The sequence below is a fragment of the Paenibacillus sp. FSL H3-0457 genome, from assembly GCF_037981725.1.
Classification (GTDB): Bacteria; Bacillota; Bacilli; order Paenibacillales; family Paenibacillaceae; genus Paenibacillus; species Paenibacillus amylolyticus.
Genome location: NZ_CP150283.1, coordinates 4,670,693 through 4,728,363 on the forward strand (window position 1 = coordinate 4,670,693; position 57,671 = coordinate 4,728,363).

General features: G+C 47.1%; 50 protein-coding genes, 2 tRNA genes and 1 other annotated feature (2 of these 53 running past the window's edge). Of the genes, 2 read left to right on the forward strand and 50 right to left on the reverse strand.

All coding sequences use genetic code 11. The features are described from left to right. The 18 genes from MHH25_RS20755 to pyrR all read right to left on the reverse strand — a co-directional run. Nucleotides 1–100, reverse strand: partial view of a hypothetical protein gene (locus MHH25_RS20755; RefSeq protein WP_036674855.1) — the 5' portion only. Its footprint begins 80 nt before the window's first position; only the first 100 of its 180 coding nucleotides appear in the window; its start codon is at nucleotides 98–100; its stop codon lies beyond the left edge, outside the window. 138 nt (nucleotides 101–238) lie between these two features. Then, nucleotides 239–1,795: a hypothetical protein gene (locus tag MHH25_RS20760; protein WP_076318877.1), complete on the reverse strand. Its 1,557-nt coding sequence runs from the start codon at nucleotides 1,793–1,795 to the stop codon at nucleotides 239–241. Nucleotides 1,796–2,031: 236 nt separating this feature from the next. Continuing rightward, nucleotides 2,032–2,454, reverse strand: coding sequence for a hypothetical protein (locus tag MHH25_RS20765; RefSeq protein ID WP_036614795.1), 423 nt, complete (start codon nucleotides 2,452–2,454; stop codon nucleotides 2,032–2,034). 182 nt (nucleotides 2,455–2,636) lie between these two features. Then, a tRNA-Ile gene (locus MHH25_RS20770) sits at nucleotides 2,637–2,710 on the reverse strand. A gap of 56 nt (nucleotides 2,711–2,766) precedes the next feature. Beyond that, a tRNA-Met gene (locus MHH25_RS20775) sits at nucleotides 2,767–2,840 on the reverse strand. A gap of 71 nt (nucleotides 2,841–2,911) precedes the next feature. Further along, the gene (locus MHH25_RS20780; protein ID WP_047843730.1) at nucleotides 2,912–3,103 is read right to left on the reverse strand and encodes a hypothetical protein; all 192 of its coding nucleotides are present in this window, start codon (nucleotides 3,101–3,103) and stop codon (nucleotides 2,912–2,914) included. 106 nt (nucleotides 3,104–3,209) lie between these two features. Continuing rightward, entirely contained in the window at nucleotides 3,210–4,661 is a 1,452-nt protein-coding gene (locus MHH25_RS20785) for an extracellular solute-binding protein (RefSeq protein ID WP_036674852.1), read from the reverse strand. A gap of 20 nt (nucleotides 4,662–4,681) precedes the next feature. After that, the gene (locus MHH25_RS20790; RefSeq protein ID WP_076318876.1) at nucleotides 4,682–5,545 is read right to left on the reverse strand and encodes an ABC transporter ATP-binding protein; all 864 of its coding nucleotides are present in this window, start codon (nucleotides 5,543–5,545) and stop codon (nucleotides 4,682–4,684) included. Nucleotides 5,546–5,547: 2 nt separating this feature from the next. Further along, on the reverse strand, nucleotides 5,548–8,466 hold the full coding sequence (locus MHH25_RS20795) for an FtsX-like permease family protein (RefSeq protein WP_340017943.1): 2,919 nt from the start codon (nucleotides 8,464–8,466) through the stop codon (nucleotides 5,548–5,550). Next, nucleotides 8,466–9,575, reverse strand: a complete 1,110-nt coding sequence (locus tag MHH25_RS20800; RefSeq protein ID WP_036614803.1) for an efflux RND transporter periplasmic adaptor subunit — start codon at nucleotides 9,573–9,575, stop codon at nucleotides 8,466–8,468. Before MHH25_RS20800 ends, MHH25_RS20795 begins: the two co-directional genes overlap by 1 nt. Next, a complete protein-coding gene (locus MHH25_RS20805) occupies nucleotides 9,538–10,485 on the reverse strand; it encodes an ABC transporter ATP-binding protein (RefSeq protein WP_340017944.1) in 948 nt (315 codons plus the stop codon). The genes MHH25_RS20800 and MHH25_RS20805 overlap by 38 nt, the downstream gene beginning before the upstream one ends. Nucleotides 10,486–10,757: 272 nt before the next feature. Beyond that, complete coding sequence (gene pyrE, locus MHH25_RS20810) at nucleotides 10,758–11,399, reverse strand: orotate phosphoribosyltransferase (RefSeq protein ID WP_036614805.1); 642 nt, start codon at nucleotides 11,397–11,399, stop codon at nucleotides 10,758–10,760. Next, nucleotides 11,396–12,136, reverse strand: a complete 741-nt coding sequence (gene pyrF, locus MHH25_RS20815) for an orotidine-5'-phosphate decarboxylase (RefSeq protein WP_340020529.1) — start codon at nucleotides 12,134–12,136, stop codon at nucleotides 11,396–11,398. The genes pyrE and pyrF overlap by 4 nt, the downstream gene beginning before the upstream one ends. Before the next feature lie 102 nt (nucleotides 12,137–12,238). Beyond that, nucleotides 12,239–15,457 carry a carbamoyl-phosphate synthase large subunit gene (gene carB / locus MHH25_RS20820; protein WP_047843734.1) on the reverse strand — a complete coding sequence of 1,073 codons (3,219 nt, stop codon included), beginning with the start codon at nucleotides 15,455–15,457 and terminating at the stop codon, nucleotides 12,239–12,241. 1 nt (nucleotide 15,458) lies between these two features. Next, nucleotides 15,459–16,601, reverse strand: a complete 1,143-nt coding sequence (gene carA / locus MHH25_RS20825; protein ID WP_017687333.1) for a glutamine-hydrolyzing carbamoyl-phosphate synthase small subunit — start codon at nucleotides 16,599–16,601, stop codon at nucleotides 15,459–15,461. A gap of 448 nt (nucleotides 16,602–17,049) precedes the next feature. After that, nucleotides 17,050–18,354, reverse strand: coding sequence for a dihydroorotase (locus MHH25_RS20830; protein WP_036674849.1), 1,305 nt, complete (start codon nucleotides 18,352–18,354; stop codon nucleotides 17,050–17,052). 126 nt (nucleotides 18,355–18,480) lie between these two features. Further along, the gene (locus MHH25_RS20835; protein WP_276314456.1) at nucleotides 18,481–19,395 is read right to left on the reverse strand and encodes an aspartate carbamoyltransferase catalytic subunit; all 915 of its coding nucleotides are present in this window, start codon (nucleotides 19,393–19,395) and stop codon (nucleotides 18,481–18,483) included. Continuing rightward, the gene (gene pyrR / locus MHH25_RS20840) at nucleotides 19,392–19,955 is read right to left on the reverse strand and encodes a bifunctional pyr operon transcriptional regulator/uracil phosphoribosyltransferase PyrR (RefSeq protein ID WP_340017945.1); all 564 of its coding nucleotides are present in this window, start codon (nucleotides 19,953–19,955) and stop codon (nucleotides 19,392–19,394) included. Before pyrR ends, MHH25_RS20835 begins: the two co-directional genes overlap by 4 nt. Before the next feature lie 709 nt (nucleotides 19,956–20,664). Between pyrR and MHH25_RS20845 the strand changes: the two genes are divergently transcribed. Further along, nucleotides 20,665–23,340 (forward strand): YhgE/Pip domain-containing protein, encoded by a 2,676-nt coding sequence (locus MHH25_RS20845; protein ID WP_340017946.1) that lies wholly within the window; start codon nucleotides 20,665–20,667, stop codon nucleotides 23,338–23,340. Nucleotides 23,341–23,437: 97 nt separating this feature from the next. On the opposite strand, the gene MHH25_RS20850 is transcribed toward MHH25_RS20845, so the two are convergent. From MHH25_RS20850 to lspA, 8 genes are all read right to left on the reverse strand, one after another. Further along, nucleotides 23,438–24,742 carry a DUF6080 domain-containing protein gene (locus MHH25_RS20850; RefSeq protein ID WP_340017947.1) on the reverse strand — a complete coding sequence of 435 codons (1,305 nt, stop codon included), beginning with the start codon at nucleotides 24,740–24,742 and terminating at the stop codon, nucleotides 23,438–23,440. Nucleotides 24,743–24,773: 31 nt separating this feature from the next. Continuing rightward, a complete protein-coding gene (locus MHH25_RS20855) occupies nucleotides 24,774–25,094 on the reverse strand; it encodes an EamA family transporter (protein WP_340017949.1) in 321 nt (106 codons plus the stop codon). Then, nucleotides 25,081–25,410 (reverse strand): EamA family transporter, encoded by a 330-nt coding sequence (locus tag MHH25_RS20860; RefSeq protein WP_340017950.1) that lies wholly within the window; start codon nucleotides 25,408–25,410, stop codon nucleotides 25,081–25,083. Before MHH25_RS20860 ends, MHH25_RS20855 begins: the two co-directional genes overlap by 14 nt. Continuing rightward, nucleotides 25,398–26,030: an HAD-IB family hydrolase gene (locus tag MHH25_RS20865; RefSeq protein ID WP_036614827.1), complete on the reverse strand. Its 633-nt coding sequence runs from the start codon at nucleotides 26,028–26,030 to the stop codon at nucleotides 25,398–25,400. The genes MHH25_RS20860 and MHH25_RS20865 overlap by 13 nt, the downstream gene beginning before the upstream one ends. 18 nt (nucleotides 26,031–26,048) lie before the next feature. Continuing rightward, nucleotides 26,049–26,939, reverse strand: coding sequence for a decaprenyl-phosphate phosphoribosyltransferase (locus MHH25_RS20870; protein WP_340020530.1), 891 nt, complete (start codon nucleotides 26,937–26,939; stop codon nucleotides 26,049–26,051). A gap of 203 nt (nucleotides 26,940–27,142) precedes the next feature. After that, nucleotides 27,143–28,396 (reverse strand): LL-diaminopimelate aminotransferase, encoded by a 1,254-nt coding sequence (locus MHH25_RS20875; protein ID WP_036674844.1) that lies wholly within the window; start codon nucleotides 28,394–28,396, stop codon nucleotides 27,143–27,145. A gap of 110 nt (nucleotides 28,397–28,506) precedes the next feature. Then, nucleotides 28,507–29,478 (reverse strand): RluA family pseudouridine synthase, encoded by a 972-nt coding sequence (locus tag MHH25_RS20880; RefSeq protein ID WP_091028499.1) that lies wholly within the window; start codon nucleotides 29,476–29,478, stop codon nucleotides 28,507–28,509. Continuing rightward, complete coding sequence (lspA, locus tag MHH25_RS20885; RefSeq protein WP_017687321.1) at nucleotides 29,462–29,956, reverse strand: signal peptidase II; 495 nt, start codon at nucleotides 29,954–29,956, stop codon at nucleotides 29,462–29,464. Before lspA ends, MHH25_RS20880 begins: the two co-directional genes overlap by 17 nt. 221 nt (nucleotides 29,957–30,177) lie before the next feature. On the opposite strand from lspA, the gene MHH25_RS20890 reads away from it, so the two are divergent. Then, a complete protein-coding gene (locus tag MHH25_RS20890; protein ID WP_340017952.1) occupies nucleotides 30,178–30,915 on the forward strand; it encodes a TraR/DksA C4-type zinc finger protein in 738 nt (245 codons plus the stop codon). A 38-nt stretch (nucleotides 30,916–30,953) separates the two neighbouring features. Here MHH25_RS20890 and MHH25_RS20895 read toward each other — a convergent pair whose 3' ends face one another. The 24 genes from MHH25_RS20895 to MHH25_RS21010 form a co-directional block, all read right to left on the reverse strand. Then, on the reverse strand, nucleotides 30,954–31,313 hold the full coding sequence (locus MHH25_RS20895; protein WP_017687319.1) for a DUF5665 domain-containing protein: 360 nt from the start codon (nucleotides 31,311–31,313) through the stop codon (nucleotides 30,954–30,956). A gap of 165 nt (nucleotides 31,314–31,478) precedes the next feature. Continuing rightward, nucleotides 31,479–34,577, reverse strand: coding sequence for an isoleucine--tRNA ligase (ileS, locus tag MHH25_RS20900; RefSeq protein WP_340017953.1), 3,099 nt, complete (start codon nucleotides 34,575–34,577; stop codon nucleotides 31,479–31,481). A 766-nt stretch (nucleotides 34,578–35,343) separates the two neighbouring features. Then, nucleotides 35,344–35,636 (reverse strand) — a binding site (T-box leader). A 57-nt stretch (nucleotides 35,637–35,693) separates the two neighbouring features. Further along, complete coding sequence (locus tag MHH25_RS20905; protein ID WP_017687316.1) at nucleotides 35,694–36,203, reverse strand: DivIVA domain-containing protein; 510 nt, start codon at nucleotides 36,201–36,203, stop codon at nucleotides 35,694–35,696. Nucleotides 36,204–36,443: 240 nt separating this feature from the next. Continuing rightward, nucleotides 36,444–37,226 carry a YlmH/Sll1252 family protein gene (locus tag MHH25_RS20910; RefSeq protein ID WP_047843744.1) on the reverse strand — a complete coding sequence of 261 codons (783 nt, stop codon included), beginning with the start codon at nucleotides 37,224–37,226 and terminating at the stop codon, nucleotides 36,444–36,446. A 15-nt stretch (nucleotides 37,227–37,241) separates the two neighbouring features. Continuing rightward, complete coding sequence (locus MHH25_RS20915) at nucleotides 37,242–37,511, reverse strand: YggT family protein (RefSeq protein ID WP_036674839.1); 270 nt, start codon at nucleotides 37,509–37,511, stop codon at nucleotides 37,242–37,244. A gap of 7 nt (nucleotides 37,512–37,518) precedes the next feature. Next, on the reverse strand, nucleotides 37,519–37,986 hold the full coding sequence (locus MHH25_RS20920; protein ID WP_036614853.1) for a cell division protein SepF: 468 nt from the start codon (nucleotides 37,984–37,986) through the stop codon (nucleotides 37,519–37,521). Further along, nucleotides 37,977–38,678, reverse strand: coding sequence for a YggS family pyridoxal phosphate-dependent enzyme (locus MHH25_RS20925; RefSeq protein ID WP_036614854.1), 702 nt, complete (start codon nucleotides 38,676–38,678; stop codon nucleotides 37,977–37,979). The genes MHH25_RS20920 and MHH25_RS20925 overlap by 10 nt, the downstream gene beginning before the upstream one ends. 6 nt (nucleotides 38,679–38,684) lie before the next feature. Further along, nucleotides 38,685–39,584, reverse strand: coding sequence for a peptidoglycan editing factor PgeF (gene pgeF, locus MHH25_RS20930; protein ID WP_340017954.1), 900 nt, complete (start codon nucleotides 39,582–39,584; stop codon nucleotides 38,685–38,687). A 51-nt stretch (nucleotides 39,585–39,635) separates the two neighbouring features. Then, nucleotides 39,636–40,028, reverse strand: coding sequence for a YlmC/YmxH family sporulation protein (locus MHH25_RS20935; protein WP_340017955.1), 393 nt, complete (start codon nucleotides 40,026–40,028; stop codon nucleotides 39,636–39,638). A gap of 174 nt (nucleotides 40,029–40,202) precedes the next feature. Then, entirely contained in the window at nucleotides 40,203–40,985 is a 783-nt protein-coding gene (gene sigG / locus MHH25_RS20940; protein WP_017687309.1) for an RNA polymerase sporulation sigma factor SigG, read from the reverse strand. A 111-nt stretch (nucleotides 40,986–41,096) separates the two neighbouring features. Next, nucleotides 41,097–41,819, reverse strand: coding sequence for an RNA polymerase sporulation sigma factor SigE (gene sigE, locus MHH25_RS20945; RefSeq protein WP_017687308.1), 723 nt, complete (start codon nucleotides 41,817–41,819; stop codon nucleotides 41,097–41,099). An 11-nt stretch (nucleotides 41,820–41,830) separates the two neighbouring features. Next, entirely contained in the window at nucleotides 41,831–42,811 is a 981-nt protein-coding gene (spoIIGA, locus tag MHH25_RS20950) for a sigma-E processing peptidase SpoIIGA (protein ID WP_047843746.1), read from the reverse strand. A gap of 261 nt (nucleotides 42,812–43,072) precedes the next feature. Next, complete coding sequence (gene ftsZ, locus MHH25_RS20955; RefSeq protein ID WP_017687306.1) at nucleotides 43,073–44,188, reverse strand: cell division protein FtsZ; 1,116 nt, start codon at nucleotides 44,186–44,188, stop codon at nucleotides 43,073–43,075. A 150-nt stretch (nucleotides 44,189–44,338) separates the two neighbouring features. Further along, nucleotides 44,339–45,622: a cell division protein FtsA gene (gene ftsA, locus MHH25_RS20960; protein WP_036614863.1), complete on the reverse strand. Its 1,284-nt coding sequence runs from the start codon at nucleotides 45,620–45,622 to the stop codon at nucleotides 44,339–44,341. Nucleotides 45,623–45,915: 293 nt separating this feature from the next. Next, nucleotides 45,916–46,683 (reverse strand): FtsQ-type POTRA domain-containing protein, encoded by a 768-nt coding sequence (locus tag MHH25_RS20965; protein WP_036614865.1) that lies wholly within the window; start codon nucleotides 46,681–46,683, stop codon nucleotides 45,916–45,918. A gap of 58 nt (nucleotides 46,684–46,741) precedes the next feature. Then, nucleotides 46,742–48,025, reverse strand: coding sequence for a UDP-N-acetylglucosamine 1-carboxyvinyltransferase (murA, locus tag MHH25_RS20970; protein WP_036614867.1), 1,284 nt, complete (start codon nucleotides 48,023–48,025; stop codon nucleotides 46,742–46,744). Between the two features lie 17 nt (nucleotides 48,026–48,042). Beyond that, nucleotides 48,043–48,948 carry a UDP-N-acetylmuramate dehydrogenase gene (murB, locus tag MHH25_RS20975; RefSeq protein ID WP_076328088.1) on the reverse strand — a complete coding sequence of 302 codons (906 nt, stop codon included), beginning with the start codon at nucleotides 48,946–48,948 and terminating at the stop codon, nucleotides 48,043–48,045. A gap of 149 nt (nucleotides 48,949–49,097) precedes the next feature. Next, a complete protein-coding gene (murG, locus tag MHH25_RS20980; RefSeq protein WP_124116020.1) occupies nucleotides 49,098–50,207 on the reverse strand; it encodes an undecaprenyldiphospho-muramoylpentapeptide beta-N-acetylglucosaminyltransferase in 1,110 nt (369 codons plus the stop codon). A 7-nt stretch (nucleotides 50,208–50,214) separates the two neighbouring features. Beyond that, the gene (gene spoVE / locus MHH25_RS20985; protein ID WP_100527061.1) at nucleotides 50,215–51,312 is read right to left on the reverse strand and encodes a stage V sporulation protein E; all 1,098 of its coding nucleotides are present in this window, start codon (nucleotides 51,310–51,312) and stop codon (nucleotides 50,215–50,217) included. Nucleotides 51,313–51,360: 48 nt separating this feature from the next. Further along, nucleotides 51,361–52,782, reverse strand: a complete 1,422-nt coding sequence (gene murD, locus MHH25_RS20990; RefSeq protein WP_340017957.1) for a UDP-N-acetylmuramoyl-L-alanine--D-glutamate ligase — start codon at nucleotides 52,780–52,782, stop codon at nucleotides 51,361–51,363. Between the two features lie 3 nt (nucleotides 52,783–52,785). After that, a complete protein-coding gene (gene mraY, locus MHH25_RS20995; RefSeq protein ID WP_047843751.1) occupies nucleotides 52,786–53,754 on the reverse strand; it encodes a phospho-N-acetylmuramoyl-pentapeptide-transferase in 969 nt (322 codons plus the stop codon). A 12-nt stretch (nucleotides 53,755–53,766) separates the two neighbouring features. Then, nucleotides 53,767–55,179: a UDP-N-acetylmuramoyl-tripeptide--D-alanyl-D-alanine ligase gene (murF, locus tag MHH25_RS21000; protein ID WP_036614967.1), complete on the reverse strand. Its 1,413-nt coding sequence runs from the start codon at nucleotides 55,177–55,179 to the stop codon at nucleotides 53,767–53,769. After that, a complete protein-coding gene (locus MHH25_RS21005) occupies nucleotides 55,179–56,666 on the reverse strand; it encodes a UDP-N-acetylmuramoyl-L-alanyl-D-glutamate--2,6-diaminopimelate ligase (protein ID WP_036614878.1) in 1,488 nt (495 codons plus the stop codon). The genes murF and MHH25_RS21005 overlap by 1 nt, the downstream gene beginning before the upstream one ends. Before the next feature lie 140 nt (nucleotides 56,667–56,806). Then, nucleotides 56,807–57,671, reverse strand: the end of a protein-coding gene (locus MHH25_RS21010; protein WP_036614879.1) for a stage V sporulation protein D. The gene runs 1,088 nt beyond the window's last position; 865 of the gene's 1,953 nt are visible here — the last part of the coding sequence; its start codon lies beyond the right edge, outside the window — the gene reads right to left on this strand; it ends in the stop codon at nucleotides 56,807–56,809.

A 57,671-nucleotide genomic window follows, 5' to 3' on the forward strand; every position in this document is an offset into this window, starting at 1 on the left:
GGGCGCTGCCTGCAGCACTGTTTGCATTAACAGACAGAACGCTAAATGCACCCACAACCCACATTAATGGATATAATGCAATGGATAAGGCTTTTTTCATGTTTTTGTCTCCTTTTCTGTTGAAATAGATGATTGGTTGAATATCCCATTAATACGATTACAACCCAATTAGGTTTCAATTTTATATACAACCATCACTATTTCTAGACATACAGGAGATAAACTAAAATTGTTCCGTTCAGATCAACTCGAAACTCTGGAGCAAGGCTGCCGCCTCTTCATGATCAGGTTCCAGAGCCAATACTTTATGGGTATATGACAGGGTTTCTTCTTCCAGTTCAAGTTCATAACAGCACACAGCCAAATCGTATAAGACCGCTGGATTATGGTTACTCGGATCTGCAACCAATGATATCTCCAGAAACCGTTTTGCATCCTCATACATATACATCTCATATAACAGCTGCCCTGCCAGAAATGCGAGACCTCCTTGTTGCTCCATCACATAGTAGGACGACCACATCGTATGAATACCAGACTGAATATCGAGCATTTCCTCATCACTTGCATCAGGAAGAAGACTGGAAATGTGGGTAGCACTGTGAATCAAGAACTCCGCATCATATCCACCCAGACGCCAAAACGGCAAAATATGCTTTAACTCCATACTCTCTATTCGAGAGTCTACCCATTGTTTCATGCTGAAAAAGTCATCCGGTCCAAAACGTTCAACAAATCGATGGTAGGCCAGACGTGTGTTCACATAACTAATGGGTTCTTCAACCATCAACATACACCCAACATTCAGATCTTTATAATGATGTGTTGTGAATCGAGTATGAGCGCCCTGTTGTTCAAGAACATATTGAATCGCATGGTAGTTAGCCGTTAGAGAAAAACTCCCGTGAAGAACAAATTCAGGTGGCTCTGCGAACTTCCAGTTATCCAGGCGATGATCCCCTTTATCAGCGGTAATCAACACATAACCTGACTGTGACAGCTTGTTCAACCGTTCGAGACAGGACAACCCGATTGCAGGGAACAGAATGTGCGAGTCCTCCAGTTCCTCTTTGTACAATGTGATAAGCTCCTGATACGGATAGTTATCCGCACTGTATTCGGGCGCTTGGCGATACTCATAACTCAGCGTCATGTTCTTCAGCATCTCAGCGGGCTCAAGATCAAGACGACGATCCGGAGACTGTACAAGCAGATCACACTCATAGATCTCGCCATCCCCAATGTAGATTAATTCCTGTGGAATGCTGTCAAAAAAGTAATTAGCAATCAACAACAACGGTTGTTTCAGATCACCGGGCTGAATAACCGTTCCTGCAACGACCAGATTCAATTCCGTATCCGCTACAGCGTCAAAACGTGCAAAATCCACTATACCTTGTTGAATAAAGGATTGCATGGATGGATGCTCCTGCCAACCCAGCACATTCTCCGCTACGAGATCCGTCATCACATATCTGAAAGGCGGTAAAGGTATTCCAGCAAATTCTTTTAACTCAATCAGTTTCAGGAGAACTTGATGTGCCAAACGCCCTACACCCGCTCCAAGTTCAAGAATGGTTACGGTCTCGCTGATCTTTCCTTTGTTCGAGAGGTCCTGAAGAAAGCCAAAAATCATCTCTGCATACGCCGTGGCAATCATCGGATTACTCGTAATATATTGAGGAACTTGGTTCTCTGTCCAAGCTTGTAGCCCCTTCTGTTCATAATAAGCTCTCTGCCAATCCCAGACCGGAGCTTCACTGTAACGAAAACGTTGACTTTCATTTGACGTCATTAAACGGAAACCTGCTTTCTATCACTAATTTCATACGTTTCTCAGATGTTCACGTATTATTTGATGTCCAATACCATTCAATCTCTGTAATGCATTATATCATAGAACCCTACCTACTCGATGAAGTTCAGTTTTCCCCTTCAACAGGAAAAAAACCTGCTTTTGAGGGCAGGTCCTTGAGGCCTTTCAATTAAGAAGACTATTGATCTAGTTTACTTAGGCAAGGACGCTCAACATTAGTCGGAATACACAGCTCCATCAAAGTTCTCAGGGCCTACACGGATCGTACCGAGCAAGTTGGAACTGATAAATGCAGTGTACGTCAATTGAGGTGTGATAGGCGGGTTGAAGTCATCTGCAGAGAACGTAATAATCTGAGGTGCAAGGACACTCAAGCTAAACGTAGACGTTGCGGAATAGATCACAGGGTCCGTAGCCAAAGTCCCCCTAACAATTGTAATAGTTACACCAACGAGTGCCAAAGGAAGTTGCACAGACACCGTTCCTTTGAATTGTACACGTGGGTTTGCCCCTGCTCCTGCTGTTTGCAGACCAATCTGGCCGAATAATTGTGGTGTATTAATAACCAGGATTGGTATTGCAATAGAGTTAGCCAAACTCGCATTCTGAGATGTTCTTGCATCAAGAAATTGACTCATGAAATCTACCTCCTATGGGTTGGGATAAGGTAGTATATGCGAGATTTGAGATATGGCATGGACATACATCGTGATTCGAAAAAAAGGGCATACTAGAAAGACACCATTAACAATATACTTTTTCCTCCAAAGCTTACATGTAGACAGAAAAAAACCCTTGCTAGGCAAGGGTTTTAAGAGTATGGGCCCTACAGGACTCGAACCTGTGACCAATCGGTTATGAGCCGACCGCTCTAACCAACTGAGCTAAGGGCCCTAGACATAATGTATAACGTGCAGATGATGGCTGTGAATCATCCAAGTGAAACTAAATTGCGGGGGCAGGATTTGAACCTGCGGCCTTCGGGTTATGAGCCCGACGAGCTACCGGGCTGCTCCACCCCGCGTCAGTAAGAAATATTAAAACAGCGACTTAATTAATATACACCATTCTATCCCAATAAGTCAAGGGGTAATGTCAGGGAATAAAACGTACACCGTAACGTCCTTTACGTGATCGATAAACTTCCACTTCCGCTGGTTCATTATGACCGTAAATCCACCCATCCTGCTCCATACGTTTGGCCAGACACCCTGCCTGAAATTTGGTTGCATACAACTTGCTGAAATATACCCAGTGCATACCGCTCGTCCTTTCCGGAGTCGTCATTTATTCCTGCTTTTTGTAGAATACCCCATTTTCATAAAAATAGCCGCCAAAGATTAAAATCTTCAGCGGCTATCCTTAACTTATGATATGACTACTACATCAAATCTCATTGAAACGTAGCTTTAGGATCCTTTTTCAATTTCTCCAGCATCTCGTTTCCTTTAGCTGCCCACTCACCAAGTGCTTCTTTTGGTGTCTTTTTGTTCTCTAGTACCTGGTTGAAATATTCCATACCTTTTTCATTGACTTGCCATAAACCTGGGGATTTTTGATACATTTTATCCAGATTGGTATTTGTTGGCGGAATCGGCTTCAGCGAATAGAATGCTTGAATGTTATAATCCAGGCCGTCTTTGGGCTTGATGAAGCTCTTCCGTGATACCATCTCATAGCTGCTACGTGCTTTGATCTTAGCCCAATCCTCACTGTTCATGTACTTGATCAGTTCCCATGCATCATCCGGGTTCTGAGCCGCACTATTAATCGCCATGAGGTTGCTCAGGTAGATGCTACCTCCAATTTCAGGAGCTTCCGGGTGAACTGGAGGTGTTACCACATCCCAATCCACTTTCGTAAAGTCTTTCATTTTATCCGCATTTTTATTAGCATCAATTAATTGATTAATATAGCTGTAATCACCAATAACCATGGCTGACTTGCCACTCAGGAATAGGTCACCCTGTACCGGATCATAACGCCCACTCGGATTCTGATCCTGTGGCTCGTCGCCTTTAGGAATAACTTTGTCAATCGCAAGTTTGCTGATGGTGCTCCACACTTTCTCCCATTGAGGAGAATCTACTGTCATCTTCTCTGCTTTGTCATCAAACGTCTTCAGCTGCAACGAGCTGTAGTACTGCTGCATGGAGTAGTACGGCGGACCACCCTGATATGTCGTGAAGGAGAAACCAAATACATGATCTTTACCTTCACCTTTCGTTAGACGGGTACCCAGATTGAAAATATCATCCCAAGTCATATTGTCCGTTGGTGGTTCCACGCCTGCTTTTTCAAACATACCCTTGTTATAGAACAAAGCGGAGGAGGAAAACGTTGGTGTCAATGCATAGATGCTCTGGTCCCCAAGGTCCTTAATTCCCTCCAGCACACTAGGCACAATATCACTGGTATCAAACTTGTCTTCCTGCATCAATGGGTCCAGCTGTTTCACCAGATTCTCCTGAATTAATGATTTGACTGTAGAGGTATCAGCCACGATGACGTCAACCGGATTATCCCCAGTCATAATTTTCTTCAGACTTTCCATCGTATCCGGAGCTTCCTGCTGTTCTTCTGTGTTACCGTACCCATACATGCTGCTCTGATCAACGGCAGCCACAATCTCGATCGTTACATTGGGGTGTGTCAGTTCAAAAGCATCGGTAAATTGCTGACGGAAGTAACTGTCATCCTGTCCGCCCCACATCGTAGCCACACGCAATACACGCTGCTCCGTATCCTTCGCCTCACTTGCCGTACAGCCGGCAATCAGCGGCAGTGCTAGCGTCGCAGTAGCGATGACAGCCAGCACACGTTTTCCCCACATACTATTCTTCATTTCCCAGTTCCCCCTCTTAATTATCTTGGCGGTGTAATGACAATACGTTCACCGTCAAATTCCAATGTCGCCCGGTTATCAATGGATAAGGCCTCCAGATACTCTTTTGGCACCTGAAGTCGTCCTGCACGGTCTATAATGACAAATGCTTCATGGATGTCTGGCATACCCGCCTCGGACAAGTTATGCTCATCATCCAGATTCGGGTTGCGCTTCACAAACTCGGTACTGGTCAAGCCGTCCCGAATCGCAACGATCCGGTCCACCTTGCCAGCAAGCGTCAAGTCATGGGTAACGATGACAATCGTAACGCCAAGTTCCTTGTTCATTCTTCGAAAAATGCCCATGATTGTATCACATGTCTCGGAATCGACCGAACCGGTAGGTTCATCTGCAAGCAGAATTTTGGGACGATTGGATAATGAGATCGCAATCGCTACCCGTTGTTGCTCTCCTCCTGACAATTGATGCAATTTGTTATGCATCCGATCCTTAAGGCCTACCCATTCGAGCAACTGTTTCGCGTAAGCACGATCACGCTTGCCTCCCAGAATCATGGGAGTCTCCACATTTTCCAGTGCAGTGAGATAAGGCAGCAAGTTACGACCGTTATTTTGCCAAATAAAACCTACCGTATGACGTTTGTATTCGACCAATTGGGCATCTGTCATCTTGAGCAAATCCCACTCTCCCACAACAGCCGTACCAGCCGTAGGACGATCAAGCCCGCCCAGAATATTCAGCAAGGTGGATTTACCGCTACCGCTGTTACCGATGATCGCCATCATTTCACCTTGATTGACAGTCAGGTTGAGACCCTGAAGGGCAACGACTTCCACATCGCTGGATTTAAAAATTTTGACAAGTCCTTCGCATTGGATCACGTTTACCTCTCCTCTCCCATTTTGACTGCCTGGTGAACCCGCAATCTGCGAATCTGCCAGAGCAACATCGTTGCACCAATGACCAGCATCACCACGGTGACCCCATACAGTTGCAACATATCCTGCTGTTCAAACACAATCCGGAACGGAGGTACCTGAGCAGATACATTATCCGTCGTTTGCAGGAATGGCAGGAATAAACGACTGGATACCTGACCAATCCCAATACCTAGCAGGATCGACAGCCCCGCTGTGAACACCTGTTCCAGCAACAGCATTCCGCTCAGTTGTGCACGGGATAAGCCCATGGCCCGCAATACCCCAAACTGTACAACACGTCCGGACAGGTTGAAGAACCAGTAAAGCACGTATCCGATCAATGAGATAATAACTGATACCAGGAACCCAAGGCTCAGAATTCCGAATACACCACCTCTTGATGGATGTTTCCCCTGAGATACCAATTCGGTACGTACGTCACGCACAGACGATAACTCAATGCCTTCTGCTGCAAGTTTCTCCATTAAAGGAGCCACTTTGGCATCCGCTTCCATTTTCAGCCAAACCTCATAAGGAATCAGAGGCACCTGATCATAGATATAATCCAGATTCGCCACGAAGAATGGCATCTGATCTGGATACTGGGCTGGCCAGTAAGGAATGATCCCGAACACGACGAATTCAATCGCCTGTCCCTGTACACCCATGGAGACGAGGTCTCCAGTTTTCAACTTGAATTTGTCAGCAAATTTGGAAGAGATCAATACAGCCCCTTCATATTTACCAAGCAAGTCAAGGTACTTGTAGGGATGTGCCGGGAACAGATCATTGCGGAACCATGCCACTTGAGCAAAGTCTACATTATCAATTCCGACCAGCATCCCCTGTCCGCCCGATTTACCAGAGACGATAATATTGCCTTTGGTCTGCAGCACTCGTGCTGCATGTTCAACCCCGTCTAATCTGCGGAACACCTCGAATGGAGGTTCGGAGTAGATGACTTTGGATGGCTGCGAAGAACCGCCACCACCTGGAGCACCTCCACCGCCGTTGCCTCCGCCGGAACCACCACCAGCAGAACCTCCTCCTCCATTGCCACCACCTTGTTGACCTCCACCCGTACCGCCGTTCTGTCCGGAACCACCGGGTTTAACCTCAGGTGTTCCTTCCCATACAGTCTGCATAATCACATCAGAACCATAACGGTACAAGGTACGCTCAGTGGAATTCAGATCAATCGTCCGAGCTGCAGCCGAGTTGTACACCCCAAGTCCCAGTGTCAGTACAAGGAGGATCATCAGCGGATAATATGAAGAAGATGAACGCGATAACTGCGTTAATGTCAGATACAACGGGACCGGGAGAAACTTGCGACCGATCAACTGAATAAGCTTTAATATCCACGGGAACAAGCGCAGGAAGAATAGTCCAAGCGCAAAGATCGCGAGTGCGGGTACAAAGAATAGAAACGGCTGTACCTGCAACTGATCGGTTGTCATTCCGGTCTGGAAGGTCAACATCTGACGTTCATAGAACAGGTAGTATCCATATCCAGCCAGACCCAGCAACACAACGTCCAGGAACCAGCGCTGCCATACTGGAGCACGGTCTGTTCGTGCTTGCCGCCGTTTGGCAGATACAATGGTTGCCCGTGCATAAGTTATCGCAGGGATAAGTGATGCGATGATCGCTACAAGGACCGCTGCTACTCCCAGGAGAATAGCTTCTTTTGATACACCGATCGGAATAGACTTCCGATCTACGAACGAGAGAAAGCCACTTGCTGAACCAATACTCTTGGCCATAAACCAACCGAGAAACGGTCCAATAATCAACGCAATAACGCCCAGGAATATACCTTCAAGCAAGTAAAGAGAGAAGATCTGCCGAGCTGAAGCTCCACGGCTACGCAATACCGCAATATCACTCTCTTGCTTCTGTAATGACTGTCTGGCGTTCATCGCAATAAAATAAAAGACCATCGCAATCATCGGTGCTGCCAAGGTAAACAACATGGTCTGCAGTTGCAGACTCTGACTGCGGAACTGCTTAAGCAGATCACCAAAGGTGATGTCCACTTTTGTATCTTTCAGCCGCTGGTACAGATCGATATCCAGCCTTTCCAGCATGGAAGTCAGACCTGATAACTGGCTGGTTTGAATTTCTTTCAGATCAAAGGCATAATACCAACGTGAATTTTGAAGTGGAATCCCTTTTTCCTTCAGTAAAACATCATTAAAAACCGATTCATCCACATATAGTCCATTCATCATGCCGTCAAATCCTTGTACCCAGTAAGGGCTGTTCGGATCATCTGCCTTGAAGGAACCCGTAATCTTCACACGTAACGTGATATCAAGACCGCTATACACTGGATATTCCAGAATGTCACCGATATGCAGGTCGTTACGGTACATACCCTCTTCCAACATGACTGCCTCGATCGTGTCATCTTTGACCTGGTTTCCAGGTTTCACCCCGGCAGAGTAATTCACCTGTGCATCCAGCCCACTCATCGTACCCAGACTCATACTGCGCGCCCTGCTGGCATCCACTTTGGTTGGATCTTCCGGGCTCACCTCTGTGCTGCGAATGGATCTCGAATTCACATACGTATGAAAAGGAAACCCGATGTCGCGAGGAACATCCTCACGAATATAACGATCTACTTCATCCAGACCCCGTGTGTCTGTCTTCACGCCACCGGGTGCCTGATAACTCATAAGCAACGAACCGGCTGGCAACCCTTCACTGTTATCCTGCAGCGTTTGCGCGACGACCCGTTTCAACGCACCATCGGCATACATTGGAATACTGACGGTGAACGCTACCGCCACAATCAATCCGATCAGTGTGCTGAAGGTCATCCAGCGCGTGTTCCACATTTTGCGGAACAGCAGCCGAAGCAATGGCAGCCCCATTAGCGTCCCACTACTTTCTGACCTACGGTCAGACCTTTCAGAATCTCGACATCTGTCGATGTCTGCTGTCCAACTTCAACGTCCACTTCACGCTTGCTGCCATCACTCTCCACCACTTGTACATACGTTCTTGAACCGATGGAGCGTAAAGCGGATACAGGAATCACAATTGCGTTCTCGGTACGCTGCGTTACAATCGAGACCGATAGTGGTGTGCCACGTTCGACGCCTTTTGGCATTTTTGCAAGTGTAACGATGACATACTTATCCAGCGTTTCCTTGGTTGGAGGCGTACCGCCTTCACCCGTCCCTTCGCCACTGCCGCTTCCCGATGCTTCCGCGATAGGCATAACTTTAATTTTGCCAGCGACTTTACCAGCTCCATTAATATCTACTTCTGCCTTCATACCGGCCGAGAACTTCTCCAGATCTTCCTTGGCAAAGGTAGCTGCCACAACCAGATTCGATGTATCCGCAATCGTAGCAATCGGATCATACGCTTTCACGGTTGCACCCTTCTCTACCTGCACTGCAATAACGGTGCCGCCAAACGGAGCGGTCAACGTGGCTTTGCCCAGTTGTTCCTCCAGATCAGCGAGTTCCTGGCGTAGTTCTTCAAACGCAATCGTTGATTCTTCGAACTCTACCGGGTCCATCTCATCCTTCTTGCGGAGTGTTTCCTTCATTTGAACTTCGGATTTGCGAATAGCCAGTTTCTTGCCACGGATCTCCTTTTCTACACTCTCCACATCGAGGACAGCAAGAAGTTGACCCTTTTTCACTTTATCCCCTGGTTTAACATTTAACTCTTTGACATGCATGCCATCAAGCGTGAAGTACACCTTCTCTTCCCGCTGACTCATCATCTTGCCGCTGCCACTTACTTTTTTCTCCAACGTTTCCGTCCGGACTTCATATTCCGGTTTCTTGGAGATCGTTGGTGGTGTAATAGGCGGAAGTACTTCTTCCTCTGTTTCTGACGGCAGCAATGAGCAGCCAGACATCGTTGCAACCATTATCGCACCGAGTACAATAATCGCTGCGCGTTTCCCCCTCTTCGGAGCGGCCCCTTTACTTGATAAATCTGCCGTCCGCCATTTCATAAACATGGTCCGCAACCTCCAAAATTGTAGGATCGTGTGTAGTCATACATATTGTTACTTGTTCTACTTCAATAATATTGCGGAATACGGCCATGACCTGAGCGCCCATCTTGGAATCCAGTTCCGCTGTAGGCTCATCCGCAAGCAACAATCTGGGTCTATGGGCAATCGCCTTGGCTATAGCCACCCGCTGTTGCTCTCCCCCGGACATCTCGAAAGGTCGGTGCTTCACCCGTTTGGATAATCCAACCAGATCCAGACAGTGACCAACCCTGTCCTTCCATTCCGCTCGCGGAACGTCCGCCATTCGCAGCGACAGTTCTACATTTTCCCAAGCAGATAATAAGGGCATGAGTGCATACGCCTGGAAAATAAAACCGATCTCTTTGCGCCGCAAAGCGGTCCGCCGCCGGTCTCCCCAATCCTGAAGAGGCTGACCAGAGAACAGAATGTCTCCACTTGAAGGCTGATCCAGTCCACCGAGCATATTCAGTAGTGTTGTTTTGCCTGAGCCTGATCGCCCCTTCAGCATGACCAGTTGTTGCGGATTCACTTCCATATCAATGCCTTTGAGCACATGGATAATGCGACTGCCTGTCTGGAAACTGCGATGCACGTTACGCACCTCCAGTACAGGTCCATCATATGGAGGCAGCATATCCTTCTTTGGTTTGATCTTCTTCTGGGGTTCATCAACAGTGATGACAGCAGCTGCAGCCACTTCATCTGAAGCGATTTCACTTTCAGGTAACGGAGGTTTACTCGTCGGGTAATCATGTTCATTGTTGTATGTATTTTCCCCCGACTCCGTCGATGCCTCCAACGGTGTTTTCCCCTGTTGATGTTCATCGCCTGACTGGCTCTTGGCAGGTCTTTTTCTGAGAAATAAATTCTTCATGCCAGCAATCACGCTCATCCTTTCTTGAAATCCCGTTCATTTCTTCAAAAAACCTAAAATTAGAAATCTGTTCCATCCTACACTGAATTATAAACGACCGATCCCAACTAAAAGTTACAAGCTTTTTACAACGGTAGAGTGAAAAAGTTAATATTTTGATGAACAAACGAAAAAAGCATCCCAAAGTACGGGATGCCTCTTGCATATTCGATGGTTTTACCGCTATGACGGCAATCATTACAATTTTGATACCGTTCAATCCTGAACATTTTTTCGAGGTATCAATGATATTATTTACCAAATGAAGAAGGATCTTCACGCCAGGATTTAAGCAACTCAAAGTCACTCTCCTGAATCGTTCCCTGAGCCAAAGCCACATCCATCAGCGCCGTGTAATTGGACAACGTCTGAAGTGGAATTCCAGCATCTTCAAATGCTTTAACACCTTTATCCAGCTGGTAGCTGAAAATGGCAAGTACGGCGAGAGGTGTTGCGCCTGCTACACGTACGGCTTCGGCTGCTTTGATCGAGCTTCCACCTGTAGAGATCAGATCTTCGATGACAACCACTTTCTGTCCTTCGGTAATCAGACCTTCGATCAGGTTCTCCTTGCCGTGTCCTTTCGCTTTATCACGAATGTAGGCCATCGGCAGATCCAGCTTCTGAGCCACCCAGGCAGCATGCGGAATACCTGCGGTTGCTGTACCTGCGATGACTTCTGCATCCGGGTACTGGTTCCGAATGATTGTTGCAAATGCTTCAGCGATATCGTTGCGAATCTCCGGATAGGACATCGTTAAGCGGTTATCACAGTATATTGGTGATTTGATGCCGGATGTCCATGTAAATGGCTGTTGCGGACGCAACGCCACGGCTTTAATTTTCAACAGTTGGGAAGCAATATGATTTGGAATCTCATTTAGTTCGATCATGCGTTCAACATCTCCTTCAAAATGGTTTCTGCCGCTTCACGCGGATTGGGAGCGCCTGTAATGGGTCTGCCTACAACAATGTAATGACTGCCTCTGGCGATGGCTTCACCCGGCGTCAAGACGCGTGTCTGATCTCCCAGACCGCTACCCGCTGGACGAATTCCTGGTGTAACGGTGTGAAAAGCACTGCCACACGCTGCCCGAATTGCGGGCACTTCCAGTGGAGAAGCAACAACTCCATCCAGTCCGGCCTCTTGGGCTAGTCCTGCATAACGAACCACAGCAGCTTCCACACTTCCTGGGATGCCAATCTCGTTATTCATCGTTTCCAGACTTGTACTGGTCAGTTGTGTGACTGCAATGATCTCAGGTCTCTGTAGAGAAGGATCGGCAGCGATTGCTGCCTCAGCACCTTCACGTGCAGCACGCATCATAAGGGCTCCACCCGCTGCATGTACATTGAACATGTCTACACCAAGACGTGTGATACTCTCAGCTCCGCCACGAACGGTGTTGGGAATGTCATGCATTTTCACATCCAGAAAAACGGAGTAGCCTTTGGATTTCAGCTCCCGAATAAAGTCAGGTCCCGCTGCGTAGAACAGCTGCATACCCACCTTGAGATAACAGGGAATGCCCTCAAGAGCTTGTACCAATTCTTGAGCTTCTTCCGCTCCAGGATAATCCAGTGCCACCATCAGACGGCCAGCCATTTCATTGAAACTCGCTTGATTCATCACCAGCGCTCCCTCCACTTGCTCATTTTTTCCGTTTTTGCCCGATATAAAGGACATCCCGCCAGCCCGCAGGCTGACTGATGTCCTTCATCAGAGAGTTATTTATTTTACAAAGACAGGCATTGCTTCCGAAGAGAAGTTGATCGTTTGCAGCATGATCAGCAGCGCACGAATCGTATCCAATGAAGTCATACATACAATGCCGTTTTCTACCGCTTCACGACGGATACGGAATCCATCACGCTGCGGTGTTTTGCCTTTGGTGAGTGTGTTGAAGACAAAGTTTGCTTCGCCGCTACGGATCATATCCAGAATGTTCGGCGAACCTTCACTTAATTTGTTCACAGTCGTTACCGGAATGTTCGCTGCTTCAAGCGCAGCTGCTGTTCCGCCGGTAGCCATGATTTTGTAACCCAGTCTGTAGAAACCTTCGAGCAAAGGAACCGCTTCGTCTTTGTCTTTGTCTGCTACAGTTACTACGATCGCTCCGGTTGCCGGAATTTTCATTCCTGCGCCGATGAGACCTTTGAACAACGCTTTAGCGTAATTCGGGTCACGACCCATAACCTCACCTGTAGACTTCATCTCAGGTCCGAGGGTTGGTTCTACACGACGCAACTTCGCGAAGGAGAAGACCGGAACTTTAACAGATACATGATCCGATTCAGGCCACAGCCCGTCAACATAACCAAGATCTTTTAGTTTCACACCCAGAATGGCTTGTGTTGCCAAGTTCGCCATCGGAATGTTGGTTACTTTGCTCAGGAATGGTACGGTACGGGATGAACGTGGGTTCACCTCGATAATGTACACTTGGCCATCATGGATAACAAACTGGATGTTGACCAGACCAACCGTTTTCAGTTCTTTCGCAATTTTGATTGTAATCTCTACAATTTTCTCTTTCAAATCCTGGGACAGATGTTGAGGAGGATATACCGCGATGGAGTCACCAGAGTGAACCCCTGCACGCTCGATATGTTCCATGATTCCCGGAATCAATACCGTTTCACCATCACAGATGGCGTCAACCTCAACTTCTTTCCCCATCATGTAACGGTCGATCAGGACCGGATGCTCCGGATTGATTTTAACCGCCTGTTCCATGTATGTCAGCAATTCAGCATCGGAGTATACAATCTCCATCGCACGACCGCCGAGTACATAGGAAGGACGAACCAGTACCGGGTAGCCCAGACTTTGAGCTGTTTCTACCGCATCATCAACGGAAATGACTGTTTTACCTTTTGGCTGTGCAATCTCCAGACGGGAGAGCAGACGTTCGAACTTCTTACGGTCCTCCGCCTCATCGATGCTTTCCAGATCGGTTCCGAGAATCGTTACACCTGCATTACGCAATGGTGCTGCCAGGTTGATGGCTGTTTGACCACCGAACTGTACGATAACTCCTACTGGCTTCTCCTGTTCGATCACGTTCATGACATCTTCGAAGAAGAGCGGTTCAAAGTACAGGCGATCCGATGTATTAAAGTCCGTAGACACCGTCTCCGGGTTATTGTTGATAATGACTGCTTCATATCCTGCTTTTTGCAATGCCCATACTGCGTGTACAGTAGAGTAGTCAAACTCAATCCCTTGACCGATCCGGATTGGTCCTGAACCCAGCACTACAACTTTTTTCTTGTCTGAAGGGATAACTTCATTCTCTGTCTCGTAAGTTGAGTAGTAATATGGCGTTGTTGCTTCAAACTCAGCCGCACATGTATCTACCATTTTGTACACTGGGCGCAGGTTCTCTGCTTCCCGACGAGTTCTAACTTCCGCTTCAGTTGTTAATGTGCCTCCTGGTTGACCTTGCGCACGCAGTTCAGCAATGGCACGGTCTGTAAATCCAAGGCGTTTCGCTTGATACAGAATGTCGGAAGACAATTCGGATTCTTCGCGAATGCGATCTTCGAATGCAATCAGACCTTCGATTTTGTCCAGGAACCACCAATCAATCTTGGTCAGATCCTGTAGCTGTTGCAACGTATAACCTCTGCGGAATGCTTCGGCAATCAGGAAGATACGCTCATCATCTGCTTTGATCAGACGCTCGTTCAGGGTAGCTTCGTCCAGCGTTTCAGCATCCTTCAGGTAGAGGCGATGTACGCCAATTTCCAGGGAACGAACTGCTTTGTGAATCGACTCTTCGAATGTCCGGCCAATAGCCATTACTTCGCCTGTTGCTTTCATCTGAGTTCCCAGTTTACGGTTCGCCGAGATGAACTTGTCGAACGGCCAGCGTGGGATTTTGCTCACGATATAATCCAGCGTAGGCTCGAAGCAAGCATACGTTTGGCCTGTTACCGGGTTCACGATTTCATCCAACGTGTAACCCATCGCAATTTTGGCAGCCATTTTTGCAATCGGATAACCCGTTGCTTTGGAAGCCAGAGCTGATGAACGGCTTACCCGTGGGTTTACCTCGATAACGTAGTATTGGAAGCTGTGTGGGTCCAGTGCAAACTGTACGTTACATCCACCCTCAATATTCAGGGCACGGATGATTTTCAGGGAAGCTGAACGCAGCATTTGATATTCACGATCCGACAATGTTTGGCTTGGTGCTACAACGATACTATCGCCTGTATGAACACCTACCGGGTCAAAGTTTTCCATATTGCAGACAACGATACAGTTATCGTTTTTGTCTCGCATAACCTCATACTCGACTTCTTTCATACCTGCAATGCTCTTCTCGACCAGACATTGCCCAATCGGGCTGTAACGAATTCCCGCTGCCACCGTCTCACGTAGCTCTTCTTCGTTCGCACAGATTCCGCCACCAGTTCCGCCCAGTGTATAGGCTGGACGCACGATGATTGGATAACCAATCTCATTTGCAAATTCAAGTGATTCTTCAAGTGTCGTTACGATTACACTCTCTGGTACAGGTTGTTCCAATTCACGCATCAGGTCACGGAACAGATCACGATCTTCCGCTTTCTCGATGGATGTCAACTGTGTTCCGAGCAATTTCACATTTTCACGTTCCAGCACGCCAGCACGAGCCAGCTCGACAGCCATGTTCAGACCTGTTTGACCACCCAGTGTTGGCAACAAACCGTCTGGACGCTCTTGACGAATGATTTGGGTCACAAAATCCAGTGTGATAGGCTCGATGTATACTTTGTCAGCCATGTTTGTATCCGTCATAATGGTCGCCGGGTTGCTGTTGATAAGTACAACTTCCACGCCTTCTTCTTTCAGAGCCTGGCAAGCTTGTGTACCGGCATAGTCGAACTCGGCCGCTTGACCGATGACGATTGGACCGGAACCAATCACCAGGATTTTTTTGAGATCTTTGTTAATCGGCATGTTATTGTGCTCCTTTCACTGCGGCTGCCAATACGGCTTGACGCGGCTTTTGCGGGTTAGTGATCTTGTGCTCGCGAATCATCTCGATGAAGCGGTCGAACAGATAGCTGTTGTCGTAAGGACCCGGGGCTGCTTCAGGGTGATATTGAACCGAGAATGCCGGGAATGATTTATGTTTCAGACCTTCAATGGTCTTATCGTTATTGTTGATATGTGTGACTTCCAGGTCTGTACTCTTCACAGACTCTTCGTTTACGGTAAATCCATGGTTCTGGGATGTGATGAAGCAACGTCCGCTCTCCAGTTCTTTCACCGGGTGGTTTCCTCCGCGATGTCCAAACTTGAGTTTTTCGGTGTCTGCTCCTGCCGCAAGTGCGAACAACTGGTGACCCAGGCAGATGCCGAAGATCGGGTATTCGCCAAGCAATTCACTGATCATGTTAACCGCGTGAGGTACGTCTTTCGGGTCCCCAGGGCCGTTGGACAGTTGAATTCCGTCCGGGTTCAGGCGACGAATCTCGTCTGCTGTTACATCGTGTGGAACAACAACTACGTCACAGTCACGTTTGCTGAGTTCGCGCAAAATCCCTGTTTTTGCACCGTAATCCACGAGCACAATACGCTCAGCCGTTCCCGGGCTGTTGTAGACATGCTCTGTAGAAGTCATTGGCACCTGGTTACGCAGTTCAGCAATGGTGGTATCTCCCATCATCTCCAGCAGTTCTTCCACAGGCTTCGATCCTGTTGTGAGAATTCCCTTCATTGTGCCGTGGTGACGAATCCGGCGAGTCAACATGCGTGTATCAATTTCGCTGATTCCTACGATGCCGTATTCCTTGAGCAGATTGTCTACGCTATATTCCGCACGCCAGTTGCTTGGCGTTGGCTCATGACGACGCACGACGAAACCGTGTACGTATGGACGAATCGACTCAAAGTCATCACGCGTAATGCCGTAGTTTCCGATCAGCGGATACGTCATGGTTACGATTTGACCGCAATAGGAAGGATCCGAAAGCACCTCTTGATAGCCTGTAATTCCCGTATTAAAAACGACCTCACCTGTAGTTTCACCTTCAGCACCAAATGCTTTCCCGGTGAACAGTGTGCCGTCTTCCAACAATAATCTTGCCTGTGCCTGCATCCCATTTCACTCCTCTGTGTTTATCAACGTTGAATGCATTGGGGTTGAACATGGGGACGTTACGATTGTGCGGCTCCGCGTACAGAAAACCCTTTGATCGCTGTTATCCCCGGATTACTTTTTATCATTTTTCAAATGATGTAATCCGGTGATAAAGGCGAACGCTTTGCTTCTTCGGGTCTTTTCTGTCCGCTCCGCAGTTACGTTGGTGTCCAAGTTCAAAATCATGACATTCAACTTTGCTTTGTTTCGTATGTTAGACTCTCGGCATGATTTGCCTCGAGTTAGTTGAAAAGATGTTACTTGTGTAAAAGTTGTAGATTAAGTTTTAGAGTTAGAGCTAGATTTAAAAAGATTTGTTGTTTTAAAAAAGTTAAGAGTTACTGTTGCGGATTTAAAGAGTTAAAGATATAGCGTTACTGTTTTATTAATTTGCTGAGTTACCGTCTTACTGTTGTACCGTGTTATTCCACACGCTTTTGCCATCCACCCAAGTTTGTACGGCCCAGCCTTTCAGCTTCCAGCCTGTGAATGGTGTGTTTCTTCCTTTGGTTGCAAACGTTGCAGGATCAACTGCTTTTTCCTCGTTCAGGTCAATCATCGTGATATCGGCTGGTGCTCCCTCTTCCAGTTTGCCTGTATCCAGTCGGAATACACGTGCCGGATCAGCTGTCATGCGTTTCACCAGGAATTCCAAGCTCCACAATCCTGTTTCCACAAACTTGGTGTACAGCAGCGGGAAGGCTGTTTCGAATCCTACGATTCCGAAAGGTGCCAGCTCCATGCCTTTGGCTTTCTCTTCTTCACTGTGTGGCGCGTGATCAGTTACGATCATATCCAGCGTGCCGTCTAGCAAACCTTCGATACAAGCCTGCACATCGCGTGGTGAGCGTAGCGGCGGGTTCATTTTCCAGTTGGCGTCCATGCCTGGGATATCTTCATCCGACAACACCAGATGGTGTGGACATACCTCAGCAGTTACTTTAATGCCGATGGACTTCGCTAGACGAATCAAGCGAACCGATTGCTCTGTACTTACGTGACAGACATGGTAGTGAACTCCTGTTGCTTCTGCGAGCAGGATATCACGGCCAACGTGGATGGCTTCAGATTCATTTGGGATTCCTTTGATGCCGTGACGTTTTGAAAACTCACCTTCCGTCACATATCCACCAACAACCAGTGAGTCATCTTCACAGTGAGCGATCACTGGCATATCCATGCTTGCTGCGAGGCTCATGGCATCCTTCATCATTTGAGCGTTTTGTACGCCTACACCGTCATCTGTGAATCCAATAGCGCCTGCTTCTTTTAATGCGGCAAAATCGGTAAGTTCACGACCTAGTTCATTTTTTGTAATGGCTGCATAAGGCAACACTTTAACCAGATCAGCTTCTTTGGCTTTATCCAATACCAGCTTCACAACTTCCGCTGTATCTGTAACTGGTCTTGTGTTCGGCATGCAAGCGATTGTTGTAAAACCACCTTGTGCTGCTGAACGGGCACCTGTCTCGATCGTCTCTTTGTGTTCGAATCCAGGTTCACGCAGATGCACATGCATATCGATCAATCCCGGAATGACCAGTTTGCCTGATGCGTCTGTCACACTTTGCGCTGACTTTTCGGCATCCAGTACGGCTTGGTCTTCCAGACCAGCGATCTTTTTAATTTTACCTTCATCTATAATGATGGTTTTCCGTTCAAGTTCCCCTTGTTGGTTCAAGACGTTCGCGTTTTTTATAATCTGTAGCATAATTGCCCTCCGCTTCGGTTCTGTCCGGCTTACCAGGCAAGCCGGATGATTTTCTTTATCGTGTACTCTCTTATTGCTCTATAAGAACTACCGTACCGTCAGCCTATGACCCACAGCCAGACCCTGTTACAGTTTCATCGCACGTTCCATAACCGCCATGCGGATTGGAACCCCGTTTGCCATCTGCGGGAAGATCCGCGATGCTTCACTTTCCACAACCGCGTCATCTACCTCGACGTTGCGATTCACTGGAGCAGGGTGCATGATAATGGTGCTTGGTTTTAGGCGTGATGCCCGTTCTTCCGTCAATCCGTAGTGTTCGCGATAATCCTCAGCTGAAGTAATTAAGCCATGTTGATGACGTTCCAGTTGAACACGAAGCATCATGACTACATCTGCATCCAGCGCTTCTTCAAGACCGACATAAGGAGCATGCTCTGCGAGTTCCGGTGCCTGCATCGTTTGCGGTGCACAGAAGCGTACATCCGCACCAAACTTTTGCAGTGCCCACAGGTTGGAACGAGCTACACGGCTATGCAGGATGTCACCAATGATGGAGACACGCAAGCCTTTCAGTTCGCCAAATGCTTTCCTCATCGTGTAGAGATCCAGCAACGCCTGTGTGGGATGCTCATTGTTGCCGTCTCCGGCGTTCACGAGTGGTACATTCACTTTCTGAGCCAGTTGTTGCAGAACGCCTGCCGGTTTCAACCGGATCACGCCTGCATCAATGCCCATCGACTCAAGTGTTCGTACCGTATCGTAGATGGACTCTCCTTTTTCCACACTGGATGCGGCTGCCGTAAAGTTCAGCACTTGTGCACCCAGGCGTTTCTCTGCCATTTCGAAGGAGAAGCGGGTACGTGTGCTGTTCTCGAAGAACATGTTCGCAACAAAGCGTGATTCCAGTACCGGAGCCAGTTTCTCTTTCTGCGCTTCCCAGTGAGCCGCTCTGTTCAGAATGGACTCGATTTCTCCTCGACTAAGTTCCTTCAGTCCAAGCAAGCTTCGGTCTCTCAATGCTGTCTGTGTAATCATTATGCTTGCTCCCCCCGGTTCTGAGTGATTCTGACTTCGTCCTGTCCGTCCGTTTCCATGAGCGCAACTTCGATCTCCTCTGATTTGGAAGTCGGCACATTCTTGCCGATAAAATCAGGTCGAATTGGAAGTTCCCGGTGTCCGCGGTCTGCGAGTACAGCCAGCTGAATGTTCTGCGGTCTTCCACAGTCCATCAGGGCATCCATCGCTGCGCGAATCGTCCGTCCGGTATAGAGCACATCATCGAACAAAATCACCTTTTTGTTATGGATCGAAAGTGATTCAGGTGTCATAATCAACATTTCCTTGCGATTCGCTTTATTTTCGTCCAAGCGGTCATCGCGGTAAGGAGTCACATCCAGCTCTCCCCAGGGGACTTTGGCGCCCTCGATTTCTTCAATCTTGGCGGCAATCCGTTCTGCAAGGTAAACCCCGCGTGTACGGATACCGACCAACACACAATCGTCGATTCCTTTGTTTTTCTCCAATATCTCATGGGCAATCCGTGTTAATGCGCGGCGGATCGCCGTCTCATCCATAATGACATGTGTCTCTGTGCTCATGCGTTCAGCCTCCTCAGGATTTCCCTTCAGCATCATGGCCCCGTGACGAGGAGAAAAAAAAAGACTCCTTGCCGTGTTTATTGGCAAGGAGTCTCCGAACTTCAGACCGCTCTGAAGAAAGTTTACTCTCGGGGATGCATCGCTTCATTTGCCGCAGCAAAAAAACGATGTATCGTTCACGTTACCTTGCCAGTCTCACGGGACTGATTTAAAGGTGCTATTCATGTCGTTCATATTGCAGGACCTCACAGGGTTCTGTAATCAATATGTCCGTTTGTCTTCATGAATTATGACAGAAAGACAACCCCCTGTCAACACCTCACCATCGCAGGTGAAAACCCTCTGCTACGTTCTTCTTAGAATCAGCAGTTAGGCTGAAAAACATCCATGCACAATACATCTCATTGGTTATTCATAATTATACAACATTTCTGCATATTTATCCATAGGCAAATGAGAAATTTGATATAACCAAAATAAACCTCTTACTGTACTCAAAAGAGATAAAACACTTCTTTTTAGAACAGACAGTGAGTTTCATTTTACGCAATATATGAAGGCTCTGAATTAGTACCAAGTGAAATGGGTACAGTTTATAAACATGAACCCATTATTAGATACTGCAATAATACCGATATACATAAGATTCACAAATTTACGACATAGAAATAAGTTACGCCCTACATTTATGTACATTTAGGAGGAAGTCATGCGTCACATTTGGCACGTTTACAAAACAGACTGGTTGCATATCCTGAAGGTTCCCACAGGTATATTTCTAATTGTGGCTATTATTCTACTGCCCGGGGTGTATGACTGGGTCAACGTGAAGTCCGTCTGGGACCCATACAGTAATACCCAGGGGATCAAAATTGCGGTGACAACTGAGGACAAGGGTGCGACTGTTGAAGGAACCCATATTAATATCGGAGACGAACTGGTATCCAGCCTCAAACACAACGAAAAGCTGGGCTGGACTTTTGTGGACCAGGCTGAGGCTAATCGGGGTGTGCAAACTGGAGAGTATTATGCAAGCCTGCTCATTCCGGGGGACTTTTCATCCAAAATTACAGGCATCGTTGATGGGAAGCTGGAGCGACCGGAAGTAATCTATACCGTCAATGAGAAGGTGAATGCCATTGCTCCTAAAATCACAGGCTCTGGTGTATCTGCCATAACAACACAAATCAATGAAAATTTCACTGAAGCCGTCAGTGAGGCCGTTCTGACCAAGCTGAATGAAGCCGGGGTTGAGATTAATTCCCAGCTTCCAACATTACGCAAAATGGAGAATGGCATTTTTACGCTGGAGAAAAATCTTCCGGCTATTCAAGCCGCAGGTCAAAAGGTTCTGGAAGTAGAAAAAGCCATGCCCGAGATTGTAAAAGATGCTCAAAAGATCGTTGAAATCGAGAAAAAATTGCCTGAAATCAATGAAGCAGCACAGTATGTGCTCAAGGTGCAGGAGTATTGGCCACAAATTAATGATGCGGCTTCCGAAGTGCTGGCTATTCAAGGGCGGATACCGGATATACAAAAAGCGGTAGAACGCATTCGAGAAGTAGATGAAAACTTTGACCAGGTATCAGATGTCATCCAAACGGCGCTGGATAAAACCAACAAAGCTCTGTCTATCGTAACGGCAGCAGAGCAAGATTTGGACAAAGTATCACAAATCGCTGGCAACGGGATTGAGCTTGCAGAGGGATTAAATCAGTTCGTGGATTCCAGTGAAGAAGCGTTTCAGACAATTAGCCCGACGATCCGCCAAAATCTGCTACTGGTGCAGCAGATTACTAACGCTACAGGAGACGTATTTGCACAATTGCAAAATTCGGATCTTAATAATCTTCCTACAGTAGAAGATCTCGACCGGATTGCTTCACGTTTAGGGGTTGCGGTAAAACTCGTGGACAGTATGGCAGAACTACTGGGCAACATCAATAACTTGCTTCCAAGCCAACCACTTGCCGATAAAATCACACAACTGAACTCCATTTCAGATAAACTTCAGTTGCAGATCCGCTTGGCTGGCATCATCAGTGATGCCATGCGTCGTAATACAACTCCACCAACAGACGTCATCGCTCAGTTAAATACTCTCTCGAAGGACATCAGCAGCGGGATTGGCAATATCTTAAACACCTATGAAAGTGAAATATCGCCTGCACTTGCAGCTGGTGCGGATAAGCTCAGGTCTACCCTCTCCACTTCAGCAGAAACTCTGCAAGGAGCAAAAGATCGTATTCCGGATATTGCGGACATTCTTGCATCAGCCAAAGAAGGAATTACGTTTGGGCAGGCAGAGTTGACAAAAATCCAGAGCGAACTGCCTCAAATACAATCTAAGATCCATCAGATATCAGAGACACTCGCGAACAAAAGTGAAGGTTTTATCCAAGCTCTGAACACAGTTTCTTCATTAATTCGAAACGATCTACCCAAGCTGGGAAACAAACTGAACGAAGCAGCTGATTTTGTTCGTAATGATCTGCCTACTGCCGAGAAACAGATAGGCAAGGCATCCGATTTTGTACAGAATCAGCTGCCGGAGGTCGAAAAAGGAGTTCACCGTGTTGCCGCGCTTGTACGTGATGATCTGCCCGCATTGGAAAGTGCCATCAGCAAGGCTGCTGACAAACTTCGGGAGGTCGAAGGTAATAAGCAGTTTGCGAAGCTCGCCAAACTTTTGCGCGGCGATATTGAAGAAGAGAGTGCTTTCCTTTCGAGTCCCGTGCAAATCAAAGAACAACAGCTTTATCCGATTCCGAATTATGGATCGGCCATGTCACCATTTTATGGCGTGCTGTCCTTGTGGGTTGGCTCAACACTGCTGATTTCTCTGCTTCGTGCCGAAGCTGAGAATCCAGGGGGAAAGTTCCGGGGATATGAGTTATATCTTGGACGTCTCGCTACTTTTCTGACCATTGGGTTACTTCAGGCGATATGTGTCACCCTGGGAGATATCTTAATCCTGGGTACCTATGTTGCAGATAAACTGTGGTTTGTCCTGTTTGCCATGCTGGTGAGTGCCGTATTTGTCACCATAACGTACACCCTGCTGTCCGTATTTGGAAATATCGGAAAAGGGATCGCCATTATCTTCATGGTGTTCCAGTTCTCCAGCTCCGGCGGTACGTTCCCAATCAGCATGACATCACCCTTTTTCCAAGCATTGAATCCGTCCATGCCCTTCACGTATGCGATCAGTCTGCTGCGTGAGTCGGTCGGCGGCATATTGTGGTCTACTGCCATCAAGGATATTCTGTGGTTGTGTATGTTCATCGCGCTGAGTCTCATTGTTGCTCTCGCTTTGAAACGTCCACTCAGCAGTCTCACCAAACGTTCAGCCGAGAATGCCAAGAAGACCAAAATTATTGCTTAACTCATTTGCTCAACACTAAATAAGAAAAGGCCATTGGACTTTCCATCCAATGGCCTTTTCTCGTTTCATTATATGAATCGATACATTTACTATTTGACTATTTCACTGAGCGTTCCTGTTCCAACTGATTATAGGATTGTTTGATTGTTGTTAATGTTTCTACATGGCGATAGATGTTGTTACTTGCCGTAACGATAACACATAACATGATCAAGCCTATAACCACTTTTTTCCCCAATCCCGGACGAAGGCTGATGACGAAACTTCCACCCAACAGGAAGAACGCAAACAGATAGTGCCCCGCATACAGGTACATATCGTATTGAAACACAGCTAGACCAAAGCCCACGACTACATGAAGCAAAAAGGCAAACAAAATATATGGCACAAGGGTCCACACTTCTCGTTCACGAATGCCTTTAATGAAGCCCATGAATGCCAGTAGTAAAATAAAGATACCTGTCATCTGCACATGGATTGGATTGGAACGGGATAGATCCGTAACAAAGGCCGCCATGCCCGGGTCCAGTAAATGCATTTTCGGTGTCAGCATCGGATTAATCGTTAACATGTTCAATGCTTTCCAGTGAACAGCGAACTGGAATGGCGTTGCATAGCTGGTTCCACCATTTTGAATGCCCAACAGCCAGTTACTAACCCAGCTGCGACCTCCAAAGGCAACGTACTGGACGCCAGTTAATACGACGATGATCAGAACCGCTAATGCCATGATACCAATGTATTTTTTCAAATTCGCCTTATTGCGCCATGCATGCATATTGAAGAATGTGGCAGCAGCAAATGGTACGATATTGGTCGAGGTTAGTCCAAAGTTAATCGATGTAAGCAATGCATTGGGTACATAACGTACGTCCTGACGCTCACGAGTATACTGCATGTAAACCACCGACAACAGAATAACGAACTGTACATAAGGATACGAATCCGGGATCAATGCAGTAAACATTAAGTAGGAACTGAAACCAAACAGTAAGGCAAACAGTAGCGGTACGATGGTCGGTTTATCTTCTTTTTGACTCAGGAACAGATACGCCAGCACCACCGAACCCGCATTCACCAGCGATTGCAGGATTAGAAAGAACCAGTTGCCTCCCAGCAGTTTCGCTGCAGCCGCAAGGGTGACAGCGAGAAAGGAAATCAGCGGATGGATCACTGAAGAACTGTTGTCCCCATAATACATTGAAGGATCAAAGTTGAATAAATTGATTGGAAACAGCGTTGTATTAAATGGGGTATACGCCCCAAGCACCTCTGCATTATTTTCAATGTACAGAACATACGAGCCGTTCATTAAACCATAGAACAGAGCAAATCCCGCAAACAGGTAAAAAGCTGTCCAGTTGGCTCTGCGATTATAAAATAAGTAATCTAAAAAGTTCATGCTTTCATTTCACATCCTGATTAATTAAGTTCTAAAATACCAATAAACATAGGCCACCCATAATACATGCCACGCCTATCCAGCGTAAAGGGCCCACGGTCTCTTTAAATATCAGCCGAGCTATGATAAGAGTCCACACATATGTTAATGCGTTCGCAGGCAACACTACGGTTAATGGAAGAAACTTCAGCAATACAATATTCAGAAACGCGCCCGTTCCGTAGAATCCAAGTCCCATGAGTACATGCAGACGATTGCGACTGGAAGCATAAGCTTTCAGTCCGGCCCCACCCAGTGCACCACACAACGTCATGACAATTAATACGGCAACCATCCAGCTATCGATCAACACTGGTTAGTGTCACCCCGATTCCAAGCAACACAACTGCTGCCAGCTTCTGCATCGTAATTTCTTCCCCAAGCAAAAAATACCCATAGATTAAGGCAAATACATAGCTGGCACACATCAGAGGATAAACAACTGAGAGTTTTTCCAGAGCAAAAGCTTTAATCATCAAAATCGCTCCAAGTCCATAACACAGAAAACCTACACCCAGGTAAATCCACTCGGTTAGTCCCCATTTCCAGAACAATTGACCCGTTGCTGTCAGAAAAGCGGAAACGAGCATTAACCATTTACCAGTATGACGCGATTTTATTTCCCCCACGTTAATGCCTCCATGTCCGGTACACGCTTGTTAATAAAGTATCGTTGACTCACTAGCTGCATGACGGGAAGGTCAGATAAGGAGTCCGAGTAGGAACATGACTGGTCATAATCAATGACCATATTCTTCTCACTCAGATAAGCCTGAATTCGGCGTACCTTCTCTTCCCCTTTGCAGTTGCTGCCGTCAACTCTGCATGTGTAACCATTCTCATGACGGACAAGTTCAGTTCCAATTACATGATCCACCCAGGGAAAATTATTAAAGTATTTCATATAGGCATGCGGAGATGCAGTTACTAGCAAGACATGATACCCTGCTTCTTTGCGATGTTGCATCTCTACACTGGCCTCGGCAAAAATGGACGTACGCAAGCGAGTATCAAAGAAATGTTCGAGATCTTTTTCAGACATTCGCTCAATTTCTTGAAAGTAGGATCGTTTGACTTGTTCAACCGTCATGAAACCTGCCTTGAATAACACGGTATGTAATGCAATGACAGGTAATCTCCATACCTGCCACGGGTAACGGCGAACACCATAATGCACAAATTGAAACATGGAATCACTGCGTATGATCGTTTTATCAATATCAAAAATTGCGACTTTCGTGCTTTTCACCCTGATCCCCCTCAGCCTTTATTCAAAGATTGCAAAGATTGTAACAACACTTATCACATACAACATAACCGTAATTAATATAGGCTTGTCCTCAAACAGCACACGATCGGGCGAACCTCCCTGGTTCTTCATGTGGATCAGATACAGGTAACGGAACATGCCGTAAATGACCAATGGAATCGTCCACATGAGATGAATGGTACGATCTGAAGTGAATGTGAACAGGGAATAACTGATAATCGTAGCTGTCGTCACAATCGTATTGAATTGATCCAGTAACGTAATGGAGTAGTTATCCAAAACCTTACGGTGTGATCCCGTATTTCCTTCAAGCAACGTAAGTTCATTTCTCCGTTTGCCAATAGCCAGAAATAACGACAACAGCATGGTACAGATCAAAAACCACGGCGTGAATGGCACATAGATCAGCACACCCCCTGCAATGGCACGAAGTACAAAGCCGGCTGCAATAGTCATCATATCCAGGATAACGAGATGTTTCAGTACAAATGAATACGATACATTCAACAGAAAATAGACGATACATAACACCCCAAATAGAGGGTTCATCATGAAGGCCGTTCCTACGGAAAGGATTAATAGAATAATGCCAAACATCAAAGCATGACTCGGATTCACCTGCCCAGAAGCCATAGGACGATACTTTTTCACCGGATGCTGTCGATCCCTGTCCCGGTCTACAAAGTCATTTAAAATATAAACACAGCCTGCAACAAGGCTAAATAGAATAAAACCAAGCAACGTCGCAAGAATGGTTTCAGTCCGAATCTCCTCAAAAGAAAATAGTAACGCAGCAAATAACAGCAGATTTTTAGTCCACTGTTTGGGTCTTAACAATCTGATTAATCCTGACACTGTACTGCCTGTTCCTGTAGCCGATGAGGACACCGTACTTGTTCGTGATGATAACAATTGTAATAACTCCCTTCAACAACAACTTCTGTATATAACAAATAACGTAAAGATCTAATCATATGTTGCTTGTATAATTTTGTAAAGGGAGTAAATGAAAAAATTCTAATATGGGCATAAAAAAAGAGACCGTTTCCGGTCTCTTCGTTAGTAAATGATTTAACTATTTGGTGATGCGATTAAAATTCAAATTGTACGTCGCTCAGACGACGTTTGATCTCAGCAATAACACGTTTTTCTTCCTCTTCACCCTTCGCTTCAAAGGTTACAGAGAAACGAACAAAGTTACCCGCATCATCCCAAGGTACGGATGAGATCAGTTTCTCACGGATCAGGAATTGGGAGAAATCTTCGCCGGATTCGAAGCGACGTCCGCCAACTACACCTTTTGGTGCTTCTACATACAGGAAGAATGAACCTTTAGGTTTTTCAGCCTGGAAGCCCAGTTCGTTCAATGCGGCAACGAGCATGTCGTGACGACGGGAATATTTCTCTGCAATTTTTTCCGTAATCTCAGGGTGATTCAATCCATAAGCAGCAGCCTTTTGAATCGCGATGAACTGACCGGAGTCATTGTTGTCCTTCACATCACTGAATGCTTTGACTACAAGCGGGTTACCCGCTACAAATCCGATTCTCCAACCTGTCATGTTGTAGGACTTGGACAGAGAGTGCAGCTCTACGCCGACATCCTTCGCACCAGGTACCGATAGGAAGCTGAACGGTTTTTTGCCATCATACGTCAATGCTGCATATGGAGCATCATGTACAACCACAACATTGTATTTCTTAGCCCATTCCACAACTTCAGTGAAGAACTCCACCGTCGCGCTTGCGCCTGTTGGGTTGTTCGGATAGTTCAGGTAGAGCAACTTCGCACGTTTTGCGATGTCTTCCGGAATAGCCGTCAGATCAGGCAAGAAGTTGTTCTCTTTCGTCAACTGGATGTTGAACACTTCTCCACCCAGATACTTCGTATGTGTTCCCATAACCGGGTAACCTGGAACGGTCATGATTGTCACATCACCTGGATTGATGAAGCATGAAGGCATCATCGCCAAAGCCGGTTTTGAACCAATGGAGTGCACGATTTCAGTATCTGCATCGATACCTTCTACGTTAAACACATTTTTCAGGTAAGAAGCAGCAGCAGCTTTGAATTCAGGAATACCATTGTCGGCATAACCACGGTTCTCAGGTCTGGAAGCTTCTTCTGCAAGTGCAGCTACAATGCCTGCATCAGCCATTTCGTCCGGTTCACCTACACCAAGGTCAATCAGTTCCACATCGGGAAAATCTTTTTTGGCCGAAGCTTTGGCACGTTTGATTTTCTCGAATTTATAAATGTTCGTGTCTTTACCATAGTTGGAGCCACCGATACGGTCGGCAAAATTAGTCTGAATGTAAGTTTCTTGGTATTTATCGATACTCATAACGTTGTTCATCTCCTCATTTGACGCAAATTTCTACACTTTAATATGAAGCATTTGCGTGATCAAAGCCATGGACAAAGTATCCGAACATTTGTACTTTCTTGGAGCTGTTAACGACTGCGTAGCGAGGCGAGCACGTCTTCCATATCTTGCGGAATCGGAGCTGAAAATTCAAGGTATTCTCCCGTTGTTGGATGCACAAATCCAAGAATGGCCGCATGAAGAGCCTGTCCTTGCATTTTGATGCCTTTATTCCGTCCATAAGTTGGATCTCCTACAAGCGGGTGACCAATAAATTTCATGTGAACCCGAATCTGGTGAGTACGTCCTGTCTCCAGTTTCAATTCCAGCAAGGTGTAATCATTAATCCGCTCTGTAACGGTAAAATGCGTAACGGCATGTTTACTGTTACGTTCTGTGACCGTATACATTTTGCGGTCATTGGTATCGCGTCCAATCGGTGCATCAATGGTCCCTTGATCATGGTTAAGATGACCATGAACAAGCGCAATATACCGTCTATTCACCGTATGTTCCTTCAACTGAGCAGCCAGTGATGCATGCGCACGATCGTTCTTGGCAGCCATAATCAGGCCAGATGTATCCTTATCGATACGATGCACAATACCAGGACGCAACTCCCCATTAATACCCGAGAGGTCTTTGCAGTGATGCATAAGTGCATTAACGAGGGTACCCGACGTGTGTCCTGGTGCCGGATGCACCACAAGACCACGCTGTTTGTTGATCACGATCAGGTCGCTATCTTCATATACCACTTCCAGCGGAATATCTTCGGCAATGATCTCCACAGCAGCTGGTTCTGGAATCTGTAACTCAACCAAATCTCCTTCGGATAACTTGGCATTGGCTTTGACTACAGCACCATTTACCGTGACCATTCCGTCTCCGATCCACAATTGAACTTGGGAGCGAGATACGTTATCGACGGCTTCCGTAATATATTTGTCAATTCGTTCTTTTTTATGTTCAGCGGCAACGGTCCATTCCATACGTTCATTGCCATTCATTAGTTCTTCGTCGTTAATCTGTTCCTTATTCGGATTACTCATGATGTTCATTCCCTTCAATCTTCGCGGCTGCTTTTTCGCGCCGTCCTTCAAGCAATGTCTCCACTATGATCAACCCTACACCGATGCAGATTGCCGAATCGGCGATGTTAAAAATGGGAAACGTATAACTCCCAAAATTAAGTTGTACAAAATCTACAACTTCTCCGGTCAATGCCCGGTCAAGGAAGTTGCCAATTGCTCCACCAAGCACCAAACTAAGCGCCACAGGCAGCAATTTGTGCGGGGTATCTTTTACCTTTTGCAAATACCAAATCAAGGCAACGACCACAATCAACGTAACCACAATAAAGAACCAACGCTGGTCTTGCAGAATGCCAAATGCTGCTCCTGAGTTACGATGTGATGTGATGACAAAGAAATTGCCGATGACCGGAATTTCTTCTCTGAGTTCCATCCGGGTTGCAATCAGATACTTGGTTCCCTGATCCAATAAAAATACGATAAAAGCGAGGATATAATACACCACGTTTGTTTGTCACTCCGTTCTTGTCTTTTCCAAACGATACCAGGCTTACGCCAGACTTGTTTATTGTAGCACAGCTGTTTGGAAATCGTCCACGACGCGCTACATCGCAATGCTTATGGCAAAAACGATAACATTTCCCTTCTGTAATCTTGCCCTCAATGGCACATCCTACAATAGAGTCAAAATCCGGATTCCAGCATGAAAGCAGAAAGGGGAAAATCATGTCACATTTTACTAACAAACAACTACAATTTCTACGTTCCCAACTGATGTCCGATAAGCGAGATATTGAACATAGACTGTCGGAGAACGAACATTACGGCCTTGGTGACTCCCTCAAACTACAGACAGGTGAATTATCACCGATTGATAACCATCCAGGCGACTTAGCCACGGAAGTGTATGAACGCGAGAAAGATATTTCCCTGCTGGAACATGATGAATTCCAATTGGAGCGAATCGATTCTGCACTGCACTCCATCGAAGAAGGACATTACGGTACGTGTGCGGTCTGCCAGCAACCCATCCCTTTTGAACGCATGGAAGCTGTTCCCTACACCAAATACTGCAAAAAACATCAACCAGAAACCGTTGTCTCTGAGAACCGCCCTGTAGAGGAAGAATTCCTTGCCCCGGCATTTGGTCGAACCAGTCTGGACGAGCGTGATGATCAAAATGGCTTCGATGGTGAAGACACCTGGCAGATTGTTGAAAGCTGGGGCACATCGAACTCACCAGCCATGGCTGAAGGACGCGATATCGACAGCTATGATGTTATGGCGATTGAAGCCACCGATGAAGTGGAAGGCTGCGTTGAAGCGTACGAAAGCTTTGTTGCCACGGACATCTATGGTCATGACGTCTCCATCGTGCGCAATCGGCAATATCGCCAGTACCTGGAGAACCGTGAGGGCGAGGGTCTGTTAGAACCGGATATGGAGACGGATGACACGTATTAGTTGCATTTTGATATCATTTGCTTTTTTCGCTTAATCGCTTAGTATGTGTTCATATCAAGCTGGCGCTGGACAATGCGCACAATATCAGCGATGTAATCTCCAACAATGGGAAGATTGAGCGCCCCAAGTAGCTGCAAAACGTAAATGATCGTTGCTGCAAAAAAGGTAAACCCAATCGCAATCCCCACACCTCGTGCGGCTCCAGACAACAGGTTCAATCCGATCAATTTCCATGGTCTGTTCAGCAATTCTGTGTATTGCGCTATTCGTGAACGCTCCAGTTCATTCGCCAGACGGTTCGTCAGGGTATGTAACTCTTCAATTTTGTCATGGGAATTGAGATTATCTGATGTTGATTGTTGTGAAGTGGATGCGGTTTGCTTGTCATGTTCGCTCATGTTTTGGTCAGTTCCTTTGATCAATATAGATTGACTGCACTATAGAATCATTGCCTTATTGCCTAAAAAACAAACGAGCCCAGATACAGGGAATATGTCCCTGCCTCTGCGGCTCGTTTATTTATATCCTATATTCTGTCCTTGTTGAATATTACATAATCCAAATTATGCTTCGATGTATATACCGATCGATTTGCCTCCGGCTTCAACACGTTCCATGGCCTCATTCGAGCCAAATGTAACTTCGGTTACGAGAACATTTTCACGCAACACATCATCAAACGCCTGAATAGCTTCCTGAAGGGATGCATCCACATCCAGTGTCAAACGTACTCTTTTCTCAATAGGGAGGTCCAGTCGTTTCCGGGTATCCTGCACAGCACGAACCACTTCACGAACCCAGCCTTCCTGTTCCAATGCTGGCGTGATTTCGGTATTGAGCGCAACCGTCAGACCGTAACCTGATGCTGAAGCAAAGCCTGATTTGGCCTGTTTATCAACCAATAATTCTTCGCTCGTCACTTGCAGCTCTTCACCTTCCGGTGAAACGATGTTCAGTACACCTTCCGAAACCACTTTACGCGTCTCATCGGCTGACATTCCTTTGAAGAAGTTTTGCAGGAACCCTACGTTTTTACCGTATTTTTTACCTGCGACCTTCAGGTTCAGCTTCAATGTAAAGTCAACGAATTCCGCATCATTATGCTCCGTACGGATTCCTTTTACATTGATCTCTTCTTTGATGATCTCTTCGTAACTTGCCAGGTCAAACCCTTTATCCAAAGAAACGATTAATTCGGACAGTGGCTGACGTGTCTTGATGCCTGTTTCGTTACGAACGTTACGGGCAAGTTCAACCACGCGGCGAGCCGTCTCCATATCCTGTTCCAGTCCTGCATCAATCAGCGCTTCATTAGCTACCGGATAGTCTTCCATGTGCACACTCTCACCTGTTGCAAGGTTCAGATAGATGTCTTCTGCCAGCATCGGTGTGAACGGAGCAACCAACTTCGCAGTAGTCACCAGTACCTCAGTCAATGTGCGGTAAGCGTCCAATTTATCGTCTGTCAGGCCACTTCCCCAGAAACGGTCACGGGAACGACGGATGTACCAGTTACTCAACTCATCAACAAATGCTTCAATCGCTTTGGAAGAGTTCAGATAGTCGTTAACCAGCAACGCTTTTTCTACAACCAAGATCAGGCTGTTCAGTCTCGACAGAATCCAGCGATCCAGCTTGTGTGCGGACAGCTGGAACGGGTGCTCCTGTGGATCAAATCCGTCAATGGTAGCATAAAGCGTCAGGAATGCATGGGTGTTAACCAGCGTATCCACCATTTTGGATTTGGCTTCCCCTACGATACCTTTGGAGAAACGTTTGCTGTTCCACGGTGCACTGTCAGACAACAAAGCCCAGCGGAATGCATCTGTACCGTATTCTTCAATCACTTCCCAAGGATCGATAACGTTACCTTTGGATTTGGACATCTTCTGTCCGTTCTCGTCGAGAACGTGACCTGTAGCCATAACCGCTTTGTAAGGCGCTTTGCCTGTCAAAAGGGTAGAAACCGCCAACAAGCTGTAGAACCAGCCACGTGTCTGGTCAATCCCTTCACAGATCATATCCGCAGGATACTGCTGTTCGAATATTTCTTTATTTTCAAATGGATAGTGTTGCTGGGCAAACGGCATGGAGCCGCTGTCGAACCAGACATCAATCACTTCCGGTGTACGTTTCATCTCATATTTGCCACAAGAGCTCATGACTTTAACGTCATCCACATATGGTTTATGCAATTCAAGATTCTCAGGCACATCACCTACCGCACGAGCACGCAATTCTGCAATGCTGTGTGGAGCAAATTGTTCGCCAGTCTCCTCGCACACCCAGATGTTGAGCGGAGTTCCCCAATAACGATCACGGCTGATGTTCCAATCCACCAGATCCTCAAGGAATTTCCCGAAGCGACCTTCACGAACGTGACCTGGGTACCAATCCACTTCACTATTGTTGGCAATCAATTGGTCCTTGATGGCTGTCGTTTGGATAAACCAGCTGTCCATTGCATAGTACAGAAGCGGTGTATCACAACGCCAGCAGAATGGGTAGCTGTGCTCATATTTTTCTTTGCTGAACAAACGTCCATGCTCAGACAGATATCTTACGATATCAATATCACAATCCTTCACGAAACGTCCGGCAAAGTCAGTAACCTCAGCGACAAATTTACCTTCCAAGTCCACCATGTTCACAAAGCTGATCCCATTCTCACGGCATACACGGTAGTCATCTTCACCATGGGCAGGAGCCATGTGTACGATACCCGTACCACTTGCATCCGTTACAAAGCCTGCACCCAAGATGATGTTGGCTTTCTCAGCCTGTACGTAGTTGAACGGAGGATCATACGTTTTGCCAACCAAATCGGCACCTTTCAGTGCACCAATGATCTCATACTCACCTTTGGTATCTTTCATCACTTTTTCAACCAGATTGGTTGCCATGATGTACACTTCATCACCTTGACGAACACGGGAGTAGTCCATATCCGGATTCACGGCAAGTGCGACGTGTGAAGGCAGTGTCCAAGGCGTTGTCGTCCAAGCCAGTACAAATTCTCCGCTGTCATTCAGTTTGAATTTCGCTGTAGCACTCAGATCTTTGACGTCTTTGTACCCTTGTGCAACTTCATGCGAACTCAGTGTTGTCTGGCAAGATGGACAATACGGGCTCACACGATGACCACGATACAGCAGTCCTTTCTCGTGGATTGTCGCCAGGATGTTCCATACACTCTCGATGTAGTTGTTATCAAGAGTGATATATGGGTTATCCATATCCGTCCAATATCCGATGCCTTCTGTCAAATCACGCCATTGTTGCTCGTACTCGAATACACTCGCTTTACATTCGTTAATGAATTTCTCCACGCCATAATCTTCGATTTCCCACTTGTGGGAGATACCAAGCTTTTTCTGTACACCCAGTTCTACAGGCAGACCATGTGTATCCCAACCCGCTTTACGAACGACACGGTAACCTTTCATCGTGTTATACCGTCCAACAAAATCCTTGATTACCCGTCCCAGTACGTGACCGATATGCGGTTTTCCGTTCGCTGTAGGCGGCCCTTCATAAAATACGAAGTTTGGTTTTCCCTCCCGGTTTTCGATGGATCTTTTGAATGTATTCTCCGTTTTCCATTTATCTAACACGTGTAATTCTCTGGCACGTGCCTTCTCTTTGACGTCAACTCGTTGCATGATGATTATCTTCCCTTTCTTTGGTTGGATTGTGGACCGTCCACAAAAAGCGTTTCAATCCCCCTAAATCCCCCTTGCCAAGGGGGACCCCATAGGCGCTCCGCCCTCTGGACACCCGGGATGGGTTGTCGTTGGCGGATCGGTGGCGGTTATGGGCGAGGGTTAATGTGCGTGATGGCGGCCATTTTGCGGCTGTTCCCTGCGTGAACGCCGCATGGCCTTACCACGAGGCGGGTGTTGCCGGGTGCTTCGCTTTCCCGGCGAGCGGCTCTCTCCCTGAGGTCCCTGCGGGCCTCATGAACGCTCGCCTTAGCGAACCCGTGTGCCGGGTGCTTCGCTTTCCCGGCGAGCGGCTCTCTCCTTGAGGTCCCTTCGGGCCTCATGAACGTTCGCCTTGGCTAAACCCGTGTGCCGGGTGCTTCGCTTTCCCGGCGAGCGGCTCTCTCCTTGAGCTCCCTTCGGGCCTCATGAACGCTCGCCTTAGCAAACCCGTGTGCCGGGTGCTTCGCTTCCCCGGCGAGGAGGCTCTCTCCTTGAGGTCCCTTCGGGCCTCATGGACGTTCGCCTTAGCGAACCCGTGTGCCGGGTGCTTCGCTCTCCCGGCGGGCGGCTCTCTCCTTGAGGACCCTGCGGGCCTCATGGACGTTCGCCTTAGCGAACCCGTGTGCCGGGTGCTTCGCTCCCCCGGCAGGTGGCTCTCTCCCTGAGGTCCCTTCGGGCCTCAGGGACGTTCGCCTTTTTTGGACACAAAAAAGCCCCGTCCCTGGAAAGGGACGAGGCTATACTCGCGTTACCACCCTAATTCTGTTCATCACAAACCACATCCAGGCAAACCTGGGTATGCTCTGTCATCAACAGCGCTTATGCCCCGCTAAACTACTGCAGGGTGCCGTTATAACGTACGGCTTACGGTTCGGCTTACACACGGCAATCATAATCACCGCTTCAGCGTCACTTCTCCGGGGAGATATTCGGCTATAACTCATCCATTGGTTTGCACCAACCACCAACTCTCTGAGGGATGAGATCATAACGTACTGAACCCGTCATGGAATCACTATTCATTATGAATATAGTTATAGCCTCTTTGCAGACAAAAGTCAACCAGTCGACAGACTAATAAATTTCTTTCATCTCCCGCTCACGGTCACGCACTTCCTGCTCCCGGCTCTCCAGCACTTCCCAACCATCCTGAGTCAACAGTTCAAGCTGCGCTTCAACAAGCGTGCGGAAACGGGCACGGTAAATCGAGGCCTGCTTTTTCAGTTCTTCCACTTCCAAAGCAATTTTGCGAGATTTGCCCAACGATTCGTTCACGATCCGGTCTGCATTTTTCTCTGCTTCCTTCACGATCAACTGCGCTTCTTTCTTCGCATTACCCTTCACATCATCAGCAGCTTCCTGCGCAATGATGATCGTTTTGCTAAGCGTCTCTTCAATTGTAGAAAAATGATCCAGTTTCTCCTGAACGGACAGCAACTGATTGCTCAGCTCTTTGTTCTCGCGAATGACGCCTTCGTAATCTTTGATGACTTGATCCAGGAATTCATTGACTTCATCCTCGTCATACCCGCGCAAACGTCGGGAAAATTCCTTGTTGTGTATGTCCAGCGGCGTTAATGGCATGCTGTCCACCTCCTGTTAAAGTTCCTTCCCGTCCAGAGAAGGTTTGCAGCATATGGGTCCCACCCAAGGGGCCGTATCGTTGATGCCTAACCTTGGCAACGTATACGGAATGCAGGATCAGAATTGCATCCTCCAACGTTCATGTAAAGCTTTGACTTAATGTTTATCGGATACACCGCGTATTTTCTACACCTTTATGATAAACATTTCGACAAGAAAGCGGATTTTCCTGCAACAGACTCAGGCAAATTTGCCAATTTTCACTCGGCAACGTCCTTTTTTGGTCATCCCATCCTGTTCCATAACCTTGAAACGGCCAAATCCCTGAATCGATACAACATCACCCGCTTTTAGCAATTTGGAGGGATCTTCCTCAACTTTCCAGTTCACACGGCAACGACCAGCTTTGATCGGCACCAGCACTTTACTGCGACTAAGCCGATACACATCTGCGCAGATTCCATCCAAACGAAGCGAAGCGACCGTAATGTCCATCGTCTCCAGTTTACTCTCTGACCATCGCATCTGATCCAAAGGAAGTAACTCTGTGAACACATGTAACCGATGCACCTGATTCAGTTGAAGCGATAAAAAAGCGCCGGTTTCCGCCGCCACCACTGTATGGCAACCGTCCTCCAGCACTTGGATATCCCCGATCTTTCCACGTTTCATCCCAAGCCCGAGCAGGGAACCCATATAGTCCCCATGCTCCAGCTCCGAGATTTTCTGATCATCAGACGTAATACTGAGCACCTGCATACCCATATCCTCATCATCCAGATACATATAATCAGGTGCAACCAGCGCACGCTTGCGTTCAGCAGCCTCGTAACCACCATCCAGACGAATCTGAACGTCGTTACGGCGATTGGCAAGAGTCTGTAATATAAAAACCTGTCTTGGATCAAGAAAGTCAGTTAGCTTCATGTCATGATACTTACCCGCCTGCTCAACCCAATCCGAAGCCTTATCTACAAAATCCCGCTCATCATGGCTAAAATGTTCGTAAATTTCACCGCTCATCTATGTCACCCTACCCTAATATGCAAAATACCGAAGTATGGAGATCAGCCCATTAAGCGCGAGTTGCAGAACGATCAGCGCTACAATTGGGGAAATATCCAGCACACCGAACAAAGGCGGTATAAATCGGCGAAACGGTCTTAGATATGGTTCCACTAATTTGCCCAGCCATTCACCGATGAAGCTTTCCCGCGCATTGGGAAGCCAAGACATCAATATGTAGACAATGACCATGTAAAAGTAAATCTGGTATAACGTGTACAACACGCTTTCAATCTGATACAAAAGTGGCTCACCTCATTCTGTTATAATCTTGCTCGCTGTCAGCCAGTATTTCCGTAATTGATCCCTGAATTTCAACCGTATCTGGCGTACAGAGAAAAATGTTTCCGCCGATTTTGGAAATACCGCCACCCAATGCATATACCGTGCCACTCAAAAAATCAATAACGCGCAGCGCTTGGTCCTGGCGAATTCGTTGCAAGTTCACCACAACGGTACGATGCGAACGCAGATGGTCGGCAATTTCCTGAGCCTCGTCATAAGAACGCGGTTCATACAGGACAACTTTAACATTTTTCTGGGAATGAATGCTCACCACATTATTCCCCCTTTGGTTTCTACGTTTATCGAGACTGGAGGTTTCAGCTTCCTGATGCTCAGCCTCATTTTCCTCCTGCGCAGCCATTCGTTCACGTTCCACAATCTCTTCCTCTTCCTGAAGTCCGAGGAAATTCATAAATTTATTCATTACGCCCATCGTGAACCCTCCTCTTTTCCTACGAGAATCGATCCTAGCCGTACCCAGGTTGCACCTTCTTCAATGGCCACTTCAAAATCATTGGACATCCCCATCGACAGCTCAGTCAATGGCTCTGCTGTAAGGGCTTGTCCATTCAATTGATCTCTCAGCTCACGCAATCCACGAAATACGGGACGCGTCAGCTCCGGATCTTCCTCATGAGGTGCCATAGTCATTAGGCCAACGACCTTGAGATTGTTGAACGAACGAATATCACGCAAAAAAGAACTTGCCTGTTCAGGCTGTAATCCATACTTGCTCTCTTCACCCGAAATATTCACCTGCAAAAACGTTTCCACTTGGATGCCAAGTGAAGCTGCTTTTTTATCCAACTCCTTCGCCAATGACAAACGATCCAGTGAATGTATGTAACGAAACTTGCCAATCACGTCTTTCACCTTGTTTGTCTGCAAATGACCGATAAAGTGCCAGGTACCCTGCTGACCAAAAGCTTCCCATTTGGCCTGTGCATCCTGCCACCGGTTTTCTCCAATATGCTCAAGACCATGATCCAGCACCGATCCCGTTGTTTCAAGTGAGACATATTTCGTGACCGCAATCACATTCACATCATCACGATGACGGTTACTGCGCCGACATGCATCCTCGATCTTCTGATTTACCTGTTGTATACGCTCCTCCAATGACACAGAGGGTCACCTCTCTTCCAGCCCAATCCAGCTCGCCATCCGCCCTGTAACACCATTTTCCTTCCGATAGGAGAAAAATAGTTCGGGATGACAACTTGTACACCATGTTGTACATTCGATATGATCCGGCATTATTCCTGCTTTCATCATAATGTGTCGATTACATTCTTTCAAGTTTAACATCGTTTTACCGTTATTCACGGCTCGATATGCTTGTTTAGAAGCAGAATCCTTGTATTTATCATTAACCGGGGAATCATCAAACCAAACCCGTACATGCTGCATGACCGCCTCATCCACTTCATAACAGCAATCCCCAATCGACGGACCGATTGCAGCTCGAATGTCCTGCCTACGGCTGCCATACTCCCGTTCCATCGTCTCCACCATGGATACAGCGATACCCGCGACTGTACCTTTCCAGCCGGCATGAGCAAGACCTACCGCCTGCTGCACAGGGTCATAGAAATAAAGCGGAACACAGTCTGCGTAGAAAGAAGTCAGCAGCACACCAGGCACATTCGTGACCAATCCATCCGTATCCTGCAACGCAGATTGACGATCAAGTAATCCTCTGCTCCGATCTTCAGCGGTAATTACAGCTACATGTTTGCCATGCACCTGCTCTCCACAGGTCCATGCTTCTGCTGCAAAACCAAGCTTCTCGGTTACAAGCCTACGGTTGTTAAGTACAACTTCAGGGGCATCCCCCACATGATAAGCACAATTGAGCGTAGCATACGGAACTTTTCCAACTCCACCATGCCTCGTCGTAAACCCGACTGACAGCTGTTCAAATTGCTGTATCCAGGGCTCAACATATAATAATAACGGATCAGGACCGAAATCTGAATTTGGGTTCTTGGTCCGTTCAAGTAATTCTTTATCCAATACAAAGGATTCCATTATCTCACCTCACCACTTCCAGTGTACCAAATGAGCCACATTCTGTCTCATTTATATCGTTCGACGCTGATTACGTTCCGACCGTTCAATGCGTTCCACACGCTCTGTGCGGTTATGCTGCTGTTCATCATACAGGCGCGCTTCGCGATCACGCTCGTCATACGTATTTTCCTTCACCTCCTCCATCTTCACCAGTATTACATCTGAACCAATCTTCACAATGTTTCTCCAGGGAATCACCAGATCCGTTCCCCCGCCAAAAAGACCCATAAAACGGCTGTACCCCGGCACAACAATCGCTTCAATTCGTCCCTGCTTCAGATCCAGCTCCAAATCACTGATCTGACCGAGGCGTTTACCATCCGTAATGTTAATGACATCCTTTGTCTGAAAGTCCGAGATTTTCATGCCTCGTGCCGCTACTTCGCTCGTATTTACTTTCATTCATTCCCGCCCCCTGTTATTCCTCTTCTGCCCGTTCTTCACGCTTCTATACAATATATGTTTCAGGGGCGAAAAATGTCCTGTTTTTCATCAAATGTGGAAACGGTCCAAAACAAAAAGACGACCAACGGTATACACTGCCCCGATTGATCGTCCTTCTGCCTTTGCATCGTGTTATGACTTTACATGTTTTTGCATCTGCTGTATCGCTGATTTCTCCAGACGTGATACCTGAGCCTGGGAAATGCCAATTTCATCAGCCACTTCCATCTGGGTTTTCCCTTCGAAAAACCGCATCGACAGAATCATTTTTTCCCGCTGACCAAGACGATGCATCGCTTCACGAAGTGCAATTTCCTCGATCCATGACACATCCTTGTTTCTGTCATCGCTGATCTGATCCATAACATAGATCGGATCTCCACCATCATGATAAATCGGTTCGAAGAGCGAGACCGGGTCCTGAATGGCGTCCAATGCAAAAACAACATCTTCCTTCGGCACATTCAGTACTTCCGCAATTTCGAATATCGTCGGTTCCCGGGAATTTTTATTCGTCAGGCTGTCACGGACCTGAAGTGCTTTGTAAGCAATGTCCCTCAAGGAGCGAGATACCCGAATTGGGTTATTATCACGCAGGTATCGACGGATTTCACCGATAATCATCGGCACCGCGTAGGTTGAAAATTTGACATTCTGGGATAAATCAAAATTATCAATGGCTTTCATCAGGCCGATGCAACCAACCTGGAACAGATCATCGACAAACTCCCCCCGATTGTTAAAACGCTGAATGACACTGAGTACCAGACGCAGGTTGCCATTCACTAATTTCTCTCTTGCTGAGCGATCATGGTGTTGCTGAAGGGAATGAAACAATTCCCGCATTTCAGTGTTGGTGAGGACAGGCAATTTTGCGGTGTCCACGCCACAAATCTCGACTTTGTTTCGGGTCATCGTGATTTACCTCCCAAGGAGAAACATTAATGTACATTATCTCCGGGGCAGGCTTTTTTATTCGTACTTGGCACCCTTGCCAGTAATACCCATTCTGACCAATGATGTATTTCAGACCATTTTATTAAACTCCTTGCGGAGTCTTTTAATGATTCTTTTTTCGAGTCGAGAGATGTAGGATTGGGAGATTCCGAGAAGATCGGCTACATCTTTTTGTGTCTTTTCTTCCCCATCCGTCAGGCCAAAACGAAGCTCCATAATCATTCGCTCGCGCTCCGTTAATTTTTCCAGTGCCTTGTGCAAAAGTTTCCGGTCTACCTGCTCTTCAATATTCCGATAGATTGTATCGTTTTCAGTACCCAATACATCGGATAATAATAGTTCATTTCCATCCCAATCAATGTTGAGCGGTTCATCAAAAGAAACTTCAGTTCGGATCTTACTATTACGTCTCAGGTACATTAAAATTTCATTTTCGATACAACGTGAAGCATAGGTTGCCAGTTTGATTTTCTTTTCCGGGTCAAATGTATTAACTGCCTTGATCAATCCGATCGCTCCAATGGAGACCAAATCCTCAATATTGATTCCTGTGTTTTCAAATTTTCGTGCAATGTACACCACCAGACGCAGGTTGCGCTCAATAAGCATCGCGCGAATGGCCGAGTCTCCCGAGGATAATTTTTGCAGCAAAAATTCTTCCTCTTCCCTTGTCAAAGGCGGCGGAAGTGCCTCACTTCCCCCAATATAATAAATCTCTTCACTTTTGAGTCCCAATAAAAATAACAGACGGTAATATTGCAGCTGCGCCACCAGTTTCCATTTCACAAGCATGTACGTTCCTCCTATACCACATTCAGCGGCTTTTCTGTTGCTCCCGCAGAGAGAGCCGTAGACTGCGCAGAAGCAGCGTCTTGCACAAGTTCAGGATGAATCACGGCCTGGTATTTCCCATCCGACGACAAAACACCTCCATCCAGCCCAATAAGTACCCTTGTCGTCTCATAACATGTTTCCTCCATCGTCACCTTCACCCGGTCCGGCTTCATTGCCAGCATAAACGCAGTCCCTTTGTTAATGCCCCGATAAGGCACCAGCCGCAGTCGATCCTGCCACTGAAAACTTTCCTGATCAAGCTCCAGAATAAGGTTGTCCGGCGCCTCGTCCTTGAGTCTACCCTTCCATGAAGCGGGTAACATGTCTTGCCATAACGAAACCTCCATTACCATGACCGGCATGCGCGATAAGGGATCTGTGAGTTGATTGCCCGTATCCAGAAGGCCTGTACAAGAAATGACTACCTCATCGATGCAGACCTCAACTTTACCCAAATAGGTCGTCATGCGATCCGTTTTCCGTTTTGAGCTCTGCACAGCTTTGAATAAAAACAGGATAGAAAAAAATACGATAAACGTGAACCAGAAAGCAATTTTCAGATCAAATGACATACCGCCAGAAGCCGTGAACCAAATGCCGTTAAACAACTCACCGGAGCTCTGAAGCATGTAATGCACACCCAGAATACCTCCGGCAGCGACAAAATTAATCACATAGAAGGTACCGAGCGTCCTCGCAAAAGCCTGCAGACCTTTAAAACCAAAAGCAATCGTAAGCATGACCAGCGAGAACCCGAACTTGATCAGAAAGGTGAACATAAAATCAAACTCCGGTACAAACATCATGACCACGTATAATGCACCCACAATGGCTGACAGCAACCATCGCCACCACACCAGCTTTGTCTTGCGCATCCAGGCGGTCATTCCGATGAGTGCACCGTCAATACACAGGTTTGTCAAAAAAATTAGATCCACATAAACAACCAAAGTCTTCACCTGCCTGCGCGCAACATATCGAAATACCGGTACCCGATATCCTGATATTCATGAGCATATTCACAAGTATACGGAGCCCCCTGTTCAAAGTCTGTCTAATCATGGGGGTGTGGTTCCAACTTTTTTTGTCGGAATTGCTCAGGCCCTTTGTTCAGAATTTGTTCATTGCTGTATGCTATGATATCTAAATAAACAGAAAAAACCCGGTCGCTCCATAAGGAGTACCGGGTTTCCAATAAATTGATTTGCGTATTAATCGTTGTTATTATTGCGTGAACGATTGCGTAAAAATGTCGGAATGTCCAGCTGATCATTGCTCGGCTGATTTCCGAAAGGACGCAGGTTCGGCGAACGTGTATCCGTCGTCTCCGCTGTTGCTGGAGCTGGCTTACGTCCTGGTGGTGGTGGAGCAGGTTTATCTTCAAAACCGGTTGCAATAACCGTAACCTTAATCTCCTCTTTCAGGTCTTCGTCAATGATGGCACCAAAGATCATGTTTACTTCCGGGTCGGAAGCAGAAGTTACGATCTCTGCCGCTTCGTTCACTTCATACAGGGACAGATTAACGCCACCCGTAATGTTCATGATTACGCCACGAGCACCTTCAATAGAAGTTTCAAGCAAAGGACTCATAATGGCTTTCCGTGCTGCTTCTGCGGCACGATTCTCACCAGTTGATTCACCAATTCCCATAAGGGCTGAACCACGTTCGTGCATAATCGTTTTGACGTCAGCAAAGTCAAGGTTGATCAGACCCGGTACAGCGATCAAATCAGAGATACCTTGTACTGCTTGACGAAGTACGTTATCCGCTTGACGGAATGCTTCAAGCATAGGAGTCTTTTTGTCTACGATCTCGAGCAAACGATCATTAGGAATAACGATCAGTGTGTCAACTTTTTCCTTGAGAGCTTCAATACCTTGCTCTGCATGGCTGGAACGCTTGCGTCCTTCAAATGTAAATGGACGAGTTACGACACCAACGGTAAGTGCACCACACTCTTTAGCGATTTCGGCAATAACCGGAGCCGCACCTGTACCTGTACCACCGCCCATACCGGCTGTAACAAATACCATGTCTGCACCTTTCAACGTGTTCATGATCAGATCGCGGGACTCTTCCGCTGCTTTTTTACCTACATCCGGGTTGGCGCCAGCACCAAGACCACGAGTCAATTTATCACCGATTTGCAATTTATGCTCGGATTTCGCCAGGTGTAACGCCTGAGCATCCGTATTTACCGTAATAAATTCAACACCTTGTACACCATTTTCAATCATACGGTTGACTGCATTGCTTCCGCCGCCGCCTACACCGATGACTTTAATTTGAGCCAAGCTCTCCATCTCGAAATCAAATTCCAACATATTATTCCATCTCCCCCTCAATGTGCATGGATGGCCCGTCCAATTTTTGATTTGAACCGAATCAATTTCATATATCGACGAACGAAAGCGTTTATTTTAGTACCGGCGCATTCAGACGGCTTCAAGAATGTATGAAATGGATCCAACCTGTTATATAAATTCGCTGAACATATTCTTCAGCCGCTCGAACAGACCGGGTTTTTGCTCCGATTCCTGTGCCGTATTTGGCTTCGGACGGTTGGTCGGTTTCTTGTTGTTATTATTGTTGTTGTTATTTCCACCGCCGTTATTGATCGAGGGACGAATGCGCAAACTGCGAATTACACTGTGCAATATGCCGACTCCGCTTGTAAACCCGGGGTCACGCACACCAATATAATCCGGAACTGCAACTCGTACCGAAGCAGCAAGCTCATGCTGAGCGACCTGCAGAACCCCCGGCATAGAGACCGTACCTCCCGTTAGTATATAACCTCCAGGAAGCTCGTTGTAACCAAGACGCTTCACTTCTTGGGATATCATCTGGAATATTTCTTGAACCCTAGGTTCAATAATTGCTGCCAGATCCTCCTGTGAAAACTCCTTGTCTACATTACTGCCAATTCGGGTGACTTTGAACATCACATCCGCAGCAGCATCATCCAACCAGGCGCAGCCATATTTCAGTTTCACCTTCTCCGCCTGATCCGTTAACGTGCGTAAGCCATAGGCGATATCATTTGTTACGAATTCCCCACCTATAGGCAACGTTGATGTTGCAACAAGACTGTCTTCTTCAAAAATGGCGATGGTTGTTGCACCTGCTCCAATATCAACAAGCACTGAACCCATCGTTTTTTCATCTTTGGACAAAGCCAGTTGACCCGCTCCAAGCGACATGAGAACCAGATCGCTTACTTTCAGACCCGCTTTTTCCACGCAGCGCAAAAGATTATGTATCGCGGTTTTTGCACCCGTAATGATCGTTGCTTCAACTTCCAGACGAACACCAATCATACCACGGGGGTCCTGTATGCCCTCCAAGCCATCTACAACATATTGCTTGGCGACAACATCAATAATTTCCCGTTCCGGCGGAACTGCAATGACTTCGGCTGCTTTCAACACCCGTTCCATGTCTTCTTCTCCGATTTCACGATCCTCGTTAGACACAGCCACGACGCCGTGACTGCTCATCAGTCCGATATGATTTCCCGAGATTCCAACATACACTTCGGATATTTGAATACCTACCATACGTTCTGCATGATCCACTGCGTTGCGAATCGACTGCACCGTCTGATCAATATCTACGATTACACCTTTGCGAATTCCCTCCGAGTCGGCAGATCCAACTCCTATAATATTAAAGGTTCCATTATTCATTTCCCCAATAATAGCGCGAATTTTGGATGTACCGATGTCCAAACTAACAATGATGTCATTGTTGCTCAAGTCTGTGGCACCTCCTGACTCCAATAGTAAATTACGTTCGAATTTAAACACTCTTAAAACATATTCAACACACTTCAGGCTTTCCCTCTTTTTTCTACAATGTTTTTGGGTGTCAAAATCTGGTTGCCAGACATAAAACATTGAAGAAAAAAGAAGGAGGCAACTCATGTGCCATAAGTTCAAGTGTATCATTTTTTCTTCATCTCAGAAAGAACAAGTTTCATTGCTCTGACGGGGTCAAACCCCGACCTGCCTAGGCTTTCATATTCAGTCCAGCCTAATGATGGCAAAGATCAGGGGCTTGCTCCTGGTTCAGCATCATCTTCCGGGTCATCCGGGATGAAAGGGACATAGGTATCTGCCTCAAGCATGGTGATTTTCCCAGGCCGTTCGGTCTCAATCACCTGATTCAGATACTCCACTTTATCCGATAAAAGAGAGACGGTTGTAATCACTTCAAACTGCGATTTGGTATACATCCGAATCTGATCCGGAAATGAAGGCGTTGGATTCGGAATAATTTCCGAAATATCCGTCGTCAATTCATTCGGAATTTTAGCCAGTGTCTGGCTCAGTTTGGCTTTGAGTGGATCATCAGCCTTCCATTGGGTCAATATGGGCTTCTCCACAGCAACACCAATTGTTGCCGGAACCGTCAAGCTTGTCCCACTGGCTAATATTGCTTTTAGCGTACCGTCAGAACCAAGCTCATAAGCAACCGTGGCATATTCCTGAACCTTGATATGGATAATCCCCGGAAACTTTTTGTCCACGGTAACGGTGGAAATCGCCTTGATAGTCTTGAGACGCTCAATAACCTCGGCAGTACTTGTCCCAAAAAATTGTTCGCCTTCTTTCAGTCCGCTTTTCTCCAGCAGTTCTGAAGTTGCTGTATATACATTACCCGTAATTTCAATTGCCGAAATCCGACTCATGGAAGAACGAAAGAATAATACAGCCAGCAATACAATAAATAATAATAAGAGAATAATTACAATTTTGCGGCTTGTGTTTCCTTTTGGCCGATTCTTCTTCAGAACCGGAATTTGACTTTTAGGCATAAGTAGCGCTCCACAAAGCCTCAGGTCCCCTCCCTTCAAGAAGGGGACGCCAAGGACGTTAATTGGCAAAATCCAACTGTTTCGAAACGGGCGACTGTCGCTCAACCGATGCTCCAAGACTTTGGAATAACTTCTCGATCTGATCGTAGCCCCGGTCAATATGATGCACTTGCTCCACAACCGTTTTGCCTTGAGCAGCCAGACCAGCAATGACCAGAGCTGCACCTGCACGAAGATCGGTTGCTTCCACTGTAGCCCCGTACAGACGGGGAACACCACGGATAAATGCTGCGTTCAGATCGACTGAAATATCAGCCCCCATCACATTCAGTTCATCCACATGTTTGAACCGGCCCTCGAATACCGTTTCCTTCATCACACTGAATCCGTCTGCCAGACTGAGCAGCACCATGATTTGCGATTGCAAATCTGTCGGAAACGAAGGATACGGAGAAGTCACAATACGGTCTACTGATTTGGGACGGCTCATACAGCTCACCGTCATTATATCATTGCAGACTGTGATTTGAACACCAGTGCGCTTCAATACATGTATAAGTGAAGTAAGATGAGCAGGATTGCAGTGTGTAAGCGTAACATTGCCTCGTGTTGCTGCTGCTGCAATCATCACGGTTCCGGCAACGATTCGATCCGGTATAATCTCATAGGAACAAGGTTTCAGTTTCTCAACGCCATTGATCGTGATTGTATCCGTTCCTGCACCAATAATGCTTGCACCCATAGCATTCAAAAAGTGTTGCAGGTCCTGGATTTCAGGTTCTCTTGCGGCGTTGCAGATGGTTGTCGTCCCTTTAGCCATAACGGCTGCCATCATGATATTCTCCGTCGCTCCCACACTCGGGAAATCCAAATGAATATCTGTACCCACCAGATTGTGCCCATGACAGATAATCTGTTGGTCCTGCTCTTCAATCAAAGCTCCGAGCGCTTCCAGGCCCCGGAGGTGAAGATCAATTTTGCGTTCTCCAATGGCACAGCCTCCTGGCTGATACACTGACACTTGCCCAAACTTAGCCAGCAATGGTCCCATCAAAAAAATGGAAGAGCGCATCTGCTTCATTAGATCTTCTGGCACATCATATGACCGGATAGACGAGGTATTAATCGTCACTGTTCCCTGTTCATGCCGACACGTGCATCCAAGCCGTTCCAGGATATACAGCATCACTTCAATGTCCAGCAAGTGTGGAACGTTATGCAGTGTAACTTCTCCATCTGCCAACAAACTTGCGGCCATAATCGGTAAAGCGGCATTTTTTGCTCCATGGATGCGTATGGATCCTGAGAGGGGTTTCCCGCCTTCAATCACCAATTTGTCCAATGTATCACCTCCGGGGTTTACCGCTCACCCACTACGAAGACTTCCGGTACCAGGTTAATACCGTTTTGAGATGATATAGTGCTCTGTATCTGCTGCATTAGGGTGATAACGTCCTCTGCTGTTGCTTGGCCTGTATTAACAATGAAATTGGCATGCATGGTGGATACCTGTGCGCCTCCCTGGGTCATTCCTTTCAGCCCTGCTGCTTCAATCAGGCGGGCTGCATGATCACCCGGTGGATTTCGGAACACACTACCTGCACATGCCATCTGCAGTGGCTGTGTGCGGCGCCGGCGGTCTTTGTAAGCCGCCATCGTTTCCGAAATGACGTTGCGCTCTCCATGCTGGAGTTCAAATGTAGCTTCCAGCACAATGCCTCTCCGATCATGCAGAACAGAGTGGCGATAGGCAAAATCCATGTCCTCCTTGCTGTAACGTACCAATTCCCCTGTCTCCAGTACAATCTCAGCGAATTTGAATATCCGTGACACATCCGATCCATGCGCGCCTGCATTCATGTATACGGCTCCACCGACAGTGCCGGGGATACCGCTGCCGAATTCCAGACCGGTCCATTCCTTTTTGGCAGCAACCACACTGAGTTTAACAAAAGAATGCGCCGCTCCGGCGGTTACACCGCCTTCGTGAAATTCGGCATAATCAAAGCCCTCGCCTGGTTTCACCACAACACCACGTATTCCTTTGTCTGACACCAGCATGTTTGAGCCCCGTCCAAGTTGCATCCACGGAATCTGAAATGTGTGAAGCAATTGAACGAGATTCATCATCTGCTCTTTATTCTCCGGAATGACCAGTGCATCCGCAGGACCGCCGATCTTCCATGTGGTGTATTTGGCTAGCGATTCGTTTTCAAGAACTCTGCCAACATTATTCTGGGATAGTAACGATATCCACTGATGCATGTTTGCTTCCTCCTTTGCTTCAAAACCGATGAGCACGGTATGTTCTGTTGTTACAAACCGTGTTCTGGCGCCATGGAACGATGGTCACGATTTATACGGTATCTTATGTCAGCCCCGTCTTGTGTGTGACAATCGCCCACAATCACACTTTATCGGCGTGCAGCAAGACGCTGAATTTCATGAACAAGCACTTCAGCTGCATCGGGTTTCCCCAGTTTCCGGGAGGCTTCAGCCATTCGTTTGCGTCCCGATTCATCATTCATAATCTTGGCGATGGCTTCATACAGGACTTTGCCTGTAAGATCCTTCTCCAGCATCGTGAGTGATGCGCCTCCACCCTCAAGCGTGCGTGCATTGGCTTCCTGATGATTATTAGTCACGTTAGGTGACGGAATCAGGATCGAAGGAATACCCAGTGATGTAATCTCCGCAAGGAATGATGCACCTGCGCGGTTTACAATCAAGGATGTGCAGGCAAGCACCTCAGGCATATTATGCACGTAAGGCAGGACATGCAGGTGGTTTGGCATCGTACCCAATGAGCTGCGAATGGCTTCACGCGTTTCATCAAAATAGGTATCCCCTGTAACGTAAACTACATGTACATCATCCAGTTGTTCCAGCAATGGAGCCATGTCCACCATGGCCTGATTGATTGCTTTTGCCCCGCGACTGCCACCAACCACAAGAACAACACGGCTGTTCATCGGTACACCTAATGTGGCAAAACCACGATCACGGCTAGCTTGGGCTACCGTAGTCGCTCGCGGATTACCGGTGTAGATCACCTTTTTTGCGCCGGAAAACGATTTTTCAGAACCTTCAAAGCTAACGGCAACCGTGTCCACATAACGCATCAAAAATTTGTTCGTCAGACCAGGGATGGCGTTCTGTTCATGAATTATACTCGGAATCCCCAGTTTTGTTGCTGCATATACCACAGGTCCACATACATATCCACCTGTACCAATCACAACATCCGGTTTAAACTCCTTCAGCATTTTTTTGGACTTGCGTACACCTTGAATGAAACGCATGACCGTTTTCAGGTTGTCGATGGACAATTTCCGCCGAAAGCCCGTAATATCAATGGATTTAAAAGGAATATTTTCTTGGGGAACCAGCTTGCTTTCCAACCCTCTGGTTCCTCCGATGTATAGAAATGTCGAGTCCGGATTCTCCGCCTCGCATTGTCTTGCTATGGCAACGGCCGGATAGATATGTCCACCCGTACCGCCACCGCTTAGAACGACTCGCATCGCATAGTCACCTCGCATAACGGGATAAATTCACTAAAATGCCCAGTGCTGTGAGCATGAGGGTCAATGATGACCCGCCGTAACTGATCAGAGGCAATGTAATGCCTGTAACAGGCATCATGCCAATGACAACACCAATGTTAATAATGACCTGTACGGCGACCATACCTACGATACCAACACCAAGCAGACTGCCGAAGGCATCCGGAACGGTCATGGCTACACGCATCCCTCTCCACACCAGCACCAGAAACAACAATAATACAATCATTCCACCTATAAAGCCGAGTTCTTCGGCCAAAATACTAAAAATAAAGTCCGTTTGCGGTTCAGGTACATAACTGTACTTCTGCCGGCTCATACCCAGTCCCAATCCCGCCAGTCCACCAGGACCAATCGCGTATAAGGATTGAATGATCTGATATCCGGCACCCAGCGGATCGGACCACGGGTCCAAAAACGCTGTGATACGCTGCAGCCGATAGGGTGCTGCTGCAATCAAAGCTGCAAACCCGGCTACGCCGCCAAGAGCAAGCAAGCTCAGATGTTTCATTCGCGCTCCGGCTGTGAAAATAATAAGCATCGATGCACCCATCATCACGGTGCCAGTCCCCAAATCAGGTTGCAGCATAATAATCCCAAAAGCCAAACCAATCAATCCCAGCGGTGGCAGAAGCCCCGTTGTGAAGGTTTTGATTTTGCCCGGTTCCTTGCTCAGCCAGTGAGCGAGAAACAGAATCATGCCCAACTTCATGAATTCTGAGGGCTGAATACCGAACGAACCAATGCCCAGCCAACTTCGTGCACCACCGCGAACCACACCAATTCCAGGAATGAGCACCCCAATGAGCATAATAAAACAGGCAATCAATATAGGCTTGGCATATTTCCTCCACACCCGGTAGTCTACATTAGCAGTTACGAACATGGCCACAAGCCCAAGCACCGCAAACAGGGCCTGTCTTTTTACAAAATAAAATGAATCGCCATAGTCATGAAAGGCAAGCACCGAGCCCGCACTATATACCATAATAATGCCGATGGCAAGCAATGCCAAAATACAAATCAGCAACCAAATATCTGGTGCCGGTCGCGTCTGTTTCATCAGGAGGCCACCCCTTGCATGTAAGTAGGGGCTTTTCCACCCCCCTACTTACAAGTTATGCGCCGCCTCTTTAAAAATGCGTCCCCGCTCTTCATAGGAAGCAAACATGTCCCAACTTGCACATGCCGGGGATAACAAAACGACATCACCGGCACTGGCAAACTTCGATGCTTCCTGCACAGCAACGGTTAACGTCCGGGCAGCGTCCTCCTCATTATCGACGACCTTAATTTGCTTTAATCCGGCAAGTTCCGCGACCTTGGCAATTTTTGTCCGTGTCTCTCCAATTGCAACGACAGCTTTTACCCGTTCCTGGAACAAGGGTAACAACTCCATCATGTCTGATCCACGATCCAGCCCTCCTGCAATCAATACGACCGGTTCCTTGAACGAATTCAGGGCCATGACCGTAGCCTTTGAATTGGTCGCTTTGGAGTTGTTGTAGTACGCAGAACCATTATGCTCTAGAACATATTCAAGTCGGTGTTCAACCGCCTTGAAATCTGCAAGCGGAGCAGCCAGCACTGCTGGATCAGCTCCTGCCGCTACGGCAATGGCCACAGCGGCCATTGCATTTTCCACATTGAATTGTCCAGCGATGCCAATGTTCTCGATGTCAATAATGGTGTGGTGATTTCCCTTTTCATCCGTGTAGATAATCTGACGCTTCACATCATCCTCTTCTCCATCCACATAAGGAGGATCTGCATACACACCTACATCCAACTTCTCAATCATTGAGAAGGGAAGCAATCTGCCTTTGATGTAAGGAACCAGACCACGACATACCGCATCATCCCAATTCAGAATGGCCACGTCGTCAGGCTGCTGATTCGCGAACAGTTTCGCTTTGGAAACCACATAATCATCCAGATCCCCATGATAGTCCAGATGCGTCTCTGCAACGTTAAGCAAGCTGGCAATCCGGGGACGGAAATCAACCGTTCCTTTGAGCTGGAAACTGCTAAGTTCAACAACCATCCAGTTATCTGGAGAAGCTTGCTCTGCCGCTTCACAGAGAGGTGTTCCGATATTACCGGCAACGATCGGGTTGAGGCCGGCATGTTCCAACATTTCCCCCACCCAAGTGGTTGTTGTTGTTTTGCCGTTGGAGCCCGTAATCCCGATCATGGGTGCTGCACATAGATGATAAGCAACCTCTACTTCCGTCACCACTTCAATGCCCAATGCCAAAGCTTGCTGCACAGGAGCAGCATGGTATGGGATACCCGGGTTTTTGACAACCAGCTTCACACCACTGTGAATCAGATCATCCGGATGCCCTCCGCATACAACAGAAATTCCCAAAGCCTCCAATTCGGAAGCTTCGGGACATTGATCTCTCTCTTTTTTATCATTTACTGTAACCTTCGCTCCGGCGCGATCCAGCACCTTGGCGACCTGTACGCCGCTTTTGGCCAATCCGAGCACGACTACTTGTTGTCCGCGATATGATTCAGGATGGTTCATGATCTACAACCCCTTGTTGAGATAAAGTCCAAGAGCGGCCAAAATTGCGCCTACCGCCCAAAAGGTAATAACAACCCGCCATTCTGACCAACCACTTAATTCAAAGTGATGGTGAATGGGGCTCATTTTGAATACACGCTTGCCACGAGTCTTGAAAGATACCACTTGAATGATGACAGACAGGATCTCGATAACAAAAATACCGCCAATGATGACAAATAGAAGCTCTGTTTTGGTTACAATGGCTACCGCACCAATCGCACCGCCAATCCCGAGAGAACCGGTGTCTCCCATAAACACTTTGGCCGGATGTGCATTGTATACCAGAAAACCGAGTACGGCTCCGATCATCGCTGCTGCACACACTGCTGCAGGCATTGATGTAGCTTGCATCGCCACAATGGCAAACGCACCAAAGGCAATCGCACTTACCCCTGACAGCAAACCATCCAGACCGTCGGTAAAGTTAACCGCATTGGTAATGGCAAGCATCATGAATACGACAAAAGGATAATAGAACCATCCGGTCCAGTCAAACGAGAATGACGTTCCCGGAATAGAGATGGCTGTGCTGTGTCCATTCTGGATCAGCAAGAAACACATCACTGCACTGAAGAACAATTGGCCCAGCATTTTTTGTCTGGCCGTCAGTCCCAGCGAACGTTTGAACACAATTTTGATGTAATCATCCAGGAAGCCAATCAGCCCGAATCCCAGCGTAGCCACAAGCAAGACATAAAAGTCTGTATTCTTGACTGCCGAAAATTTCAAAAAGGCCAATGTGAACGCAACTAAAATGACGACTCCACCCATTGTAGGTGTTCCGCTTTTTTTCAAATGGCTCTGAGGCCCATCTTCCCTAACTTGCTGTCCGAATTTCATCCGGCGTAACAGCGGAATCAGGAGCGGTGCGGCAATCACCGCCAGAATAAATGAAACGCCGATTGTTAACAGTAATACCTGAAAATCCATGGGTTCACCCCTCTAGTCTACTCGATTCTGTAATGGTGCTATTTGTAGTGCTTCGACCACGTCTTCCAGCTTCATGCCTCTTGAGGCTTTGAACAAGACAACGTCTCTGGGATGTAGTTTCTCCAGTAGATAACGGGTCATTTCTTCTTTATCTATAAAAGCATGCACAGCCTCTGTAGGCATATGCTTGCTTGCTCCTTCAGCAATCTTGGCTGATAGCGGACCATATACCAGCACCATGTCCATTTTGGCCGATGTGATATACTCTCCGATTCCGTAATGCAGATCCTGCTCTTGGGGACCGAGTTCAAGCATATCACCAAGCACAGCCACTTTCATGCGGTATCCTTTCAGACCTTCTAGTACATCGATTGCGGCCTTCATGGAGGTTGGACTTGCATTGTATGCATCATTCAGCAGGGTTAGACCACTAACGCCTTGCGTAACCTCAATACGCATGCCTGTCAGTTTCAAGCGAGACAATCCCGCGGCAATCTGTTCCGTCGTCACTTTAAAATGACGGGCTACTGCCAAAGCAGCCAGACAGTTAACGACATTATGCGTTCCTAGCAGAGGTAGCGTAAAAGCATGTTCTCCAGACTGTTTGGTAGTGAAAACTACCCCGTTCTGCGCATTCATAAGTCCGGTAGGATAGTCATCATTATCGGTTTGCAGACCAAATGTAAACCGCTGCAATCCATCGGGTTGTTTCGTTGCGGGTTCTTCAAGGACTTGTGCAATTAAAGGCTCGTCTCCGTTGTAGATCAGTAACCCGCCAGGCTTCAATCCCGCAGCAATCTCGGCTTTGGCTCTGGCTATCTCCAGTCTGGACCCCAGCTGAAGCAGATGTGATTCACCAATATTGGTAATGACCGCTACATCAGGCTGCGCAATAACCGACAAATCGTTAATTTCCCCGCGACCACTCATACCCATCTCCAAAATGATAATCTCGGTATCCGGGTCCATGCTTAGTACAGTCAGCGGTAAACCAATGTGATTATTGAAGTTGCCTTGCGTCTTATGCACTTTGAACGTCGTTGAGAGAATGGCATCCACGATGTCCTTTGTTGTTGTCTTGCCGTTGCTGCCTGTAATGCCAACCACAGACGCTTTATTCTCCGTTAGATAAGCAGATGCGAGTGCTTGCAGTGCGACAAGTGTGTCGTCAACAACAATGACAGCTCCTTGTGGCGGAATACCATGATCCTTTTGCCAGATCGCCCCTGCAGCCCCCTTCTCTAGACAGGCTTGCACAAATTCGTGTCCGTCAAACCTTTCACCCACTAGCGGGATAAACAAACTGCCTTCCAGAGGTTTACGCGAATCGGTAAACACCCCTTCGACCATTACATTGCCATGAGCGGCAACGTCACTTAATGTTCCTCCACACATCTCGGCCAATTGTGCCAATGTTCTTTTTATCAATTGGATTTGCCCCTTATCGCTTCTTTGGCTATGATTCGGTCATCAAAATCGGTTTTGGTTGTGCCGATAATCTGATAGGTCTCGTGACCCTTACCCGCAATCAATACTACATCGGCTGGGCTTGCCATTTCAATAGCTTCATGAATGGCCTGGCGTCGATCCACAATCATCGTATAACGTTCAGCAGGAACGGATTCTTCAATCAGGCCCTGTTCAATGTCTTTGAGAATGAGATCCGGATCTTCTGTCCGTGGATTATCGGAAGTAACCAGTACAAAATCACTATAATTCGCAGCAATTTTCCCCATGAGAGGACGTTTGGTACGGTCCCTGTCACCACCACAGCCAAACACGCAGATTACACGCCCTTCGGCAAATTCTTTCACCGTCCGCAACACATTCTCCAGTCCATCCGGTGTATGGGCATAATCGACAATAACAGCAAATGGCTGTCCTTCGTCCACTCCTTCAACACGTCCATCCACGCCCGGAACCGTCTCCAGACTGCGCTTGATCTCTTCCAGCGGAATACCTTCCACCAGCGCTGCAGATATTGCTGCCATTGCATTGTACACATTGAATTTGCCTACCATGCGCAAGCGAATATCTGTGCTACCTGCAAATGTATCCACATGGAAAGAAGTTCCCTGAGACGTGATTGAGATTTGGGATGCGCGTACATCCGCCTTTTCACCCATGCCATATGTAATCACTTCAGCCGCAGTCACAGAGATGAAATAAGCCGCAGCCGGATCATCTGCATTGATGACAGCATATTTACGCTGTGTAACATCTTCCGTATAACCGTTACCCAGACGTGCAAAGAACAATCCTTTGGCCCCGCGATATTCCTCCATGGAATGGTGGTAGTCCAGATGATCTTGCGTCAGGTTAGTAAATACCGCAGTACGGAAATTCGTTCCCTTTACTCGCCCTTGTTCCAATGCGTGAGAAGAAACTTCCATAACACAGCAGTCCGTACCCTTCTGAACCATATCATGCAGACTACGCTGCAGATCAAGCGCCTCTGGTGTTGTTCCTGACATCGGGTAGGTGCGACCGTCATACCGCATTTGAATAGTACCGATCAATCCCGTCTTGCGTCCGTAATCACTCATGATTTTTTCAATCAAATAGGTGGTCGTTGTTTTTCCGTTCGTTCCCGTTACACCAATCATATTCATTTTCTGGCTTGGCGAGTCAAAAAAGAAATCTGCCAGAACAGCCATCGCAAATCGGCTGTCCTTCACCAGCAATTGTGGTACAGGCAGATCCAGCTGCCGTTCAACCACCAATGCAACTGCACCGGCATTTACAGCTTTTTCTGCATAATCATGACCATCTACCGTATGTCCCGGAAGACAGATAAACAGATCACCCGGTTTTACCTGCCGGGAATCTGTCTGAAGGTTTTGGCATTCTGTATTTGATTCGCCCACGAGGCGGGCGGTGGTCAGCATCGATGCAAATTGTTTTAAAAGCACATGAATAACCTCACTTTTCCAATTATACTTCTGTTTTAACATATGTCTGTATTTATTAATATCGTCAATACAACCCAATAATGAAACGCACTTGGATGAATTTTGTTGCGCTAGAAGCCTCAAACTACCCCTAAGCCCCGTTATTCATCCTTTGTGTGATCATGTGCATCGTTCAGTACATTCCCCATATAAATGCGGATAGTTGATCCCTGATCTACCCTCGCCCCAGGTTTGGGTGCCTGATTAATCACGTATTTACCACTGCCAGACTTCGCCAGCATAAAATTCATGTTCAGGTCTTCGTACAGATCTTCAACAGTAGCTCCTGTCAGGTCTGGGACTGTCACGATTTTGGTTTCACCATACTTGTATTCTTTGGCGACCTGATCCTTTCGAACAGGTACATTCATATAGTGCAAAGCATCTTCAAGGATGTTCTGTACAATCGGGGCGGCAACCACACCTCCGAACTGAATTCCTTTGGGGTTATCAACTGCGGTATAGACCACAATCTGTGGATCATCTGCTGGTGCAAATCCGATAAAGGATACGATATGCTCGGTCGAGGAATAACGTCCGTTGATAACCTTCTGGGCTGTACCTGTTTTGCCACCGACCCGGTATCCATCAATGAATGCCGGACGCCCGGTACCTTTTGCGACAACACTCTCGAGTGCTTCACGTACTTGTTTGGATGTATTCTCCGAGATCACCTGACGAACCAGTTCCGGCTTGGCTTCTTCCATGACTTCTCCTGTGACCGGATGGACCCACGCTTTCGTAACATAAGGCTTGTAAAGTTTCCCCCCATTGATGGCCGCTGACACAGCTGCTACTTGCTGAATGGGCGTTACGGATACACCTTGACCAAAAGCCGTCGTTGCAAGCTCGACAGGTCCCACTCTGGACAGTTTGAACAGAATTCCACTGGCTTCTCCGCTAAGGTCGATCCCTGTCTTGGTACCGAAACCAAAGTCTTTAATATAGGAGAAGAGCGATTCTTTG

Coding starts and splice junctions, on each gene's coding strand:
- pyrF (WP_340020529.1), bottom strand. CDS start 12,136: ATGAATCAAGCGAGTTTCAATGAAATGGCTGGCCGTCTGATGGTGGCA.
- MHH25_RS20935 (WP_340017955.1), bottom strand. CDS start 40,028: ATGAAAGTAAATACGAGCGAAGTAGCGGCACGAGGCATGAAAATCTCG.
- pyrE (WP_036614805.1), bottom strand. CDS start 11,399: ATGATCGAACTAAATGAGATTCCAAATCATATTGCTTCCCAACTGTTG.
- murB (WP_076328088.1), bottom strand. CDS start 48,948: ATGCATCAGTGGATATCGTTACTATCCCAGAATAATGTTGGCAGAGTT.
- MHH25_RS20760 (WP_076318877.1), bottom strand. CDS start 1,795: ATGACGTCAAATGAAAGTCAACGTTTTCGTTACAGTGAAGCTCCGGTC.
- MHH25_RS20850 (WP_340017947.1), bottom strand. CDS start 24,742: ATGAACTTTTTAGATTACTTATTTTATAATCGCAGAGCCAACTGGACA.
- MHH25_RS20920 (WP_036614853.1), bottom strand. CDS start 37,986: ATGGGCGTAATGAATAAATTTATGAATTTCCTCGGACTTCAGGAAGAG.
- MHH25_RS20805 (WP_340017944.1), bottom strand. CDS start 10,485: ATGAGCGTGATTGCTGGCATGAAGAATTTATTTCTCAGAAAAAGACCT.
- MHH25_RS20780 (WP_047843730.1), bottom strand. CDS start 3,103: ATGACGACTCCGGAAAGGACGAGCGGTATGCACTGGGTATATTTCAGC.
- MHH25_RS20795 (WP_340017943.1), bottom strand. CDS start 8,466: ATGGGGCTGCCATTGCTTCGGCTGCTGTTCCGCAAAATGTGGAACACG.
- pyrR (WP_340017945.1), bottom strand. CDS start 19,955: ATGAGCACAGAGACACATGTCATTATGGATGAGACGGCGATCCGCCGC.
- MHH25_RS20875 (WP_036674844.1), bottom strand. CDS start 28,396: ATGAGTATCGATAAATACCAAGAAACTTACATTCAGACTAATTTTGCC.
- carA (WP_017687333.1), bottom strand. CDS start 16,601: ATGCAGGCACAGGCAAGATTATTGTTGGAAGACGGCACACTGTTCACC.
- sigG (WP_017687309.1), bottom strand. CDS start 40,985: ATGACCCGAAACAAAGTCGAGATTTGTGGCGTGGACACCGCAAAATTG.
- MHH25_RS20905 (WP_017687316.1), bottom strand. CDS start 36,203: ATGCCATTAACGCCGCTGGACATACACAACAAGGAATTTTCCCGACGT.
- carB (WP_047843734.1), bottom strand. CDS start 15,457: ATGCCGATTAACAAAGATCTCAAAAAAATCCTGGTGATTGGTTCCGGT.
- pgeF (WP_340017954.1), bottom strand. CDS start 39,584: ATGGAATCCTTTGTATTGGATAAAGAATTACTTGAACGGACCAAGAAC.
- MHH25_RS20765 (WP_036614795.1), bottom strand. CDS start 2,454: ATGAGTCAATTTCTTGATGCAAGAACATCTCAGAATGCGAGTTTGGCT.
- MHH25_RS20965 (WP_036614865.1), bottom strand. CDS start 46,683: ATGCCTAAAAGTCAAATTCCGGTTCTGAAGAAGAATCGGCCAAAAGGA.
- MHH25_RS20895 (WP_017687319.1), bottom strand. CDS start 31,313: ATGAGCGAACATGACAAGCAAACCGCATCCACTTCACAACAATCAACA.
- MHH25_RS20830 (WP_036674849.1), bottom strand. CDS start 18,354: ATGCTACAGATTATAAAAAACGCGAACGTCTTGAACCAACAAGGGGAA.
- MHH25_RS20785 (WP_036674852.1), bottom strand. CDS start 4,661: ATGAAGAATAGTATGTGGGGAAAACGTGTGCTGGCTGTCATCGCTACT.
- spoVE (WP_100527061.1), bottom strand. CDS start 51,312: ATGAAACAGACGCGACCGGCACCAGATATTTGGTTGCTGATTTGTATT.
- murG (WP_124116020.1), bottom strand. CDS start 50,207: ATGCGAGTCGTTCTAAGCGGTGGCGGTACGGGTGGACATATCTATCCG.
- MHH25_RS20910 (WP_047843744.1), bottom strand. CDS start 37,226: ATGAGCGGTGAAATTTACGAACATTTTAGCCATGATGAGCGGGATTTT.
- MHH25_RS20845 (WP_340017946.1), top strand. CDS start 20,665: ATGCGTCACATTTGGCACGTTTACAAAACAGACTGGTTGCATATCCTG.
- sigE (WP_017687308.1), bottom strand. CDS start 41,819: ATGCTTGTGAAATGGAAACTGGTGGCGCAGCTGCAATATTACCGTCTG.
- MHH25_RS20880 (WP_091028499.1), bottom strand. CDS start 29,478: ATGAACATCATGAGTAATCCGAATAAGGAACAGATTAACGACGAAGAA.
- MHH25_RS20890 (WP_340017952.1), top strand. CDS start 30,178: ATGTCACATTTTACTAACAAACAACTACAATTTCTACGTTCCCAACTG.
- mraY (WP_047843751.1), bottom strand. CDS start 53,754: ATGGATTTTCAGGTATTACTGTTAACAATCGGCGTTTCATTTATTCTG.
- MHH25_RS20800 (WP_036614803.1), bottom strand. CDS start 9,575: ATGTTTATGAAATGGCGGACGGCAGATTTATCAAGTAAAGGGGCCGCT.
- ileS (WP_340017953.1), bottom strand. CDS start 34,577: ATGCAACGAGTTGACGTCAAAGAGAAGGCACGTGCCAGAGAATTACAC.
- ftsZ (WP_017687306.1), bottom strand. CDS start 44,188: ATGTTGGAATTTGATTTCGAGATGGAGAGCTTGGCTCAAATTAAAGTC.
- murD (WP_340017957.1), bottom strand. CDS start 52,782: ATGAACCATCCTGAATCATATCGCGGACAACAAGTAGTCGTGCTCGGA.